The sequence below is a fragment of the Actinomadura formosensis genome (assembly GCF_050948385.1).
Taxonomy (GTDB): domain Bacteria; phylum Actinomycetota; class Actinomycetes; order Streptosporangiales; family Streptosporangiaceae; genus Spirillospora; species Spirillospora formosensis.
In genome coordinates, this window is sequence record NZ_CP192011.1 from 6208409 (window position 1) to 6264682 (window position 56274).

The following is a 56274-nucleotide window of genomic DNA, read 5'->3' on the forward strand; positions in this document are numbered from 1 at the left end:
CCCTGGCACGACATGGGCACGCCCCCGCATCCCCCTGGTCACCGGCGAGACCGACACGCCCCTCACCCGGATCCTGACCCTGGCCGACAGCGCATCCGGGGTGGGCAGCCAACTCGACCTGTCCAAGTGGCTGATCATCAACACCGACCTGACCGTGGCCCTGCATCGCGACCCGGTCGGCGAATGGCTGTGCATGGCCGCGTCCCTGGAAGCCGGCCCCGGCGGCAGCGCCCTGTGCCAGGCGACCCTGGCGGACCAGTCGGGCGAGTTCGGCCGCGCCCTGCAAACCCTCCTCGTAGACGAACGCCCTGACTCTTGCGACCAACGATGTGCGACCGGATGACTCGCACAGCATCTCGGTCTTGGTAGGCGTGCCGCCGCTGGGGCGATCGCACCACGAGGCACGGCCGCCGGGGCGGCGGAAGCCCTCTCCGCCGTATCCGGAATGGAGGGCTTCCGCCGCTACCGCTTCGCAGGACGCTTTCCCCGCGTATCAGATTCCCTTACCGCAATGCCAGGAGGAATCTGTAGAGAGTTGGATGCAGACTCGCGCCTTGTAACCGCGGTGGTCGTAGTGCCAGCCGGTGTTGGCCTGGGTGCCGTCATGCACGTAGTAATAGTCTGATATCATCTCGTAGCTTCCGCCGTTGTGCTTGCGTTCCAGCTTCATCCAGCATGCGGCGCTGGACGAGTAGACGAGCCCCTGGGCGTACCAGCGCCCCTTGATCTTCTTCGTGTTCATCCAGCCCTTGCAGGGGCCGCGATAGACGACGGAGCCGGGCTCGTAGCCCTTGGCCTGAATCGGCGCGCTGCGCTGATTCGACGCGATGGGCGCGGTCTCGGCCATTGCCGCCGGAGCGAAAGCCCCGGCGGTCACGGCCGCGGCGATGACCGCGAAGGCGGTTCGGTGAACGATCTGCATTTTGTTCCTTCCTGTTCTTGCGCCGCACCTCTGTATCGGCGGCGCGCATGAGATCCGTCTCGCTCTTTTCGCAGAGCGCGTTCGAGGTGATCGTGAGGCCGCTTCCCGTGCGCGCGGGCAGGGCTTGGAGGTGAGTGAACGTTTCCATCCGCCGGACCTGACCGATGATCAGTGGACGGGGCCATCTCCGATGGCCGTGATCCGCTGGGCCGTCATCGGCCCGATGGTCCGCCGCATCCCCCGTGACCATCCCGCACCGGGCCGGACCTCACCCGTTGGAATGCGTCCGATGAGCTGCGCGCTCACCTGAAACGCTCCCTTTGCGTCCGTGCCCATCTGTCGGCGGAGATCTGTCCGCGCCAGCAGATGATCTACCAGTGCGCGTTTCCGGCGCTGCCGGCCGGGTTCTTGACTTCCCCGTAATTGCGGCTCTCGGCGACCACGGCCCTCACGGACGTCGGCCCGGAATTCGGTGGCGGCGTCGCCATGGAACTCTGGGCACGGTAGTGATCATGAAGATCTTCACGGGAACTGATGTCGCGGCGAGCCGCGCCGGGTGAATCCTGAGATCGGACACCCTGTTTCCTCTTCTCCCTGTCCGCAATTATGCGGGGTGAAGGCCGAATCTCTGCGGCGGGGTTCCCTTCACCATTGGTTCACGATATTCACCGATCGGGCGACAGGACGCAAGACCAATCCAGTAATTTTTGCGATGCGCTCTGTAACGGTTGTCAAATTTGGAGTTCACTGCGCGGTCATAACCAAGACCAAGGCCCATTGCCCGGCATCCTCGCAGTTCAGTGGCTCCCGGTGTGCGGCTGCCGGAGGCTGGAGAGATCCGCACCGAACGCCGAATCGGCGGCCGGATGGGGTCTTGGGATTCTTATTGATGCTCCCGAGGCGCTGATCGCGTCCCATGACGAGGATGCCTGCGGCCGTCCCTGGATCGCCGCGTTGCCGGAACCGGTCAACGACCTCCTCGACCGGTGGTCAATGCGGCCGGGCCGCGCTCATGGGGCGGCGATGGCGTGGTCCGCCCGCTCGACCGCGCCCCGGGCACCGGGAGCGCGTCGGCGGGTGACGGCCTCGTTGGAGGAGCGGCGCAGAAGTGCCGCAGTCTTTTCTCCGGGTCGGCGTTGCCGAGGCGGATCACGGGCATGCCCAGGAAGGTTCCGGCTGAGGGGGATGGCGGTGGAACGACAGGCATGGCCGCGGCTGCGGGTCGCCGACTGGCAGGAGACCCGCGACACGCTGCACATGTGGACGCAGATCGTCGGGAAGATCCGGCTGGCGCACGCGCCGCTGGTGAACCACTGGTGGCAGGTGACGCTGTATGTCAGTCCGCGCGGGCTGACGACGTCCACCGTCCCTTACGGCACGGGCGCGTTCGACATCGAGTTCGACTTCGTCGACCATCGGCTGCGGATGCGCACCAGCGACGGCGGCGTGCGGGGGTTCGGGCTCCAGCCCATGCCGGTGGCGGAGTTCCACGCCCGGACGATGGGCCTCCTGGACGAGCTCGGCGTCAGCACGCGCATCCAGGGACATCCGAACGAGGTCGAACCCGCGATCCCGTTCGCGGAGGACGACCGGCACGCCGCCTACGACGCCGGGGCGGCGCACCTTTTCTGGCGGCAGCTCCTGCAGGCATCGCGGGTGCTGGGCGAGTTCCGGTCACGCTTCGCCGGCAAGGTCAGTCCCGTGCATTTCTTCTGGGGCTCCATGGATCTGGCCTGCACCCGGTTCTCCGGACGGGACGCGCCCGAGCATCCGGGCGGCGCGCCGAACTGCGGTGACTGGGTGATGGTCGAGGCGTATTCGCAGGAGCTCAGCAGCTGCGGATTCTGGCCTGGTGGAGGCGAGGAGGGCGCCTTCTACGCCTACGCCTATCCCGAACCCGACGGATTCGCCGGCCAGCGGGTGGGTCCGTCCGCCGCCTTCTACAGCCGTGAGAACGGACAGTTCCTCCTGCCCTACGAGGCGGTGCGCACGGCACCGGACCCCGACGGCGACCTGCTCGAATTCCTGCAGAGCACCTACGAGGCCGCGGCCGGTCCGGGCCGCTGGGACCGCGCCGCGCTGGAGTCCGACCCCGCGAGATGGGCCCACAGAACCCACCGGCCGCTCTGAGGGGAGTCCCCCGGCCCTCCCCTCACTACTTGAGGAGTTGGCGGGCGATGACCATGCGCTGGATCTGGTTGGTGCCCTCGTAGATCTGGGTGATCTTGGCGTCGCGCATCATCCGCTCCACCGGGAACTCCCGCGTATACCCATAACCCCCCAGAAGCTGAACCGCGTCGGTGGTGACGTCCATCGCCACATCCGAGGCCAGCGCCTTGCACGCCGACGACACCAACGTCAGATCCGCGACCCTCTCCCCCCGCATCGCCCGCTCGGACTTGACCGCGGCGTGATAGGTCAACTGCCGCGCCCCCTCCAACCGCATCGCCATGTCGGCCAGCATGAACTGCACCCCCTGAAAATCGGCGACCGGCCTACCGAACTGCCGGCGCTGCCTCACATACCCCAGCGCGAAGTCCAGCGCCCCCTGCGCGATCCCCAGCGCCTGCGCGGCGATCGTGATGCGCGTATGGTCCAGCGTGGCCAGCGCGGTCTTGAACCCGCCGCCCTCGGCGCCGATGATCCGATCGGCCGGGATCCGGGTGTCATCGAAGATCACCTGCCGGGTCGGAGACCCCTTGATGCCCAGCTTGCGCTCCTTGGCCCCAAACGACACCCCCGGATCCGACATCTCCACCACGAACGCCGAGATCCCCCGCGCCCCCGCCGCCGGATCGGTCACCGCCATCACCGTGTAGTACTGCGACACCCCCGCATTGGTGATCCACATCTTGGCGCCGTTGAGCACCCAGGCATCCCCGTCACGCACCGCACGGGTCTTCATCCCCGCCGCGTCCGACCCCGCATCGGCCTCCGACAACGCATAGGAGAACATCGCCTCCCCCCGCGCCACCGGCGGCAGATAGGCGTCCTTGAGCTCCGCCGACCCGGCCAGCAGCACCGGCACCGTGCCCAGCTTGTTCACCGCCGGGATCAGCGAGGACGACCCGCACACCCGGGCCACCTCCTCGATCACGATCACCGTGGCCAGCGCGTCCGCCCCCGCACCCCCGTACGATTCGGGCACGTGCACCGCATGCAGGTCATTGGCGACCAGGCTCTCCAGCGCCTCCTGCGGGAACCGGGACTCCTCATCCACCTCCGCCGCGAAAGGAGCGATCTTGGCCTCGGCCAGCTCACGCACCGTACGCCGCAGCAGCTCATGCTCCTCAGACGGCGCATACGTGGGAAAATCAGAACTCATACCGCAAATGCTACCCGCCAGTAGGGCTTGGCGGACGGCCCAGGTCCCCGCCTGCAACGGGCACGTGTCCAACGAGGCCGCACGCCGGCGACGGCGAATCGAAGGGAGCACGCCTTGACCTACCGGCTGACGGTCATCGGAACCGGGTACCTCGGCGCCACCCACGCGGCCTGCATGGCCGACCTGGGGTTCGAGGTGCTCGGGCTCGACGTGGACGCGGAGCGGATCGCCCGGCTCTCCGCCGGTGACCTGCCGTTCTACGAGCCGGGGCTGGAGCCCGTGCTGCGCCGGGGGCTGGAGACGGGACGGCTGCGGTTCACCACGTCCTACAAGGAGGCCGCGGAGTTCGGCGACGTCCACTTCCTGTGCGTGGGGACGCCGCAGAAGTCCGGGGAGTACGCCGCCGACCTGAGTTACGTGAACGACGCGATCGCGTCGCTGGGGCCGCTGCTGCACCGGCCCTGCCTGATCGTGGGGAAGTCCACCGTGCCGGTGGGGACGGCCGGCCTGCTGGCCGAGACGCTCGCCAGGATCTCGCCGGTGGGCGGCGACGCCGTGCTCGCGTGGAACCCCGAGTTCCTGCGCGAGGGGTTCGCCGTCCAGGACACCCTGCACCCCGACCGGATCGTGGCCGGGCTGCCCGGTGAGCAGGGCGCGGCCGAGCACGCGGAGAAGGTGCTCCGGGAGATCTACCGGACGATGATCGCGGAGGGGACGCCCTTCATCACCGCCGATTTCCCGACGGCGGAGCTCGTGAAGGTGTCGGCCAACGCGTTCCTCGCGACCAAGATCTCTTTCATCAACGCCATGGCGGAGGTCTGCGAGGCCGCGCACGCCGATGTGACGAAGCTCTCCGAGGCGCTGTCCTACGACGACCGCATCGGCGGCAAGTTCCTCGGCCCCGGGCTCGGTTTCGGCGGCGGCTGCCTGCCCAAGGACATCCGGGCGTTCATGGCGCGGGCCGGCGAGCTCGGCGCCGACCAGGCGCTCACCTTCCTGCGCGAGGTCGACGAGATCAACATCCGGCGGCGCATCCGGATGGTGGACCTCGCCCGGCAGCTGCTCGGCGGCTCGTTCGCCGGGCGGACGGTCGGCGTCCTCGGCGCGGCCTTCAAGCCGAACTCCGACGACGTCCGCGACTCCCCCGCGCTGGACGTGGCCGCGTCCATAAGGGCCCAGGGCGCCAAGGTGACGGTGTACGACCCGCAGGCCATGCGGAACGCGCGCCGCGCCCAGCCGACGCTGGAGTACGGCGAGTCGACCCTGTCCGCGGCCCGGGGCGCGCATGTCGTCCTGCTGCTGACCGAGTGGGCGGAGTTCCGGGCCATGGACCCGTCCGAACTCGCGGAGGCCGTCGCCGAGCGCAACATCGTGGACGGGCGCAACGCCCTCGACCCCGAGCGGTGGCGCGCGGCCGGCTGGAACTACCGGGCCCTCGGACGTCCCTGACCCCGCGGGGAAGCAAAGGATCACAAAAGCTGTTGTCGTGGACATGGCTGACGAATTCGCCGACCAGGACGTGATCCGGCGGCTGCTGAACGAGTCCGGGACGTGGGCGTTCGTCGGGCTCGGCGACAACCCCGAACGCGAGGTCCACAACCAGGCCCGGCTGATGCAGCAGCGCGGGAAGCGGATCATCCCCGTCCACCCGGCGGCGCGGGAGGTGCTCGGCGAGCGGGGGTACGCGTCGCTCGCCGACGTCCCCGGCGAGGTGGACGTCGTGGGCGTGTACCGGCGCGCCGAGCACGCCGGGCAGGCGGTGGACGAGGCGATCGCGGCCGGTGCGAAGGCGGTGTGGCTGCCGCTCCAGGTGATCGACGAGGCGGCGGCCCGGCGCGCGAAGGACGCCGGGCTCGACGTCGTCATGAACCGCTGCCCCGCCGTCGAATGGGCCCTGCGCCGCCGGGCCCCGCGCGGCTAGAGCTTCTCGCGGAGCCGCGCGCCCTTCGCCTTGGCCTGGCCGTAGAGGTCCTTCTGGAAGACCGTCATCTTGGCCCGCAGCCCCTCGTCGGAAGCGGCCAGGATGCGGACCGCCAGCAGTCCGGCGTTGCGGGCCGCGCCGACCGCGACCGTCGCGACCGGCACGCCGGCGGGCATCTGGACGATCGAGAGCAGCGAGTCCATGCCGTCCAGATACTTCAGCGGGACGGGGACGCCGATCACCGGCAGCGGAGTCACCGAGGCCAGCATGCCCGGCAGGTGCGCGGCCCCGCCCGCGCCCGCGATGATCACCCGGAGGCCGCGGGCCGCCGCGTCCTCCCCGTAGGCGATCATGTCGTGCGGCATCCGGTGCGCGGACACGACGTCGGCCTCGTAGGGGACGCCGAACTCGGCGAGCGCCTGCGCGGCGCCCTCCATGACGGGCCAGTCGGAGTCGCTGCCCATCACCACGCCGACGACCGGCTCACTCATTCGTGCCTCCTTTGGGGGTCGACCCCCACGCCGCCCGGTTCACTCCGCTCATTCGGTGCCTCCAGCAGGCCCCCACCGCAGGTAGTCGGCGGCGTGCCGGGCGCGTTCGCGGACCTCGGCGAGGTCGGCGCCGAGCGCGGTCACATGGCCGATCTTGCGGCCGGGACGCGACTCCTTGCCGTACATGTGCACCTTGACGGCCGGGTCGTGCGCCATCACGTGGATGTAGCGGGAGTAGACGTCCGGGTCGTCCCCGCCGAGCACGTTGGCCATGACCGTGTACGGGGCCGTGGGTTCGGTGGAGCCGAGGGGCAGGTCGAGGACGGCGCGCAGATGCTGCTCGAACTGCGACGTCCGGGCGCCCTCGATCGTCCAGTGCCCGGAGTTGTGCGGGCGCATGGCCAGCTCGTTCACCAGGAGCCCGGTGCCGGTCTCGAACAGTTCGACGGCGAGGAGGCCGAGGACGCCCAGCTCCTCCGCGATGCGGAGGGCGAGGCTCTGCGCCTCGGCGGCCAGGTCCTCCGGCAGGCCGGGCGCGGGCGAGATCACCTCGGTGCAGATCCCGTCCTCCTGGACGGTCTCCACGACCGGGTACGCGGCGCCCTGCCCGTACGGGGAGCGCGCGACGAGCGCGGCCAGCTCCCGCCGGAACGGGACGTGCTGCTCGACCATCAGGTCGACGCCCTCCGCCTGCAGCCGCTCCACCAGGCCGGACGACGGCTCGTCGACGATCCAGACGCCCTTGCCGTCGTAGCCGCCGCGGGTGGCCTTGAGCACCAGCGGCCGGCCGTGCTCCTCGGCGAACGCCGCCAGGAAGGCCCCGGGATCGGACGACGGCACGTGCGCGTACGCGGGGCACGGGACGCCGAGGGCGCTGAGCCGCTCCCGCATGACCAGCTTGTTCTGGGCGTGCGCCAGGGCGGCCGAACCCGGACGGCACGGGACGCCCGTGCCCTCCAGCTCCTGGATGTGCGGGCCCGGGACGTGCTCGTGGTCGAACGTCACCACGTCGCAGCCCTTGGCGAACGACAGGAGATCGTCGAGGGACCGGTCGTCGCCCACCCGCACGTCCGACACGGCCTTGGCCGCCGACTCGTCCGACGCCCCGGCGAGGACGCGCAGCGACACGCCGAGCGCGATCGCGGCCTGCTGGGTCATCCGGGCGAGCTGGCCGCCGCCCGCCATTCCCACCACGGGCATCTCGCCGCGGCGTGCCGGGTCCAGGGCGGCATCCCCTCTCGGAGGGCGCTGAGCTGTCACATCAGAAGGTTATCGGCCGCCGGACCCGAACGAATCCGCCGCCGCCGGCGTCATAGGTGTGTGAGGATCTCGCGGGCGGGCAGGGAACGTCCGGAGAGCAGGAAACGTTCATGTTCCGACGTCCCCGCGGCAACGGGCGTCTATTCTCGTGGTGCCCCGCATCACCCGCCGCGCCGTCGGCCGTGGCGTGCAGACGAAGCCCGGAAGGACGGTTCCCCTTCGTGAGCCTGGTCGCCAATCTTCATCGGCGGTTCGCGCACCTCGTGCAGGAGATCGCCAAGTTCGGCAGTGTGGGCGCGATCGCGTTCGTCATCACTGTCGTGATCGGCAACGGCCTGCACACGGGGCTGGACGTGGGTCCGCTGACCTCCAACGGCGTCGCGACGATCATCGCCACGACGTTCTCCTACCTGGCGAACCGCTACTGGACGTTCCGGCACCGCGACCGCACCGGCCTCGGCCGCGAGTACGTGCTGTTCTTCGCGCTGAACGGCATCGGACTGGTGATCACCGAGCTGTTCATCGGCTTCTCCCACTACGTTCTCAGGCTGGACGGCGCGGTCTTCTACAACATCGCGCTGGTCATCGGCACCGCCGTGGCGACGCTGTTCCGCTTCTGGTCGTACAAGAAGTGGGTGTTCCTCCCGGCGGACGCCCCGAGCGTCGACCCGGCCTCCGGCCTGCCGGAGGCCCCGTCCGGCCCCATCCCGGAGGGGCCGGGCATCCGCCGGGCGACCCTCCACCCCGGCCCGGCATCCGGCCTGGGCCACCCCCTCGACTCGCACGCCGCCGGGGACTACGCCGAGATCTGAACGCCCCCGGGTCGCCGCGGGGGCGCGCGTCCGCGGCGGGCTCATGCTGGGCCCATGACCACTCGTTCTTCGGCCAGGCGGGCATCTGCGGCCTGGCGCAGGAAGATGCCGAAGACGGCGGGCCGGGACTGGATGAGTTCCAGGCGGCCACCGTCCACCACGGCCAGGGAACGCGCGAGGTAGAGGCCGAGGCCGGTGCCGTGTCCGCCGCTGACACTGCGGTCGAAGATGCGGGGCTCCAGCTCGGACGGGATCCCGGCGCCCTCGTCGCCTACCTCGACCACCACCGAGCCCGCGCCCGGCTTGGTGTGGATGGTGACGGTGCCGGCGCCGTGCGCCAGCGAGTTCTCCAGCAGCGTCGCGACGATCTGGGAGAGGCTCTCGGGGTTCGTCAGGCCGACGAGCCCCTGCTCGCCGATGATCCGCACGTCCCGCCCGGCCTTGCGGAAGCTGGGCCGCCACTCCTTGACCTGCTGGGTGATGATCTGGTCGATCGGGGACGGGACGGCGCCGCCCGTCGGGTCGTGCCGGGCGCGGGCGAGCAGCTGCTCGACGACGGCGACCAGGCGTTCGGTCTGCGCGACGGCGGCGGCGCCCTCCTCCCGGACGACGTCCGGATACTCGGCCGCCTCGATCATCTCCTCCAGCCGCATGGACAGCGCGGTCAGCGGTGTGCGGAGCTGGTGGCTGGCGTCGGTGGCGAACTGGCGGCCGGCGACCACCAGGTCGGTGATGCGGACGGCGCTGCGGTCCAGGACCTCGGCGACCTGGTCGATCTCCGGGATGCCGTAGCGGCGGGGACGCGGCCGGGCGTTGCCGCTGCCGAGCCGGTCGGCGGTCTCGGCGAGTTCCCGGAGCGGCAGCAGGAGCTTGCGTGCCTGCACCATCGCGAGGCCGACGGTGACGGCGACGCCGAGCAGCGCCAGGCTGCCGATCAGCAGGATCAGCCGCAGCGCGGTGTCGCGGATCTCCGGCTCCGGGCGCGACACCCGCACGCGGATCGCGCCCTGGGTCGCGGTGGCGCTGAGGACGCGGCCGCGGCGCGGCGGCCCGGCGGTCACCGTGCGGCCGTCCGGCATGGTGATGGAGATGTGGCGGCCGGGATATTCGCGCGCGATGAGCGCGCTGTTGAAGGGCCGGTGCGCGGCCAGGCCGTACCCGACGCCGCCGGCGATGGAGGACGCCTCCCGGTCGAGCGACCGGCCGGCCTCCTCGTAGACGAGTTTGTGGGCGGCGTAGGCGAGGGGTATGCCGAGCAGGAGGATCGCGACCACCGCCACCGCGAGCGTCGACAGGAGGAGTCGGCGCCTCATCAGGGCTCCTTTGAGGGTGGGGCCGCGGACCGTACGGCATGCGGCGTCCGGGGGCCTCTCGGGAAGGCCCCGGTCGTCCCGCACGGCCGGCGGCGGGCGGTGCTAGTCGCCGCGCTCGAACCGGAAGCCGACGCCCCGCACCGTGGTGATGTAGCGGGGGCTGCCGGCGTCGTCGCCGAGCTTGCGGCGCAGCCAGGAAATGTGCATGTCGAGCGTCTTGGTGGAACCCCACCAGTTGGTGTCCCACACCTCGCGCATGATCTGTTCGCGGGTCACGACCTTGCCCGCGTCGCGGACGAGGACGCGCAGCAGGTCGAACTCCTTCGTGGTGAGCTGGAGCTCCTGTTCTCCCATCCAGGCACGGCGCGACTCGGCGTCGATCCGCACTCCCTGGACGATCGGGGTCTCGGTGCTGCCCCGGCGCAGCAGCGCCCGCACCCGCGCGAGCAGCTCGGCCAGCCGGAACGGCTTGGTCACGTAGTCGTCGGCGCCCGCGTCCAGCCCGACGACGGTGTCGACCTCGTCGGCACGGGCGGTGAGGATCAGGATGGGCACGCCATGCCCCTCGGCCCGTACCCGGCGGGCCACCTCCAGGCCGTCCAGTTCCGGAAGGCCGAGATCAAGGACGATCAGGTCCACGCCGCCGCCGAGCGCCCGCTCCAGCGCCTGCGGGCCGTCCGGGCTGACTTCGACGGTGTACCCCTCGCGACGCAGCGCGCGGGCGAGAGGCTCGGAGATGGACGTGTCGTCCTCGGCGAGCAGTACTGAGGTCATGAACCGATCGTATGACCAATCTTGACCCTTGCCCGGCTGCCGCCGCGCTCTTGACCTGCGGTTTGCCACTCATAGTACATTTGCGAACACGACATATCCGTTAGAACCCGGATCTAGGCCGCATCACGCGTGTCCAGAAGTCAGCGAAAAAATCGCGGCGGACGCGCCGGGCAGCGCCACCGAGGTGGGTCCGGAATCGACGGTTTCGTCCGCATCAAGGTGGATTGCCGGGTCGGATGCGAGCAGCAGCCGGGGACGGCCGCCCGGCGGCGCGGCCGGCAGGACGAGGGGGACGCCGCCGAAGTTCGCCGCCACGCACACGCCGCCGCGCCACATCATCAGCCAGCGCGCCCCGTTCTCGTCCGTCTCGACCCTCGCCGCGGTCAGCCGGGGGTCGTTCAGCTCGGGCGCGGCGCGGCGCAGCGCGATCAGCGAACGATGCCATTCCAGCAGGTCGGCATGGTGCGGGTCGTCCGGCTCGGCCCAGTCGAGGACCGAACGCCGGAAGGTTTCCACAGCCTGTGGATCGGGAACCCCGTCCACCCAGCCGTGCCGCGCGAACTCCCGCCGGCGCCCCTCGCTGACGGCACGGGCCAGTTCAGGGTCACGATGGTCGGTGAAGTAGCACCACGGGGTGGAGGCGCCCCATTCCTCGCCCATGAACAACATCGGCGTGAACGGTGCGAGCAAAAGCAGTGCCGCGCCCACTTTGAGCAGCCCTGGGGACGGCAAAAGGGGGCCGATGCGGTCGCCCGCTGCACGGTTGCCGACTTGGTCGTGGTTCTGCAGAAAGCCGAGGAAACGGTGTGCGGGTGTTTCCCCGACGTTCACCGGGCGCCCATGACGCCGCCCCCGGTAGGTCGACATCGTCCCGTCGTGGACGAAGACCTTGGTAAGGGCCTTCTTGAGCGTTTCCAAAGAGCCGAAGTCGCAGTAGTAGCCCTGGCGCTCACCCGTGAGGGCCGCGTGCAGAGCGTGGTGGAAGTCGTCGCTCCACTGCGCGTCCAGCCCGTACCCGCCCGCCTCTCTGGACGTCACCAGGCGCGGGTCGTTCAGATCGGACTCGGCGATGAGGAAGAGTTCCCGCCCCAGGTGGGCGGACTCCGCGGCCACGGCACGGCTCATTTCTTCGAGGATGTGCACGGCGCCCTGGTCGGTGATGGCGTGGACGGCGTCAAGGCGCAGCCCGTCGAAGTGGTAGTCGCGCAGCCACATCAGCGCGTTCTGCACGACGAACGCGCGGACCTCGTCCGAGCCCTCCTGGTCGAAATTCACCGCGTCGCCCCAGGGTGTGGCATGGGCGTCGGTGAAGTACGGGCCAAAGCTCCCGAGACGATTCCCGTCCGGGCCGAGGTGGTTGTGGACGACGTCCAGGATGACCGCCAGGCCGCGAGCGTGAGCGGTGTCCACGAACCGTTTCAATCCATCGGGACCGCCGTATGGCTCATGGGGCGCCCAGAGGTGCACACCGTCGTAACCCCATCCGTGGTGACCGGGGAAGGACGCGACGGGCAGCAGTTCCACGGCGTCTATCCCGAGCGCCACCAAATGGTCGAGACGTTCGATGGCCGCGTCGAACGTCCCTTCGAGGGTGAACGTGCCAACGTGCATCTCGTAAAGGACGCTGCCGGGGAGCGGACGGCCGTGCCAGTGCTGGTCCGTCCAGGCGAACCGTTCGTGGTCGTAGACACGGCTCTGACCGTGGACGCCGTTGGGCTGCCAAGGCGAACGCGGGTCGGGTAGTACCTCGTCCGCACCGTCCAAGGCGAAGCCGTAGTCCGTCCCATGGCCGGCGTCGGCGACGTCCGCCTCCCACCAGCCGGAGTCCTTCGCCTCCATGGGATGCCGCGTGCCGCCGGTCACGACCTCAACGCGCCCGGCGGCCGGGGCCCACACCGTGAAACGGGTGCTCACCTGTCGATCTCCCTGGGAACGAGCAGCGCGACGGGCAGATGCGCGAAGACGCGGTCCGCGTCCAGGATCGGGCCCATGTGCGTGCAGCCGGTCAGGACGTCCCGCCAGCCCTGGTGGCGGACGTCCACCCGCGTGCCGTCCCAGCCGCCGCGGCGCTCCAGGCCCACGGGCAGCCGGGTGGCGAGCGCGACCGCGTCGCCCCGCGCGAACCCGATCAGGTGCTCGGCGGCGGGCCCGCGCGCGGCGACCGGCTCGTGCCGCGAGCCCGGCCCGAACCACTGCGGATGCGCCCGGCGCAGCCGCAGCGTCCGCGAGGTGACCAGCAGTTTCTCGTCGTCGACCTCCCTCGGCCTGCGGCCGGTGTCGAGCCGGGCGAGATGCTCGCGGCGCCGCCCGTAGTCGACCGGCCGCCGGTTGTCGGGGTCGACGAGCGACAGGCCGGTCAGCTCGCAGCCCTGGTAGACGTCCGGGACTCCCGGCATCGCCAACTGGACGAGCTTCTGCCCCAGCGTGTTCACGCGCGCGTAGGGGGCCAGCTTCGCAACGAACGACGTCATGTCGGTGACGAGGTCGGCGTCGGCCAGCGTGTCCCGCACATGGGCGAGAACGGCCTCCTCGTAGCCGGCGTCCCGCTCGATCCAGGACGTGCGGGTCTTGGCCTCACGCATCGCCTTGGTGAGGAACTCCTCCAGACGTCCCTGGGTGATCGGCCACGCGCCGACGAGCGTCTGCCAGAGGAGGTATTCGAGGTCGGGCTCCAGCGGTGAGGGGCTCGGACCCCATGTCCGCCAGCGTTCGACCGCTTCCACCCACTCGCCCGGGAGTTCGGCCAGCACGGACAGCCAGGCCCGTACGTCCTCCTCCCGCTTGGTGTCGTGCGTGGACAGCGTTGTCATCGTCAACGGCCAATCGCGCGCGAGCCTGATGCAGTGCGCGTGGAAGTCCTCTGGGCTGACGGAGAACCGCCCTGGGGCGCCGCCCACCTCGTTCAGCGCGGCCATGCGGTTCCACCGGTAGAAAGCCGTGTCCTCCACGCCTTTCGCCGCGAGCGGCGCCGACGTCTGCTGGAACCGGACGATGAACTCGGCGTCGGTGCGCTCACCACGTCCCAATGCCAGGTCTACGACGGCCTCCACGTCGTCATGCAGGTGCTCGGGCAGATGGGCGCGAGCCCGTCGAGCGGCCTCGTTCAGGACGTCCACGGCCTGCTGCGGTGCGTCCTCACCCGGCACGACATAGGCGCGGTAGACGGGCATGGCGACGAGCAACTCGAACAAGGCTCGCTCCAAGCCGGGCCGGTGTTCGCCCACAACCCGCCGGAGGACGCGCAAGAGCCAGTCGATCTCCGGCTTCAGCCCGTGTGTGGCGGCATACCGGCGGGCCTCACGCTCGACCTCTTCGAACTCGGCCGGATTGCCCGTCAGCGACACGTAGTAGTCGGTGAGCGGCTTCTCCCCCGCCGGGTCGAGGAACAGCCCGCCGACCATGCCGAGCGAGTCGTAGCCGGTGGTGCCCGCGCACGGCCAGTCCGGCGGCAGCCGCTCCTCCCCCTCGGTGATCTTCTCGACGAGCAGCCAGCGGTCCGGCGCCGCCTCCGCCAGCCGGCGCAGGTAACCGCGCGGGTCGGCGAGCCCGTCCGGATGGTCGATGCGCAGGCCGTCCACGAGGCCCTGCTCGACCAGGCCCAGCAGCAGCCCGTGCGTGCGCCGGAAGACCTCCGGGTCCTCCTGCCGCAGCCCGATCAGCCCGGAGATGTCGAAGAACCGCCGGTAGTTGGGCTCCCCCTCACCGGGCAGGACGACCCGTCCGCCGCCCGCGTCCCAGTCGATGTCGAACCACTTCGCGAAGGGCGAGCGCGGACCGTCCGCGAGGACCTCCGCGAGCGGCAGGTTCAGCTCGTGCGGCTCCGGGATCGCCATGTGGTTCGGGACGGCGTCGACCAGCACCCGCAGGCCGTGCGCGCGGAACCGGGTCGCCATGGCGCCGAACGCCTCCGGCCCGCCCAGCTCCTCCGAGAGCCGGGAGTGGTCGACGACGTCGTAGCCGTGCGCGGACCCTGGCGCGGCCTGTAACACCGGCGACAGGTAGACATGGGACACGCCGAGGGACGCCAGGTAGGGAGCGAGCGCGGCGGCCTCGGCGAATCCGAAGCGCCCCTCGGGCGTGCCGCGGAGCTGGAGGCGGTAGGTACCGGACGGCGGTGCGGCGAGAGCGTCCTCGGCGGGTACGGCGGTCTCGGCGCTGTGGTCTTCGGACACGGTTTCCTCTGGGGGGTCGGCGGGGAGCGGGTCCTCGGGAACGGGTTCGGCGTGCATGTCGTCGTGCATGGCGTGGTCACGTCGTCGGGTGCATGGCGGGCATCGTCCTCAGACCCGGCGCAGGACCTGGATCGACCGGGCGTGGACCGGGACGCTCTCGCGGGCCTTCACGACCGGCGACTCCTCCTCGGCGAGCAGCGGGTCGGCGGTGTCGAGCACCTTGCCCCACAGCTGCCCGTACACGGCGGGCGGAAGCGTGAACACCAGGTCCCCGTCGTGCGCGTTGAACAGGAGCAGGAACGAGGCGTCCCGGACCTGCCGCCCGCGCCGGTCGGGCTCCCCGATCGCGTCGCCGTTCAGGAACACGTTCAGCGACTTGTTGAAGCCCGCCGACCAGTCCTCCTCGGCCATCTCCCTGCCGTCCGGGGTGAACCAGACCAGGTCGGGCAGTTCCTCGGCCTCCGCTTCGGCCTGCTCCATGCCGCGGGCGGCCTGGTGGGCGGGCTTCGTCCCCTGGCCACCGACGAAGAACCGCCGGCGCCGGAACACCGGATGCTCGGTCCGCAGCTTCGACAGCCGCCGGACGAAGTCGAGCAGCGGGCCGCGTTCGTCGAAAAAGGTGTCGTCGCGCAGGCCCGTCCAGTCGACCCAGGAGAGCTCGCTGTCCTGGCAGTAGGCGTTGTTGTTGCCGCCCTGGGTTCGGCCTATCTCGTCGCCGTGCAGCAGCATCGGGACGCCCTGCGACAGGAACAGCGTGGTCAGGAAATTGCGTTTCTGGCGTTCGCGGAGTGCGACGATGCCCAGGTCGTCTGTCGGGCCCTCATGGCCGCAGTTCCACGACCGGTTGTCGTCGGTGCCGTCCCTGTTGCCCTCCCCGTTCGCCTCGTTGTGCTTGCCGTCGTAGGAGACGAGGTCGTTCAGCGTGAACCCGTCATGGCATGTCACGAAGTTGATCGAGGCGATGGGGCGGCGCCCGTCATCGGCGTACAGGTCGGACGAGCCCGTCAGCCGGGACGCGAAGCCGGGCATCACGCCCGGCTGCCCGCGCCAGTAGTCGCGCATGGTGTCGCGGTACTGGCCGTTCCACTCCGTCCACAGCGGCGGGAAGTTCCCGACCTGGTAGCCGCCCTCCCCGATGTCCCACGGCTCGGCGATCAGCTTCACCTGCGAGACCACCGGGTCCTGCTGGACGAGGTCGAAGAACGCCGCCAGCCGGTCCACCTCGTGCAGTTCGCGGGCCAGCGTCGCCGCGAGGTCGAACCGGAACCCGTCCACGTGCATCTCGGTCACCCAGTACCGCAGCGAATCCATGATCAGTTGCAGGACGTGCGGGCTGCGCATCAGCAGGCTGTTCCCGGTGCCCGTCGTGTCCATGTAGTAGCCGGGGTCTCCGTCGACGAGCCGGTAGTACGAGGCGTTGTCGATGCCCCGGAACGACAGCGTCGGCCCGAGATGGTTGCCCTCGGCGGTGTGGTTGTAGACGACGTCCAGGATCACCTCCATGCCCGCCTCGTGCAGCGCCTTCACCATCGCCTTGAACTCCAGCACCTGCTCGCCCCGCTGCCCCGACGACGAGTACTCGTTGTGCGGCGCGAAGAAGCCGATGGTGTTGTAGCCCCAGTAGTTGCGCAGGCCGCGGCTCGTCAGCGCGTCGTCGTGGACGAACTGGTGGACGGGCATCAGCTCCACCGCCGTCACCCCGATCGACCGCAGATGATCGATGATCACCGGGTGGGCGAGGCCCGCGTACGTGCCGCGCAGCGCCCGCGGGACGCCGGGATGCCGGGCGGTGAGGCCCTTGACGTGCGCCTCGTAGATCACCGTCTCGTGGTACGGGATGCGCGGCGGGCGGTCGTCCCCCCAGTCGAAGTACGGGCTGACGACCACCGACCGCATCGTGTGGGCCGCGGAGTCGGCGTCGCCCCGCGACCACGGGTCGCCGAAGCGGTAGCCGAAGCAGGACTCGTCCCGGTCGACCGCCCCCTCGACGGCCTGCGCGTACGGGTCGAGGAGCAGTTTCGCCGGGTTGCAGCGCCGCCCGCTCCGCGGCTCGTACGGCCCGTGCACCCGGTACCCGTACCGGCGGCCCGGCATGACGCCCGGCAGATAGCCGTGCCAGACGAACGCGTCCACCTCCGGGAGCGGGAACCGCGTCTCCTCGCCGTCGCCCGCCGGCCCGTCGAACAGGCACAGCTCCACCCGTTCGGCCGCCTCGGAGAAGACGGCGAAGTTCGTCCCCGCACCGTCGAACCGGGCCCCGAGGGGGTAGGGGTCGCCCGGCCAAACCTGTGCCACTGTCCCGCCTCCCGTCCATGCCGCGCCGGGCCCCGCGGCGCGGGACCCGGCGGCGCACGCGGGAAGCCCTTCCCCGTGAGGGGTGGCTCACACCGATCGGGACCCCACTGGCCAGAACGGACATTCGTGAACTACATTAGGGGAGCCTAACCTTAATGAGGGCGCCCTAAGCGTCCCGGGGTGAGGCGCGTCGAGCCCGTATGAGCCGCACGGAAGGTCCCCTACCGGCATGTACGTCTGCATCTGCAACGCCATCACCGAAGATGACGTACACGGCTGCATGGCGAGCGGCTGCACGACCGCCAAGGCCGTCAAGTCCGCGTGCGGCTTCAAGCCCGGCTGCGGCATGTGCACCAAACGCATCCACACCATGGTCAGCGAGTACCGGACGGCGAACGAACTGGCGGACGCCCTGACCGGCGGCCCGCTCGCGCTGACGGCCGTCCCCGAGCCCGTCCCGTCCGCCGCGTCCGAGCCGACCGGGCCCGTCGCCGCCGAGGGGACCGCGCCGCCGACCGCCGCCTGAGCGCCCCCGCCACGCGGACACGCGCCGTATCCGGGTTATCGACGCCCTGAACCGGCCGCCGTGGAAGCATGGAGGGCATGGAAGGCGACAAGGACATCATCGCGCTGCTGAACGACCAGCTCACCGCGGAGCTCACGGCGATCAACCAGTACTTCCTGCACTCCAAGATGCAGGAGAACTGGGGCTTCACCCGTATCGCCAAGCACACCCGCGACGAGTCCTTCGACGAGATGCGGCACGCCGAGCGGCTCACCGACCGGATCCTGTTCCTGGAGGCCCTGCCGAACTACCAGAAGCTCGGCACGCTGCGGATCGGGCAGACCGTCTTCGAGCAGCTCAAGGCCGACCTGGAGGTCGAGTTGGAGGCCGTCGCCCGGCTGCGTCCCGGCATCGAACTGATGCGCTCGCGCGGCGACATCACCTCCGCCCGGATCTTCGAGGACATCCTCGCCGACGAGGAAGAGCACATCGACTACCTGGAGACCGAACTCGGCCTCGTCGAGGCCCTCGGCGAGCAGAACTACCTGCAGCGCCTCACCGGCTCGCCCGGCGAGGACGGCCCCAGCCCCGTCTGAGCCCTACGGCGTCTCCGGCTCCGGCTCCCGCCCGGTCTTGCGGCGCAGCACGTACGGCTGGACGATGCCGAGGCCGCGGACCGGGCGCCGCACGATCCGCGTCACCTGGTAGGCCGGTTCCCCCTCAAGCTGCGCCGCCAGCTCACTGTCGATGACGACGGCCCCCGGACGGGCGAGCGAGGTGAGCCGGGCCGCGAGGTTCACCGTCGTGCCGAACACGTCGCCCATCAGCGGCAGGACGGGCCCGTACGCGACGCCGACCCGCACGTCCGGGACCTCCGTCTCGTCCTGGATCGCCGCCGCCACCGTCAGCGCTATCTCCGCGCCGACCTGCGGAGTCTCCGCGCTGAACAGCACCTCGTCGCCGAGCGTCTTCACCAGCCGGCCGCCGCAGGAGGCGATGATGTCGGCGGCGGTCTCCTCGAACCACTCCACCACCCGGGCCAGCTCGATCTCCTCCAGCTCCCGGCTGACCTGCGTGAACGACACCATGTCCGCGAAACCGACCGTGGTCATCGGCCGGCCCGCCGGGTCGCCGTTCTCCCGCGTCGCCGCCCCGGCCAGCGCCCGCGTCCCGGCGGCGGCGAGCTGGCGCCGCCAGGCGTGCACCACCAGCGGCTCGAACTCGCCGATGTGCTTCTCCGCGATCTCCACGACCGTGTCGACCGCCTCGGCGGACGGCGTGTCGTGCGGGTCCGGGGTCAGCATGCTGCGCAGCAGGTTCACCTGCCACTCCGCGAGCCGGGTCATCGTCTGCCCGAACGCGCGGACGAGCCGGATCACGCCGTCCTCGTCCAGGATCCCGTCGTCCACCAGCCGGCGGAGCCGGTCCAGGGCCGCGATGTCGCCCTCGGTGTAGGCGATCGCCTCGTCCGGCATCGACGGGTAGCCGAACGCCCGCCATATCCGGCCGGCGAACTCCCGGGACACCCCGGACAGCCGGACGGCGTCGACGCGGTTGTACCGCAGCTCGCCTCCGAGCAGGAGCTCTTCGATCTCCTTCGGATCCGGCAATCCGGCCGCCATTCTCCGCCCCTCAGTCCGCCGCCGCCCCGGGCCGGGGCGGCGGCGTCCCACCTCGGTACCAGGACATATCGTCGCAGATCAGCAATCGGATCAACGTCCGGACCGCGGATCGCCGTTCCCCGTTCACCGGACGTGCACGACATCGCCCGCGCTGACCGCGCGCTCCCCGCCCGCCGCCGCGACCACCAGCCGCCCCGTCCCGTCCACGTCCCGCGCCGTCCCGGTCAGCCGCTCGCCGCCGGGCAGCTCCACCCGGACCTCGCGCCCGAGCGTCGCGCACAGGTCCCGGTAGGCGGTACGCAGGCCGCTGCGCTCCGGATCACCCTCCAGCGCCGTCCACTCCCGGTACCAGGTGGCGAACTCGCGCAGGATCGCGCGCAGCAGCGGCGCCCGGTCGCTCAGCGGCGCGCCCTCGATGGCCAGGGACGTCGCGGTCGGCACCGGCAGCTCGTCCTCCCGCAGCCCCACATTGAGGCCGACACCGATCACCAGGCCGCCGTCGACCTTCTCGGCGAGGATCCCGGCGAGCTTGCGGTCCCCGACGAGCACGTCGTTGGGCCACTTCAGCCGGGCGTCCACGGTCACGTCGTCCCTCGCGCCGAGGAACCGCTCCCCCTGCTGCGACCAGGCGGTCATTCTCCTGATGGCCGTGGCGACGGCGACCCCCGTCAGCAGCGACGCCCACCCGAGGACCGGCACCGGCACGGCGGGCCGCAGCAGCATCGAGAACATCAGCCCGGACCGCGGCGGCGCCGTCCACGTCCGCCCCAGCCGGCCCCGGCCCGCCGTCTGCACCTCGGTGACCAGCACGGTCCCCTCCGGGGCGCCCTCCCGGGCCCGCACCGCGAGGTCGGCGTTGGTGGAGCCCGTCTCGTCCACGACCCGGATCTCCCGCCACAGCCCGCCGTCCCGGACCAGCGCCCGCCGCAGCGCCCCCTCGTGCAACGGCGGCCGCTCAAGATCCCCATAAGCTGAGTTCACCCCTCCCATCCAACCCCACCCCCGGCCCCGATGCCGGGCGCCGTGCGGGAACACACCGGACGCTCGTTAGGGTGCTGGCCATGAATGGTGTGACGCTGCGGCGCGACGGGCACGTCGCGGAGATCGTGCTGGACCGGCCCGAGGCGCTGAACGCCCTGTCGACGGCGATGGCGCGGCGCCTCGCGGACGTGTGCGGCGAGGTGGCGGCGGACGCGGGCGTCCGCGCGGTGGTGCTGAGCGCGGCCGGTGCGAAGGCGTTCTGCGTCGGCGCGGACCTCAAGGAACGCAACGCGATGACCGACGAGGAGATCTTCGCGCAGCGGCCGGTCTTCCGGGCCGCGTTCGGCGGCGTGCTGAACCTGCCGCAGCCCGTCATCGCGGCCGTGCACGGCTTCGCGCTCGGCGGCGGCTGCGAGTTCGCGCTGTCCGCCGACCTGATCGTCGCGGACGAGACGGCCGTGTTCGGGCTGCCGGAGGTGAGGGTCGGCCTCGTCCCCGGCGGCGGCGGAACCCAGCTCGCACTGCGCCGCCTCGGCCCCGGCAGGGCCGCCGACCTCGTCTTCACCGGCCGCCGCCTCGGCGTCGAGGAGGCCCTCGACTACGGCCTCGCCGACCGCAAGGTCCCGGCGGGCACGGCCCGCGAGGAGGCCCTGGCCCTGGCCGCCGTGATCGCGCAGAACTCCCCGGTCGCCGTCCGCGCCGCCAAACGCGCCCTCCGCCTCGGCGGCGGCGTCGGCCTCGACGCCGGCCTCGACCTCGAAGAGAACGCCTGGCGCACCGCGGCCTTCTCCGCCGACCGCCGCGAAGGCATCGCCGCCTTCACCGAAAAGCGCACCCCCAACTGGCCGTCCTGACCCGCCCCCTCCGCCCTACCGGACGACGGCGCAGCATTCCGCAGGTGATGCAGGGTGAGCTAGCGCGCGAGCTTGTATTCCTCGTGTGGGATCGCCCGCTCCCACACCATTTCGAACGCGGCCACGCACTGGACGACGGCACGTGGATCGGAGACGAACTCGTACTGCTTCAGACTGGATCCGTCGCCCGCACTGAAGTTGAAGCGCACCAGTCGCTGGTCGAACATCCAGAAGTCGGCGCCGGGAAGCATCAGGTCATATGCCTGCCGCCGCGGCAGCCACCGTACCTCCTCGCCGGCCTTGATGTTCATGCGGGTGACCTCGTGCTCGAACGCAATGTAGTCCGTCACCGGCTCCGACACGATGCGCGCCCGCCGCACCTTCACCCCACGCGTGACCGCCGAGCCGATCAGGTCCAGCCACCGCCGCCAGTCCTCCTCCTTTCCGACTGACTCCCCGGCCTTCCAGCGGAGGAATTCCTCGTCGGTCGGCTGATAGGTATCGCGCATCTCCAGGTGCACCGCCGACCGTGTAGTACCTGCGAGCAAGTCAGCGAAGCTCGGCGTTCCGGTCCCTTGACGTGCTTGTTCGTAGGACGCGGTTGCCGCTTCCTGCAGGATGTCCGCCATTCGGGCGGGCTGCCAGATCACGGCTTCGTCGGCGCCGAGTACGCCGTGTCCGGTCACTTCCTTGATGATCTCAGGATCGGTGACGATGCGGCCTTGATGGTAGAAGTCACCGCTGTTGCGGTCCCGGAACGTGGCAGGACACTCCTCGTCCTTCGATTCAGGATCTTTGCCGACGAAGTCCAGATCCGTCATGGGGAGAAACCTCCACATATTTGTTCGATCGAGAGACCGTCCATATTGACTTTCACCCTATGTGCGGGGGCGCGTCAAGGTCGGCTTTCAAGGTCGGCGAGCACTACCGCGATCAGCTCGCGGACCGGCCGCCCGTAGACCGAGAGCCCCGACAGTCGCTCCCATGCCTCCACATACATGCCGACCTCGTACGGCTGCGTGATCGTAAGATATCCCGATACGAGCTCCACAGAGACGGCGTCGGTGTCGCTCATGGTGAAAGATTCATCCGGCGACACCCCGCGCCGGTCGGTGTTGCGGGGAATCACCCCAAAACTGACAGTGGGCAGGCGGATCACCTCCAGCAGGTGCCGGAGCTGCTCGGCATGAGTCCCAGGAGTGAACGGGCGGTACCACAGCACGTCCTCCTCCACCACGAACAGAAATCTCTTGCCGGGTCGCCGAAGCACGTGCTGCCGCGCCATCCGTTCCGCAACTGCCTCGGCCACGTCGTCCACCGCGACGTGCTGTTCCATCCGGGCCTGTGTGAGGTAGGCAGTGGTAAGCGCCTCCGTTTGAAGGAGGCCGGGGATCACCTTCGTCTGGTAGACGCGGTGCACCCGAACCCGCTCGTACTTCTCGCGGACCGACTCCTGCACACGTTTCAGGCCCGCACGGGTCGCTTCTTTATGCGTCTCCCACATGTTCGCAGCAGCTCGCTGCTCGGCCAGCAACTCAGCCAACCGCTGCTCGTTTGCACCGGAGATCCGGCACCATATCCGCACGTGATCGACGGTGATCGTCCGGCGGCCTTTTTCGATCATGCTGACCAGCGACGAGTCCGCCCACCCGGCCCGCCGCGCGAACTCCACTCCCGACAGGCCGGCGTCGGCGCGCATCTCACGGAGTTGGCCGCCAAGACGCTCACGTGCGGCCTGCACCGACGATGACGAGACGGTAGGTGGCATCAGGCGTACTCGTGGCCGCCGCATTGATCGCGGCGGGCCGCGGTTGACGAGGTCCGACAGCGTTGGCCCGAGGTCACGATGTCAAAGTCTGTCAAATTTCTGGACCGTAGTCAGGTGGATGGCGGTCAATGGCAGGGTGCCCAAGCAAGGAGGCTCCCGATGCCCATGGCCATCCACGTACGCCGCGATCGGACACTACGTGTGAAGGTAACCGACGCCTGCGGACTCACATGCGACTTCTGTCATAACGAGGGCACCCCGGTGGCAGTGGATCAGCCGAAACAGCGGCGCATCCCCTTGCCGATCGCAGAGGGCGGTCGCTCTGGGAGAGTGTCGATCTACGCTGCGACCAACGGTGCGAAGTTCATCCCGGCCATGATGCTGCCCGACGAGGCATTCACTTCGGCATTGGTGTCGATGCGGGACCGGCTCGACATCGGCGAGGTCCACCTGACCGGCGGAGAGCCGACCCTGCACCCACGGTTGCCGGAGTTGATCACGATCGCCCGTACGCTCGGGCTGACGGTGGCGATGACGTCCAATGGGCAGAATGGCGCGCGGCTGATCCCGCACTGTGCCGACGCTGGGCTGTCGCGCGTCAACTTCTCCATCTTCGGCACGACAGCGGCCGAGCCGGCGAGTGTTCAAGGTGCCCGCTACGCCTCCATCCGGAGCGCGCAGCGCAAATTGGACGATCTGGCCGATTCCATTGACGCCGCGATCAAGGCCGGTGTCCCCGCGAGCGCAAATCTCGTCGTCCCCGGCTACTCTCACAAACCACGAGTGATCAACCTGCTCGAACATTACTCCATGCGGCTGTCGATCCGGCTCCTCAATTCCCTCGATGAGGGCGTGGCATCGATCAAGGGTATCCACGGCATCCTCCGAGATCTCGGAGCCGTGCCAGTGGAGCGGCTGCTGATCGCGGGGACGTCCAGCGCTCGAACCGTCTACCGCCTGCCTTCCGGGCGGCTCGTCCACTTCAAGCAGATCCGGCCGGTGCCCCTACCACGCACCTGTTCCTCCTGCCGCTTCAGCAACGATCGTGAATGCCAGGAGGGCTACTATGGGCTGCGCCTCTACCGGGATCGCGAAGGCCGTTACCAGGTCGGCGTATGTATCCAGCGCATGGACCTGTGCCAGCCGGTCGAGCAGTTCGTCACTAGTGAGATAGCGGGGGAAGTCCTGCGCTTTCGGGAGACCGAGTACGCGGCCTTGAGGGAGAATCTCGACTACCGTCCGCCTGACAGAGGAGAGCGATGAGCGACATCGAACACGAGGCGCGTGTCCTGGCGATCGATCCAGCGCGGGTGGCCGACCTGATCCTTACGAAGGGGGGTGAGCGGACCGTACCGGATAGGCTGATGCGTCGTTACGTCTACGACATCACGCCCGGGGATCGCACCCGGTGGATTCGGTTGCGGGACACCGGCAGCGAGGTCACGCTGACCGTCAAGGAGATCACCGATGACGGCATCTCCGGCACCCGTGAGACCGAAGTGACAGTGTCGGACTTTGAGACGACCAACACGCTCCTCGGCCTGCTGGGATATCGGCCCAAGAGCTACCAGGAGAATCGGCGGGAGTCTTTCTCTCTCGATGGGGCGCGTCTGGAAATAGACCATTGGCCGCTCATCCCGCCGTACCTGGAGATCGAAGCCGACACGGCCGACGAAGTCCACCGTATCGCCGGCCTACTCGGCTTCCGCGAGAATGACCTGACCGGCGAGAACACGATCAAGATTTACCGCCGCCACGGACACGACCTGAACAAGATCCCGGAGCTCCGCTTTCGCACATGAGACCAGCAGCTTCACGATAGGAGCGCAACAGCGCGCCGAACGTACACAGAAGCGGATCTCGGGTGAAGTCGCCGGCTGGCATGAGGGCAACTCATAATTGTCCGCGCACGGATTTTGATTGCTGCATGATTGCTGCCAGTTCGCAGCCGGCCATATCCAGAGGCGCCAGTCCGAATTGACGTCATCACCTATTTATGTGACCAAGAAGGGTCGTACGGCCGCCCGGGGAATTATACCGGCCGCACGACCCTTTGGCTTATTTTGGCGGTTAACTCAGATCATACTTGCCACACTTAATCTCCGTGAAGAATGCAGCTACTTCCAAGATACTGAAACGCTGTTGAGGTCCATCGGGATTTTTGCTGTCACGCATGGCTATCTCATCTGGAATGCGTGCAACCTCTACGCAGTTTTCTCCATTCGCGGTAGTGCGTGACGCCTTGCGCCACTTCATTTCATCCATTGCCCTGCGACCCTCCGAATAAGCTCTACGGTCTCGTTCTGCCTAAGAGCGTCTGCTCTGAATAGTTCAAACATCCTGCGTAATGCCGCGATATCTTCGGGGCGCTCTATTACCTCCCCACTGATAGCACCATCGGGAAGGGCGTCGGTCCACGTCCCGCCCCACACAGCCACAGGGAGCCGGGGAGCCACCCCCCAGTTCTGGCCAGGCCGCACCTGACTCACCGCGACTCACGCAGGACGTAAGCACAGTTCAGAGGCCACATGACATAGCCTGGAGGCCGGCCTGGACCTGGAGGAGAACGCCTGGCGCACTGCGGCCCCCTCCGCCGACCGCCGCGAGGGCATCGCCGCCTTCAACGAAAAGCGCAAACCCAACTGGCCCTCCTGACCCGTCTCCCCGCTGCGGGCGCTTCAGGGTCTTGGCCGGGTGTGTCGGTGCTTCGGGGGCGGTCTCGTCTACGGGAGGGGCTTCGCCATGTGGACGGCGTGGCGGCCGTCGATGTCCTCGCGGCCGGTTTCGTGGTAGCCGAGGGACTCGTAGAGGGCGATGTTGCTGGTCATCAGCTCGTTCGTGTAGAGGCGCAGGCGCGGGAGGGCGAGCGAGCGGGCGTGCTCCTCGGCGAAGGACAGCAGGGCGCGGCCGATGCCCCGGCCGTGGAGGTCCGGGGCGACCGCGACGTTCTCCACGAGCAGGACGCCGTCCTCGGGGATGAGGACGATCAGCCCGTCCGGGCCGCCGCCGGTCACGAACACCTGGCCGGCACGGATCAGGGTGGCGTAGTCGGCGTCCATCGGGATCGGGCGGGTGCCGATGATCCGGGCCCAGGGCGTGTAGGCCGCTTCGACGATCTCTTCTATGCGCGGCCGGTCGGCTTCCGCGGCGAGTCTGGTCAATTTCCTCATCCCGTGTTCTGGAGGCCGGCGGCGACGCCGTTGACGGAGAGCAGGAGCAAGTCTTCCAGGTGGGCTCGTTCGTCGTCGTTCTCCACACCTGCCCGCAGCGCTTTCAGGGCTCGTAGTTGCAGGTGGGAGAGGGCGTCCACGTAGGGGTTGCGTAGTTCGACCGCGCGGGACAGGACCCTGCGGTTCTCCAGGAGGCGTTCGTGGCCGGTCACCGCGAGGACGAGGCGGCGGGTGCGGTCGTACTCGGACAGGACCGCCTCGGAGAGGTCGGGACGCTCGCCCAGCGCCAGATAGCGCTCGGCGATCGCCCGGTCGGACTTGGCGAGGCTCATCTCGGCGTTGTCGAGCAGGGTGTTGAACAGCGGCCAGGCCTCGTAGGCCTCGCGGAGTTCGGCGAGGTCGCGGCCGTCGTCGCAGACGGCGGCGAGGCCGCTGCCCAGGCCGTACCAGCCGGGGAGGTTGACGCGGGTCTGCGTCCAGGCGAACACCCAGGGGATGGCGCGCAGGTCCGCCAGGCCGCGGGCGGCCCTGCGGCGGGCCGGGCGGGAGCCGATGCGCAGTTCGGAGATCTCCTCCAGCGGGCTGACCCGGGCGAACCAGGCGGCGAAGTCCTCGGTCTCGATCAGGCCGCGGAAGGCGGCCTTGGCCGCTTCGCTGATCTTGTCGGCGAGCGGGCGGAACCGGGTGGCGGCCGCGCGGGCGCGGTCCTGGACGGGGTCGGTCGAGGCCAGCAGGACGGCGCTGGTGACCTGCTCGACATGGCGGCGCGCGATCTCGCGCCGGCCGTAGCGGGCGAAGATGACCTCGCCCTGCTCGGTGACCTTGAAGCGGCCCGCGACCGAACCGGGCGCCTGGGCGAGGATGGCGCGGTTGGCCGGGCCGCCGCCGCGGCCGAGGGAGCCGCCGCGGCCGTGGAACAGCGTCAGCCTGATCTCGTGCCGGGCCGCCCACGCGGCGAGGGCCTCCTGGGTGTCGTAGAGGCGGAGGGTCGCGCTGGTCGGGCCGAGCTGCTTGGCGGAGTCGGAGTAGCCGAGCATGACCTCCAGGCGGCGCCCGGTGTCGTCCAGGCGGCGGCGGACGGCGGGGATCCGCAGCATCCCGTCCAGGACGGCCGGGGCGCGTTCCAGGTCCTCGCCGGTCTCGAAGAGGGGGATCACGTCCAGGACGGGGGCGCCCTCGCCGAGGGACTCGGCCAGGGCGTGCACGTTCGCGATGTCGCCGGCGGAGCGGGTGAAGGAGACGATGTAGCGGTGGCAGGCGCGGACGCCGAAGCGCCGCTGGATCCAGGCCACCACGCGGAGGGTTTCCAGGATCTCCTCGGTCATCTCCGAGAGCGCGCCGCCCGAGCGCACCTCCTCCAGTGCCTTCTCGTGCAGCTCGGAGTGCTGGCGGATCTCCAGCTCGGCGAGGTGGAAGCCGAACGTCTCGACCTGCCAGACGAGCTGCTGGACGCGCCCGTAGGCCTGCCGGACGGCGCCCGCGGCGGCGAGGGAGTCCTGGACGGTGCGCAGGTCGGCGAGCAGCTCGTCCGGGGAGGCGTAGGCGAGGTCGGCGTCGCGTTCGCGGGTCGCGGCGATGCGGGCGGCGGCGTGCAGCAGGAACTGGCGGTGCTGCTCGCCGGGCGACCGCTTGGCGATCTCCCGGACCAGCGACGGGTGGGCGGTGCGGGCGGCGGCGAGGGCGCCCAGCAGCTCCTCCGACGCGGGGGTGGTCGCCTCGTGCACGGTCAGCTCCCGGCCGATGCGGCCGCAGGCGTTCTCCAGGGCGCGCAGCACATGGTCCGCCTGGATCACGACGGTGTCGCGGGTGACCTGCGCGGTGACGTAGGGGTTGCCGTCGCGGTCGCCGCCGATCCAGCTGCCGAAGCGCAGGTAGGGGCGGGCCTTGGGCGGACGGGTGCCGTCGCCGTCCAGCGCGCGGTCGAGGGACCGGTAGATCCGCGGAACGACCCGGAAGATCGTCTCGTCGAACGCGGCCATCGCGGTGCGGACCTCGTCCAGCGGGTCCATCTGGGCGTGGCGGCGCAGCGCCGTCCGCCAGAGGAGGTCGATCTCCTCGCGGAGGGTGCGCTCGGTCTCCTCCCGCTCGGACGCGCCGGGACTCTCGTTCAGGTGCGCCAGCAGGTCGCTGATCCGCTGGATGGCGGTGACGACGGCGCGGCGGCGCGCCTCGGTCGGGTGCGCGGTGAAGACGGGGCGGAACTCCAGGCCCTCGATGATCCCGTCGAGCCGCCCGTCGCCGGACGCGCGGATCTCCTCGATCGCGGCGGCGACGGTGCCGGGGACGGTGCCGCCGGTGTCACGTTCCCGCAGCGTCCGGATGCGGTGGTGCTCCTCCGCCAGGTTCGTCAGGTGGAAGTAGACGGTGAAGGCGCGGGCGACCTGCCCGGCACGTTCCAGCGTCCAGCCGTCGACGAGGGCGGCGACCTCCTCGATGCCCGCCTCGCCGCGGCGGGCCGCGATCACCGCGTGGCGGAGCCGCTCGACATCGTCCAGCAGCCCCTTCCCGCCGTACTCCACAAGGGAGTCGCCGAGCATGGCGCCCAGCAGCCGCACGTCGCGGCGCAGGGGTTCGGGCATGTCCTGACGAAAGGTGTCACGCGTCTTCGTAGCCACCTGTCCAAGCGTAACGAGCCGTGACAAGGCGGAGTCCATCCCGTTGGCGTCCTCTCCCGCCTGAAGGCGGGAGATTCCCTCCCTGGCGTCCGCTGAGGCGGCTCGCCTTGAGTCGGGTTCCTGGTTCACCGGGCCGTGCCTTCCGCTAGGCGGAGGGTCTTACCGGCCCTCCGCAGGCGTTTGGGGTCTCCGCCCGCCCGGCGGCGACCATGTGTTGTGCTTCGGCTCGGATGTTGCGGGCCGCGTTGATGTCCCGGTCGTGGACGGTGCCGCAATCCCGGCAGGTCCACGTGCGGACCGCCAGTGGCTTGGGCCCGTCCCGCGACCCGCAGGCCGAGCACAACTGCGAGGACGGGAACATGCGATCGATCCGCTGGAAGACGCGCCCGTACCGGGCGGCCTTGTACTCCAGCATGTTCACGAACGCCGACCAGCCCGCATCGTGCACCGACTTCGCCAGCCGGGTACGGGCCAGGCCGTTCACGCACAGGTCCTCGACGTACACCGCTTGGTTCTCGCGGATCAGGGCCGTGGACAGCTTGTGGTGATGGTCCCGCCGCGCATCGGCGACCCGAGCGTGCGCACGGGCCACCTTCACGACGGCCTTCTCGCGGTTGCCCGAACCCCTGGCCTTTCGGCTCAGGTTCTGCTGTGCCCTGCGAAGTTTCCGCTCGGCGCGGCGCAGGAACTTCGGCGCGGTGACCTTGCGGCCATCCGACAAGACCGCGAAATGCGTCAACCCCAGATCGATGCCGACCTCGCCCGTCGTGTCCGGCAGCGGCTCGTCGGACGTCTGGACGACGAACGAGGCGAAGTACCGGCCCGCCGCGTCCTTGACGATCGTTACCGATGACGGATCGGACGGCAGTCCCCGGGACCAGCGCACCCGGACATCGCCGATCCTGGCGATGTTCAACCTGCCGTCCGGTCGCAGCCGGAACCCGTTACGGGTGAGGCGGATCGTCTGCCGGTTGTCCTTGCGGGACCGGAACCGAGGCGGGGCGACGTTGCGGCCTTTGCGCTCACCCGACAGCGAGGCGAAGAAGTTGCGGTAGGCGGTGTGCAGATCGGCGAGCGCCTGCACCAGGACGACCGAGGAGACCTCGGCGAGCCATGCCCGCTCCGGTGTCCGCTTCGCAGTGGTGATGACCTGTTTTTGAAGGTCGGTGTCCCTGATGTGCGGCAGCCCGGCCGCGTGGGCCTCCCGCCGGATGCGCAACCCATCGTTGAACACCGTCCGGGCGCACCCGAACGCGCGGGCCAGCGCCATGCGCTGACCCGGCGTCGGGTCGAGACGGAAGTTGTATCTGAGCTGCACAGTACTCATAGTACCTCTGGTACTCAAGGTACTCATAGGTACGATCGGCCTCGTGAGTACCGAACGCATCGCCACCAACGACTTGCGCGCCCATCTCGGCCGCCGTATCGACGAAGCCCACTTCCGCGGCGATCATCTGATCGTCGAGAAGAACGGCGAACCTCGCGCGGTGCTCGTCCCCTACAAGTGGTGGCAGGAAAAGCAGGCTGCGGCCGAACCCGGGCTCACCCCGCCCTGAAGGACCCGGGCCTGCACCCTCTACGCCCGGTCACCGGTACCCGGCCGCACCCCTCGGGTCAGCGTCCGGTTACCCTGACCGGCATGGCGACGGAAGCCCCTGAACCCCCGGTGGAGTACGACGTCCACACCACGGCGGGAAAGATCGCGGACCTGGAGCGGCGCCGGCACGAGGCGGTGCACGCCGGCTCGGCACGCGCGGTGGAAAAGCAGCACGCCAAGGGCAAGATGACGGCCCGGGAGCGGATCGACGCGCTGCTCGACCCCGGCTCGTTCGTCGAGTTCGACGAGCTGGCGCGGCACCGCTCCACCAACTTCGGGATGGAGAGGAACCGCCCGTACGGCGACGGGGTCGTCACCGGGTACGGGACGGTGGACGGACGCCCGGTCGCGGTGTTCAGCCAGGACTTCACGGTCTCCGGCGGCTCCCTCGGCGAGGTCTTCGGCGAGAAGATCTGCAAGGTGATGGACCACGCGGTCAAGACGGGCTGCCCGGTGATCGGCATCAACGACTCCGGCGGCGCGCGGATCCAGGAGGGCGTGGTCGCGCTCGGTCTGTACGCGGAGATCTTCAAGCGGAACGTGCACGCCTCCGGGGTGATCCCGCAGATCTCGCTGGTCATGGGGCCGTGCGCGGGCGGCGCCGTGTACTCGCCGGCGATCACCGACTTCATCGTCATGGTCGACCAGAGCTCCCACATGTTCATCACCGGGCCGGACGTGATCAAGACGGTGACCGGTGAAGAGGTCACGATGGAGGAGCTGGGCGGGGCGCACTCGCACAACTCCAGGTCCGGCGTCGCCCACTACCAGGGGTCGGACGAGGACGACGCGATCGAGTACGTCAAGGCGCTGCTGTCCTACCTTCCGTCCAACAACCTGTCCGACGCGCCCGCGTTCGACGTCCCCGTGGACGTGACGGAGCTGGACGCGGAACTCGACACCCTCATCCCCGACTCGCCGAACCAGCCGTACGACATGCACGTCGCGATCGAGCGCGTACTGGACGACGGCGAGTTCCTGGAGGTCCAGGAGCAGTTCGCGCCCAACATCATCATCGGGTTCGGGCGGGTCGAGGGCCATTCGGTGGGCGTCGTCGCGAACCAGCCGATGCAGTTCGCCGGGACGCTCGACATCGACGCGTCCGAGAAGGCCGCCCGGTTCGTCCGGACCTGCGACGCCTTCAACATCCCGGTGCTGACGTTCGTGGACGTCCCCGGCTTCCTGCCCGGCACCGACCAGGAGTGGAACGGCATCATCCGGCGCGGCGCGAAGCTGCTGTTCGCCTACGCCGAGGCGACCGTCCCGCTCGTCACGGTCATCACCCGGAAGGCGTACGGCGGCGCCTACGACGTCATGGGGTCCAAGCACCTCGGCGCCGACATCAACCTGGCGTGGCCGACCGCGCAGATCGCGGTGATGGGCGCGCAGGGCGCCGTCAACATCCTGCACCGGCGCGAGCTGGCCACGGCGGACGACCCGGACGCCCGCCGCGCCGAGCTGATCACCGAGTACGAGGACACGCTCGCCAACCCCTACATTGCGGCGGAGCGCGGCTACGTCGACAACGTGATCAAGCCGTCCGAGACGCGCGGCCAGGTGGTGCGGGCGCTGCGGGCACTGCGTGAGAAGCGCAAGACGCTGCCGCCCAAGAAGCATGGGAACATCCCACTGTGACCGCCTTTCGGGTGAGTCCCGGGAGTCCAGGGGTTTCCGCCCCTCGAAGGGACTCTGGCCCCGACACTCCCAGGAGGTCAGGTTCGTGAGCGCTGAGCAGAAGCCCTTCCTGCAGATCGTCCGGGGCGACCCGGGGCCGGAGGAGATCGCGGCGCTGGTCGCCGTGCTGACCGCCCGCGCCCGGGCCGCGACCGCGGCCCGGGACGGCGCTGACCAGGCTCGTCCGTCCCGCTGGGCGGACCGGTCCAGGCTCGTGCGCACCGCGTTCGCGGGCGACCTCGGGCCGCGCGGGCCGGGCGCCTGGCGGGCCAGCGCCCTGCCCCGCTGACCTGCGTGCGAGCCCCCCGCCGGGCCGCCAGAAGCGACATGTAACGGTCGTTCGCTCCCAGTGGGGGGCTCCGCACGAATAAGGTGGAAGGCCATGGCCACCTCGGAGTACGTTCCCCAGCCCGCGCGATACGCGATCTTCGTCGACGCGGGGTACCTCTACGCGGCCTCCGGGGCCCTGCTTCTCGGCTGCGGTTCCCGGCGCGAGTACCGGGTCGCCGCGGAGAAGCTGATCAAGGCGCTGACCGATCACGCCGACGAGCAGCGGCGCGGTGAACTGCTGCGGGTGTACTGGTTCGACGCCGCGCCGAAGCGGCAGCCGACGGTCGACCAGCGCGTCATCGCGAACCTGCCGCTGGTGAAGCTGCGCCTCGGCAACCTGAACGCGCAGGGCCAGCAGAAGGGCGTGGACGCGCAGCTGCGCGCCGACCTGGAGGCCCTCGCCCGGCACCGCGCGATCACCGACGCGGTGCTGCTGGCCGGCGACGAGGACATGCTGCCCGCCGTGGAGGCCGCGCAGCGCTACGGCGTCCGCGTGCACCTGTGGGGGGTCGAGCCCACGCACGGCTCCAACCAGGCCGAATGGCTGGTGTGGGAGTCCGACACGGTCGAGGTGCTGCCCGCCGAGTTCCTGCGCCCGTACTTCACCAAGGCCAAGGCGCTGCCGGTGCCCGCACCGGGCAGCGCCGCCGCCGTCCGGGACGCCGCGGCCGCCGCGCAGCGCGCGAACCCCGTCCCGTCGCCGTCCCAGGTGTTCGCGGGCAAAGCGCCGTCGGTCAAGCCGGTGCCCGCCGCCGTCCGCGCGACCGTCCCGGTGCCGGGCGGGGCGACGCCCGCCACGGTGGCCGCGTCGATGAACTCCGCCACCGCGTCCCCGGCCGACGGAAAGCTCGGCCCCGACCGCGACCACATGCTGGAGATCGGCGAGCACGTCGCACAGAAGTGGATCTTCGAGCGGGGCCGGGACAACATCCGCGACCTGCTGCCCGGCCCGATCCTGCCGCCCGTCATCGACAAGGAGCTGCTGATCGAGGCGGAGAAGGAGCTCGGCGGCTCCCTGCGCCCCTACCAGGAGGCCCGCACCTGGCTGCGGGACGGCTTCTGGGAACGCGTCTACCGCGAGTTCGGCATCGGCATCGGCACGTCCGACTGATCCGCGCCGGCGACTGATCCGCGCCGGCCACGGCGGCACCGGCCGGCACCGCTAGCGCGACCCGACCCGGTGCCAGTCGGGGAGAAGCTCCTCCACCAGTGCCTCCGTCTCGGGCTGTAGCTGGTCCAGGAACCGGTCGCGGGCGGCGCGGGAGCGGAGTTCGTCCACGACCACGCGCACCTGGGCGACGTCGCCCGTCGCGTGGGTCGCGCGGAGCAGGTCGCGCCACAGGCCCTCGTCCTCGGGCGCGAGCCGCAGCCCGGCCCGCGCCGCGCCGACCGCGCCGTGCGCGTCGCCCTCGTCCAGCCGCAGCACGACGAGCCGGTGCGCGACGTCGATGACCCGCGCGGTCGCCTCGTACTCCAGCTCGTGGTCGGCGAGCCACGCGTACCGGCCGCGCGGCCGGCCGGCGAGCAGCGGGCCGCGCACCAGGTCCAGCGCGTACGCCATGTAGGCGGTCTCGGACGCGGGCTCGGCCGCCGACCGCCACACCAGCCAGCGGAACACGGCGATGTCGACCCGCACCTGCGAGCCGAGCCTGATCCGGCCGCGTTCGTCGTAGTACAGGTTGGGGCGGCCCCGCCCGTCCCGGCCGAGCCAGTCCGACACGCGAGCCACGCACGCGTCCCGGACCCCGGCGCTGACGCCGCGCGGCCAGACCGCACCGGACAGCACCGTCGGGTGGACGCCCTCCGGGTGCACGGCGAGGAACACCAGCAGCTCGGTGCAGAGTTCGCGGCGGCTCTCGTCCATCGGGCCGGGCGCCTCGACCTCGATCGGGCCGAGCAGCCGGACCTCCACCGACGACTGCTGCGCGGTCGGCGGCTCCGCGCCGCCCGCCAGGTCGGGCAGCGGCACGGAGTCGAGCCGCCCGGCCCCCCGGAACAGTTCGAACACGCCGCGGTAGTCGTCGTCCGCGACGAGCTGCGCCGCGACGTCGAAACCGAGCACGCCGGCCCGGAGGCGGCCGCCGGCGTCGACGTCCCACGTCCAGGTGGCCCCTTGGACTTCGCCGGGGACGATATAGCCGGCGGCCATCCGGGTTCCGGTGCGGGCGAGCGCGACGAGCCGGTCGGCCTCGTCGTCCTGCGGCTGGTCCGCCATGATCAGGTAATGCGGCATCCACGCCTCGCCGAACACGCCGCGGCAGCGTCCGGTGAGGACGGAGTCGACACCGGACGCGGCGAGCGCCTGCCGCACCTCCTCGCTGCGTCCCTCCAGCTCGGGCAGCGCGTCCCGCAGTGTCGGGACGCACCGGACCCGGTCGGGCGCGATCTCCCTGAGCCCCTCGCCCAGCTCCGCGTCGAACCCGACGAGCGTGATCCGCATGTGGTCGGACCAGCGGTTGGTCGCCAGCTCCAGCGCGATCGCCGACAGCGCCGCCCGGCGGACGTCCGCGGGGCCGCGCAGCGCGATCAGCCCGTGCGCGGCCTCCAGATCGACGAGGATACGGCCGTGGTCGTTCGTCCCGATGGACACCAGGCCCGGGTAGGGGGCGAGGACGTCGTCGAGGCCGGACGCCTCCAGCATGGGCAGCGCGTCGGCGCGCAGCCGCCACACCTGACCGTCGTCGAACGCCTGCCAGGGCGCGGGCGGGTTGCGGTCGGCGGGCGCGATCCACAGGTCGAGGCTGCCGCGCCCGAGATGCACCCCGTAGACGGTCGGCAGCGCCCGGCCGCCCGCCGCCATCGACTTCGACATGTGCCGCAGGCCGAGGTCGAGCAGCTTCACCGCGTCGTCGTCGGCGCCGATGCGCAGCGCCCGCTCCGTCTCGGCCGCCTCCCCCTCCGGCCGGACGACCATGTGCCCGAACGCGCGATTCCACAGCTGGGTGCGCCGGCGCCGGCCGAGCGCGCCGAGCAGCCCGGCGGTGAGCAGCGACGCGGCGGCGAGGCCCTGCGGCCAGCCGAGGTCGAACTTCGCGCCGGTCTCCTGGTACCGCGGCGCGTCCTCGCCGGGGACCTCCGCGCCGTCGTGCGCGGGCGGATGCGCGGGCTCGGACTCCTGCGGCGGCGCACTCTGCTCGGGCGCCGAGCTCTGCTCAGGTGCCGGGCTCTGCTCGGGTGCGGAGCTCTGTTCAGGCGCCGGGCTGTGCTCGGGCGCCGGGCTGTGCTCGGGTGCCGGGCTCTGCGATACGGACGGCTCCGGTGAGGCCGGCGGCGCCTGCGATGCCGGGGGTTGTGATGCCGGTGGTTGCGTCGGCTCCTGCGGCTTCGGGTCAGGGTCGGGTTGCGGCGCGGGCCGCTGCGGCTCGTCCGGGACGGCGTGCCCGTACCGGAAGTAGTCGGGCAGGTCCTTGGCGGGGATGACCTTCGCGCCCTTCGCGTCCGCCGGCATCTCCAGGATCCAGCCCGGACGGATCAGGCTCGCGATCGTCAGACGCGTCCCGTCCGGCTGGACGTGGTTCTTGTTGAGCGCGTAGATCTCCTTGTAGCGGCGGCCCTCGCCGAGACACTTCTCGGCGATCTCCCAGAGGCTCTCGTGGTGGCGCCCCTCCGGCGGCTGCACCCGGTAGATCTTCGTGGTGGCGGTCTTCTCCACCGGGGCCTCGGCCGTCTGCGCGGCGGCCCGGTCGGCGGCCGCCGGCTGCTCCGGCGCGGCCGGGACGCGGTGGAACTCCTGCGACTGCGGCTCCATCCGCACCGGCGGACGCTGCGCCAGCCCGCCGCCCGAGAACGCGGGCATGATCGCGGTCGTGGCGGTGAACAGCAGCAGCGCGGCCACGACGAGCCGGTGGACGAGCGACTGCGTCCCGCCCGCGAGCGGTACCCGCGCGGGCACGCCGACACCGCGGATCCCCGCGTACACCTCGACGACCACGCACGCGGCGAGCTGCAGCCAGGCGAGCCACACCAGCGCCACCAGGATCGCCATCAGCGAGCCCGGCCCCACCTTGTGCGTGAGGTCGGACATGGACGGCACATGGCCGGGCAGCGGCGACCCGAACACCGTCAGCAGCGCGAACGGGACACCGGCCATCAGCGCGGCCAGCGCGACGACCGCGCCGATCCCCGCCACGACATCGCCCGCACTGCGGCGCCCGTTCACCCGGACGGGCTTCCTCTGCCCCTGCCGCGTCACCATCGTGCCCCTGCCGTTTCCCCGGACGTCGCCCACATCGTCACTCTGTTCTCGCGTTCGCTCACGGACCGTCACCTCCCGTGACGGGACGGGCGGTCGCGGAGGAGGTCAGCTGGAACTCGCCGAACCCGGGGATGATCCCGAGGAACTGCGGCCGCACGCCGATCCGCACCGAGACCGCGACCTCCTGCTCGTTGGCGTCGCACCGGGACGCGGTGACCTGGTCGCGGTAGGCGGCCAGCAGGTCGCACGCCGCCGCGCGGGCCCGGCCGGGATCGAGGACGGGCTTGCCGGTCTCGCGGAGGGCGTCGGTGTCGATCTGGTTCGCGCCCGCCCGCGCCGCCTGCTCGGCCATGTCCGCGGCGCGCTGCCGGGCGTGGATGGCGAGGCCGCCGTCCACCAGGAGCCCGGCCAGCAGGAACACGACCGGCGTGAACAGCACCGTGTACATCGCGATCGTGCCGCGGTCTCCGCGTCCGGCGGTCATGGCGCTTCTCCCGGGGTGTCCGTCCCGCGGTCGGTGAAGGTGTCGATGGGCGCGATCGCGTGGCCGCGCAGGCGTTTGCTGCCGGGCAGGCCGATGAACGCGAGGTCGCCGAGGTCGACGTCGCAGGTGACCGTCACGCCGACGCGCCCTCCCGGGGCCCAGCCGGACACGTCCGTCTGGACGCTGGGACCGCCCGAGCACCACACGGTGCCGCGCATCCCCGCGGCGGCGGTGTCGGCGGCGAGGCTCTGCGCGGACGCGGCGCTCCGCGCGATCGACGCGGCGCGGGCGGCGTCGCGGGCGGCCCCGTCCACCTGGCTTTTGGCGTCCACCATCCGGCCCGCGCCCGCGAGGAACAGCAGGAACGCGATGAAGATGGGCGTGACCAGCACCATCTCCAGCGACATCGAGCCCCGCTCGCGCATGCGCGGGGCACCGCGCTCTCTCACGGGGCGGCTCCCCGCTGGCAGGCGGTGCCCGCGCCGACGTCGGGACGGAAGCACTCGATCGGCCCCTGTGACCGCTGCGACACGTGGAACGTCAGGAACGGGACGACCTGGACCGCCTCGCCGCTGACCTCCACCCACCGTTCGTCGTTCTGCTCGCCCGCCCGGACCTGGAGGCCGCCCAGCAGGTCCGGGCCGATCTCGCGGACGGACCCGGCGGCCTTCGCGGTCGCCGCGTCCTGCCAGCCGCCGCCGACCGGCGACGTCCGCGCGACGCGGGCGCCCGCCTGCGCCGCCGCGAGCGCGACATGCCGGGCGTGGAACACCATGGCGAACTGCACGACGACGAGCATCACCAGGATGAGGATCGGCGTGAGCAGCGCCCACTCCATCGACGACGCGCCGGCATCGGACCGCAGGAGGGACGCCGCTCGTTCCCGGGGCGCCATCGCGGTCAGCCCGTGTTGATGCTGTTGGCCTTGTCCTGGATCTTTTTCTGGATCACCGCGCCGATCGTGATCGCGATCAGCGCGAGGATCGCGGTGATGATCGCCCACTCGATCGCGGACGCGCCGCGGCTGCGTTCCTCCTCCGACCGGAGCCGTGCCAGCCGGGCGCCGAGCACGGCGCGCAGGTAGGTGATCGCCGGGTCGTTCAGCGGGTTGAGCGGATTCATCGAAACCTCCACGGGGTTCGGGGGCGGGCCCTGGATGCGGGAGTCATGACGCGAGCACCCGCATCAGGGCCGGATAGGCGAGGAAGATCAGGAATCCGGCGCACAGGAACAGCTGCGCGACGAGCATCGACTGGGAGCGCTCGCCCGCCTTGCCCTCCAGCTCCGACAGCTCCCGGCTGCGCATGGACGCGGCGCGGGCGGCGAGCGACTTGCGGATCTGCGCGCCGTCGTCGGAGACGAGCGCGAGCGCCCCGGCGAGGTCGCGCAGCTCGGCGATGTCGAGTTCCTCGCCGAGCCGGCCGAGCGACTGCCAGGGCGTCTGCCCGGTGATGCGGGCGTTGGACAGGGCGTCCCGGATGCGGTGCATGGCCCAGCCCTCGCCGACCTCCGCCGCGGTCTTCAGCGCCTCGGGGACGCCGCGCCCGCCCGCGAGGTTCATCGATACGAGGTCGAGGAACGCGCCGACGACGTGCCGGAAGTCCTGCCGGCGGGCCTGCGCCTCCTGCCGGAGCTGCATGTCGGGAAAGAAGAAGAACAGCGCGGCGAACAGCACGCAGATCCACGCGGGGACGGCGACGGACGAGCCGAGCCCGAGCAGCGTGAAGTAGGCGACGATCAGCGGGATGAACAGCAGCGCGCCGGCGGGCAGCAGGAACTTCGTCGCGAGGAACGCCTCCAGCGACCGCTCGGTGATCGCGAGGTCGGCCCGGACCGACCGCAGCCGCCAGCCGCGCGCCTCGCAGAACCCCGCCAGCTCGCGGCCGAGGCGGGCGCGCATCCCGCCGGCCCGCTCCAGGGTGGGCGACGGCCGGCCGAGCCGCTGCTCCTCCAGGTCCCGGCGGCGGGCCGCGTCGAGCGCGGACATCCGGGCGGCGAGGCCGGGACGGGCCGGGAACAGCGCCCGGACCAGCACGTACAGGCCGAGGCCGACGGCGGCACCGGCGAGCATCGCGGCGTTCACGACGCGCCACCCCCTCCGGCGTCCATGGTGTGGCGGCCGCGCAGCGGAAGCTCCTGCGGGCCCTGCTTGCGGGCCGCGGGGTCCTGCCAGCCCGCGACCGTGCTCGGCACCTCGCCGGGGACGCCCGGCTCGGCGGACTTGCGGGGCTCGCTGAGGAACCGGCCCGGCAGCTCGTACCGCGCCAGCCGCCGCAGCCACAGGAACGCCGCCCCGTACAGGGCGACGACGACGCAAAGGACGAGCTGCCCGAGGAAGTCGTCGTACGGCTCGACGTAGGAGTGGTTGAACACGGCGAGGGCGAGGGCCGTCCCGACGGAGACGGCGACGACGATGCGGACGCTGCGCCGGGTGGCGCGCCGGTCGGCCTCGACGCGGCGCCGCATGTCCAGTTCGGCGCGGGCGGAGGTCGCGAGCGCGCCCAGCATGTCGCGCAGGCCGGGCCCGCGCAGCTTGGCGTTCAGGATCAGCGCGGCGACCACCAGGTCGGCGGACGGGTCGTCGAGGTCGTCGGCGAACCGGCGCAGCGCCTCCGGCATCGGGACGCGGGTGTGCAGCCGGTCGACCAGATCGCGCAGCGGCCGCTGCAGCGCGGGCGCGGCGGCGCGCTGCGAGGCGGGGATGGCCTGTTCGAGGCCGACCGCGCCGGCGATCGTGTCGCGCAGCGACTCGGTCCAGCCGGCGAGGCCCTCCAGCCGCGCCATGCCCCGGCGTTCCTCGGCGGCGCCGCCCGCCAGGCCGTTCCAGGCGAGGACGAGCGCGCCGGTGCCGGCGGCGGCGATCGGCCAGCGCGTCATGACCAGGACGGCGACGCCGACGATGACGGCGACGGCGGTGCGGGTGGTGAGGGTGCGCACGAGGTCCTCGCGGCTGCGTCCCCGGGCGGGCCGCGCGCGGGCCGGCAGCCCGCGCAGCGCGACGACCAGCAGCGCGAGCCCGCCGCCGGCCGCGGCGCCCGCGATGACGGCGAGCAGGACGTCCGCTGCGTACATCACCCGTCTCCCCCGCTCACCAGGCACCTGCGGCGGACGGGTCGTAGCCGTGCTCGGCCAGTTCGGCGGCGCACGCGATCGGCGCGGCCGGGACGGCGGCCCCGCCGGGAGCGAGCGCGAACACCTCCGACGACAGCACCCGCCCGTCCACGCCCGTGACCTCCCGGACGCTGGACACGAACCGGCGCAGCCGGCCCCCGGAGGCGTAGTCGTTGCGCTTCTCGATGAACACGACGAAGTCGATCGCGCCCGCGATCAGCATGTGCGTCGCCTCGACCGGCAGCCGCTCCTGCGACTGGATCGCGTACGTGGCGACGCGGTTGAAGACCTCCACCGACGAGTTCGCGTGGATCGTGGACAGCGACCCGTCGTTGCCCTGCGTCATCGCGTTCAGCATCGTGACGATCTCGTCGCCGAGCACCTCGCCGACGATCACCCGGGACGGGTTCATGCGCAGCGACCGGCGGACCAGCTCCGCCATCGAGATCGCGCCCTGCCCCTCGGAGTTCGGCAGCCGCTGCTCGAACGCCACGCAGTTCGGGTGCAGCTCGGGGAACGCGTCCAGGCCGAGTTCGAGGGCGCGTTCGACGGTGATGAGCCGCTCGTTCGGCGGGATCTCGTTGGCGACCGCGCGCAGCAGCGTCGTCTTCCCCGCGTTCGTCGCGCCCGCGATCATGATGTTCTTGCGGGCGCGCACGGCTGCGCGGAAGAACTGCGCGAGTTCCTGGCTGAACGTCCCGTTGCCGACCAGGTCGGCGAGGAACACCTTGCCGAGCCGGGCGCGCCGGATCGACAGCGCGGGGCGGACCGTCACGTCCATCACGGCCGACAGCCGCGACCCGTCCGGCAGGCGCAGGTCGAGCTGCGGGTTCGCGGTGTCGAACGGACGCGACGACAGCCCGCTGTAGGCGGCGAGGATCTGGATCAGCTCGACCAGCTCCTCGTCGCTCTCGGCGACCGGCTCGCCCATCTCCTCGCGTCCGTCGGCGTACCCGATGAACACGCGGTCGCAGCCGTTGATGTCGATGTTCTCGATCTCGGGGTCTTCGAGCAGCGGCTGGAGCCGGCCGACGCCGAACAGCGCCGCGTGCACCCCGGCGGCGAGCGCCTCCTCCTCTTCGGCGTTCGGCGGGCGGCGCCCGGAGGTGATCTCGCCGCGGGCGAACTCCTCCAGCACCTGGCCGATGATCGCGCGGGCGAACTGCCGCTCGTCCTCCCCGGACATCGGCGGCAGCCCGCTCGCCGCGTCCAGCCGGCGCTGCTGCGCCAGCCGGTCGCCGACCTCCTGGCGGAGGCGTTTGACGAGCCCGTGGTCCATCTCAGCGCCTCCCCTCCTCGCCGGCCGGCACCCGCGCGGGCGGGACGTCCGGCGCGGCGGGTTCCCGCGGCGCGTCCGGCACCGCCGGGAGCCGCCCGGTGAGGTCGGCGGCGACCTCGCGCGCCGACCGGATGAGCAGCGAGCGGTCCAGCCGGCCGCCCCACCGCCCGGACAGCAGTTCGGCGCCCTTCGGGTCGAGGGCCAGGCCGCCGAGGACGCTCACCCCGGGCTGCGGCGGCCCCTGTGCCGGGTCGGGCGCCTGGCCCCGGTTCCGCGCGATGATGCGGTCGACCTCGGCGATCGAGCCGCGGAAGTCGCGCGGATCGGCGAGCACCAGCACCCCGACCGGCGGGCCGCCGCGCAGTTCCTCGGTCAGTGCGGCGACGCGTTCTCGCAGGTGGGCGACCTGTTCGAGGGTGGCGCGGGTGAGCAGGACGACCAGGTCGGCCTCCCGCATCAGCTCGATCAGCGGCGTTCCCGCGCCGAGCCGTCCGCAGTCGGCGATCACGTCCACCGGGGCGAGGCCGGCGAACGCCCGGCCGAGCGGCCCCCACAGCCAGGTCATCGCCTGCGCCTGCTCGGCGTTGGTGATCCCGACGAGGACGTCGAGGCCGCCGACGAGCCGCTGGCAGTGCTCGGCGATCTGGTCGGGGCGCAGGCCGCGGCGGGCCGTCGCGGCGAGGCTGAGCAGCCCGCGGGACGGGTTGAGCGTCCCGCCGCGCCCGTCGCCCTCCGCGGCGGCGGGCAGCCGGTACACGAGGTCACCGCCCGCCTGGTCGCACTCGGCGACCAGCACGGGACGCGGCCACACGGCGCCGAGCGCCACCGCCGCGGTCGTCACGCCCGGCGCCCCCTTGTCGGCCGCGAGCGCGATGAGGGCCACCGTCAGTCACCGCCCGCGCCCGAACCGTGCGTGCCGCCCGTTCCCCGGGTGCCGCCGGGGACGGGCTCGACGCCGCCGGGCCGCCGGCCGCCGGTCTGCTGCGGGTTCACGGGCGGCGCGGACACCTTCGTCCCGTCCGGGATCAGCGCGACCGCGACCGCCCCGGCCGAGGCCGCCTGCGTCACCTGCGCCGCGTCCGCCGGGAGGACGGCGACGTCCATGCTGGTCTGGTCGGAGCGCAGCCGGGCCGGGCCGCCGCCGTCCCCGCCGCCGGAGCTCATCACGATGGCGTCCTGGGCGAGGACGGTCCCGGCGCGCGGGCCGCCGTTCTGCCCGCCGCCGACCGCGTACAGGATGACGTGCTGCCCCCTGGCCAGGGCGCCGGACGGCGTCTGGCCGGGTTTGAGCGCGAGCCCGACGATGACGCGCCCGCTCTCCGGGGCGTCCGACGAGCTGATCATGGAGTTGGTCAGCAGCGCGCCCTGCACCAGCCGGACGGCCGCGACGTGCCGGGTCACCTTCGCCCGCTCCGACCAGCGGAGGTACTCGATTCCGGTGTCACCGATCTGCACCTCCTCCAGGGCGCTCGCCGGGATCTGCTGCCCGGCCGCGACCGGCTGCGCGATGCGGATCGCCGACACCCGCTCGCCGCTCGCCATCACCAGGTAGGCGCTGGCGAGGGCGCCGCCGAGGATGAGCAGCACCGCGAGCGCCGCCAGCGCGGGCTTGCGTTCGCGAGGGGAGGCGGGAAGCCGCTGCCCACCGGAGGTGCCGAGCCCCGACCGGCCGAGCCCCGCCGTCCCGCCGGAGGAGCCCGCCCCACCACCGCCGGAGATGGTCGACTGGTTGGACTTCATCGCGCTGCCCACGCGCTCCTTCCCGCCCTCCCGCGGACCTCGTCCTGCGAGATTCCCACGTCACCGAGCGTTCCATGCTTGCGGGGGCGGCAAGGTCCCGTCAATGGATTCGGTGAGGTGTAGCCGTTCCGTATCCGGGCGCACCTCGTTGACCTGGGAATTCGCCGACCACTTGGCTACTGACCACAAGTCACTTCTGTCACTGACCACATGCTGGACGCGTCCGGAGGCCCCGCGCGGTCACGGCTTCAGGCCGACGAGGTGGCCGAGCAGCGTCATCGTGTGGTCGAAGTAGGCGGCCCTCTCCTCGATCACGTTGTTGAATTGCCCGAACAATTCGAAGCTGACCGTCCCGTACAAACCGGCCCATGCTGTGAAGGCTCGGACAATCACGTCATCGGGGATCTCCATGGGGAGCGCGGCGCGGGCGCGGGCCAAGTCCTCGGCAAGTGAAGGCGGCGCCGGAGGGCACGGGCCGACAGGGGCGAGCGCACCGGCCTGGTACGCCTCGGTGACGATCCGCGTGAAGACGACCGTGTCGCGTACGGCGGCGGGGACGGTGTCCTGTGGCGCCTTGTAGCCGGGGACGGGCGAACCGTAGAGCAGCGCGTACTCGTGCGGATGCTCCAGCGCCCACCCGCGGACGGCCCTGCACACGGCGAGCCACCGTCCGGCGAAGTCGCCGGACGGGGCGTTCGCGTCGGCCCGCTCGACGGCCTCCCCGACGGCGTTGTACCCGTCGATGATCAGCGCGGTGAGCAGGTCGTCGCGGCTCGGGAAGTACCGGTAGATCGCCGACGACACCATGCCCATCTCGCGGGCGACCGCGCGCAGCGACAGCCCCGCCGCGCCCTCGGTGGCCAGTTGCCGCCGCGCGATCTCGGTGATCTCCCGGATCAACTCCGCCCGCACCCGTTCCCGTGCCGTACGACCAGCGCTCATGGTGCGAGCTTAACAGAGCATCGCACCGAAGCGAGAGCACTGCTCTTGACAACAGTGCTCTCCAGAGAGAGCATTGCTCTCGCAACGGAGCACTGAAACGAAGGAGCCGCTCATGCCGAGCCCGGCGATCCTGCACGACGAGTACGCGCTGCGCGGGCGCATCGACGAGTCCGCGCCCGTGACCAGCACGTCCAGCGTCCTGATCGACGCGCCCGCCGCGCGGGTCTGGGACGTCCTCGCCGACCTGCGCGGCTGGGAGACCTGGGCGCCCGGCTTCCGGCTGCGGGCGCTGGAAGCGGTCGAACCGGGCCGCGAGTTCCGGTGGGCCCAGAACGGCACGCCGCTGCGCTCCCGGTTCGCCGTGGTCGACCCCGGCCGCGAGCTGAGCTGGACGGGCGCCTTCCTCGCCCTCTACCGGGCCGTGGACCGCATGACGCTGGCCCCGCAGGAGGGGCGCACCCGCGTCACCCTGCAGGAGTCGCTGGACGGCCCGCTCGTGCGCATCCTGTTCGGGGAGCGGCAGCTGCGCGCCGCCCACCAGATCCGGCTCGCCGCCCTGAAATCCCACATCGAGACCCGCTGACGGCAGAAGGAGAGACACCATGGGCAAGCATGTGATCGTCGGAGCGGGACAGGCCGGCGGCCACCTGGCCGAGCGGCTGGCCGGGCAGGGGCACGACGTCGTGGTCGTGACGCGCTCCGGCTCCGGGCCCGAGGGCGTCGAGCGGGTCGCCGCCGACGTCACCGACCGGGCCCGGCTCACCCGGATCGCGCAGGGCGCCGACGCCCTCTACAACTGCGTCAACCCGAAGTACCACCGCTGGGCGCAGGACTGGCCGCCGATGGCGGCGTCCTTCCTGGGCGCCGCCGAGGAGACGGGCGCCGTCCTGGTGATGCTGGGCAACCTCTACGGGTACGGGCCGGTGGACGGGCCGATGACCGAGGACCTGCCGCTCGCCGCGACCGGCACCAAGGGGCGGGTGCGGGCGAAGATGTGGGAGGACGCGCTGGCCGCGCACAAGGCGGGGCGCATCCGGGCCACCGAACTGCGGGGCTCCGACTACTACGGGCCCCACAGCACCGACCAGTCCTACATCGGCCAGACGCGGTTCGTGAAGCCGCTGCTCGCGGGCAAGCGGGTGTCGTACCTCAGCGACCCGTCCGTCCCGCACTCCTGGACGTACCTGCCGGACGTCGCCGAGGCGCTCGCCATCGCGGGGACGGACGAGCGCGCCTGGGGGCGCCCGTGGCACATCCCGACGGGCCCGGCCGTGTCCGCGCTGGAGGTCGCGGAGCGGCTGTGCGAGATCGCCGGGGCGCCGAAGCCGCGCCTCTACGAGGTGCCGTACCCCGTCGTCCACGCGGCCGGGTGGTTCTTGCCGATGGCGAAAGAACTGCGGGAGACCCGCTACCAGTTCGACAAGCCGTTCATCCTGGACTCTTCCGCGTTCGAATCCACGTTCGGGATGGCGCCGACACCGCTGGACGACGCGCTGCGGACCATCGTCGCCGCCTCGCGGAAGTCGGAGGGTAGTGGTAATTAAGCTGAACGCGCTCGCCCGGAGGACGTCGGAGGCTCGGATGCGGATCTCGTTCACGGCGCTGACCGGCGGCGGCCCCCGGGATGTCGTGCTGAACGTCGACGCCGAGGTCACCGTGGACGGGGTCGCCCAGTCGCTCGCCGCCACCCTGAACGGCCCGCCGCCCGCATCGGCCCCCCGCTTCTCCAAGGCCGCCCTGCTCGCCAAGGACGGCTCCCGCAAGGCCCTCTGGATGGACGGCCGGATGCTCGACCCGCAGGCCCTCGCCGTCAAGGAACTGCGCGACGGCGCCGTCGTGGCGGTCGAGCGGCGCGGCGCCGCCGCCACCGTCCTCACCGAGCCGACGGGGCTCGTCGAGGTCCGGGCCGTCGGCGGCCCGGCCGCCGGGTCGGTGCACCGGCTCGGCCTCGGGACCAGCACGATCGGGTCCGGACGGGACGTGGACGTGACGCTCGACGACCCGTCCGTCCCGGCACGGTCGCTGCGGCTCACCGTCGGGCGCGACACCGTCCAGGTCGAGGCGTCCGCGCTGACGATGCGGGGTTCCGCCGCGCTGGACGGAACACCGCTGGGCGCGAAGACGGCATGGCCGGCGGGCGCGCTGCTGACGGTGGGCGACAGCGTGCTGGCACTCGCGCCGAGCACCGCGCCCGACACGCATCTGGAGCCGCTGCCGGAGGGCGGGCTGGCGTTCAACCGTCCCCCTCGGCTGCATCCGGCGCACCGGGTGCGGACGCTGGAGGTCCCGAAACGTCCCGAACGCAACCCGCGCGAGCGGCTCCGGCTGTTCGGCGCGCTGCTGTTCTCGGCGTTCGGCCTGGCCATGGCGTTCGGTCTCGGGCAGTGGTGGTGGGCACTGTTCGCGCTCGCCTGGCCGGTGATGACGGTCGGCGAGTGGATCGGCGACCGGCTGCACGGCCGCAAGTCGTACAAGCGGGCGCTGAAGGACTACCACCGCAGGTCCGGCGAGTTCGACGGCGAGCTGGAGCGGCTGCGGCGCGAGGACGAGGCCGAACGGCGCGCCCTGCACCCCGATCCCGCCGAGGTGCTGCTCACCGCGACCGGGCCGCGGCGGCGGCTGTGGGAGCGCCGGGGCACCGACCCCGACGTCCTCCACCTGCGGGTCGGGCTCGCCGATCTGCCCGCCCGGATCAAGCTGACCGGCGACGCCGCGGGACACGGGCGAGGCGGAGACGCGCCGCCGCACCCGGGACACGACATCCCGATCCCGGCGGCGCGGCGGGTTCCGGTGGCGCTGCCGCTCGCCGACCTGGGCGTCGTCGGGCTGACCGGCCCGCGCCACGCGTCGCGCGCGCTGGCCCGGTGGATGGTCGCGCAGGCCGCCGTCCTGCACAGCCCCCGCGATCTGGCCATCGTCGTCCTGTCCGCCGACCAGCGGGCCGGAGACGAGTGGAACTGGGTGCGCTGGCTGCCGCACTGCGCGCCGCGCGAGGGCGAAGACTGCGTGGCCCTCGTCGGGGCGGACGCGGAGTCGGCCGCGCACCGCATCACCGAACTCGCCATCAAGGTGACGGAGCGGCGGCGTGCCGCGCAGGCCGAATCGTCGTTCTTCGGCCGGGAAGGGGCGCCGTCCGTCCCGTACAACATCCTGATCGTGCTGGACGGCGCGCGCGCATTGCGCCGTCTGCCGGGGATGCCGATGCTTCTGTCGCGAGGCGCCGAGTACGGTCTGTACGCCATCTGCGTGGACGACGAGGAGCGCCTCCTCCCGGAGGAGTGCCAGGCCGTCGCCGCATGGGATCCGCAGCACCCCTCCCAGGTCCGGCTTCAAGGGCAGGGGCTCGAAGTGCTCGGTCCCGTGCTCGCCGACCAGGTTTCCGCGGCCTGGACAGACCGGGTGGCGCGCGCGCTGGCCCCCGTCCGGGACGTCTCCCGTGAGGACGCCGAAGACGCCATCCCGACCGACGTACGGCTGCTCGACCTCCTCGACATGCCGGAGCCCACGGCCGAGCACATCCTTCAGTCGTGGCACAGGACCGGTGGGCGCACCACCCGCGTCCCCATAGGGCTCGGCTCAGGGCAGCCGTACGAGATCGACCTCCGGGCTGACGGCCCCCACGGCCTCATCGCGGGAACCACGGGCGCCGGCAAGTCGGAACTCCTGCAAACGCTCATCGCGTCCCTCGCCGTCGCGAACCGCCCGGACGAGATGACGTTCGTCCTCATCGACTACAAGGGCGGCGCCGCGTTCAAGGACTGCGCCCGCCTCCCCCACACCGTCGGCATGGTCACCGACCTGGACGGCCACGCCACCGAACGCGCACTGGAATCCCTCGCCGCCGAACTCCGCCGCCGCGAGGAGATCCTGCTCGAAGCGGGCGCCAAGGACATCGACGACTACAACGACCTGCGCCCCGGCCGGCAGGGCCTGCCGGCCATGCCGCGGCTCGTCCTCGTCATCGACGAGTTCGCCGCGATGGTGACCGAACTGCCCGACTTCGTCACCGGGCTGGTCGACATCGGACGCCGGGGGCGGTCACTCGGCGTCCACCTGATCCTCGCCACGCAGCGTCCCGCCGGGGTCGTCACCGCCGACATCCGCGCCAACACCAACCTGCGGATCGCCCTCCGCGTGACGGACCCGGACGAATCCACCGACGTTCTCGACACGCCGGACGCCGCGCAGATCTCCAAGTCGACACCGGGACGCTGCTACATCCGCTCGGGCGTGTCATCGCCGCATCCCGTCCAGTCCGCACGGATCGGCGGACGCCGCCCCGGCGCGGTCGCCCGGGGCGCGACCGTCCTGCCGCTCCCCTGGCAGGGCCTCGGCCACCCGCTGCCCGCCCCGCGCGAGGCCGCCGACGACGCCTCGACGGCGACCGATCTCGGCGTCCTCGTCCAGGCGATCGACGAGGCCGCCCGCCGCGCCGGCATCGCCCGCCTGCCGTCCCCCTGGCTGAACCCGCTGCCCGATCAGGTCAGGCTGACGCCCCGCACCGCCGCCGGCGGCTCCGTCGTGGACGTCCCGCCGATCCCGTTCGGCATCACCGACCTCCCCGCCGTCCAGTCCCGCGAGGAACTGGCCCTCGACCTCGCCTCCGGCGGCCACCTGTACCTCGCCGGGTCCGCCCAGTCGGGCCGCTCGACCGCGCTGCGCACCATCGCCGGTTCCCTGGCCGCGTCCTGCTCCCCCTACGACGTCCACCTGTACGCGATCGACTGCGGCGCGAACGCACTGCTGCCACTGGTCTCCCTGCCGCACTGCGGCGCCGTCGTCCCCCGCGACCAGCTCGACCGCTGCGAACGGCTCCTCACCGCGCTGACCGCCGAGGTCGCCCGCCGCCAGCAGCTCCTCGCCGAGGCCGGGTTCGCCTCCCTCGCCGAACAGCGCGCCGCCGTCGCCGCCACCGACCGGCTCCCCTGGATGGTCCTGCTCCTCGACCGCTGGGAGGGCTTCCTCGGCGCGTTCGAGCACTACGACTACGGGCGCCTCGTCGACCAGACCATCCGGCTGCTGCGCGAGGGCGCCGCCGTCGGCCTGCGCGCCGTCTTCACCGGCGACCGCTCCGGTCTCGGCGGCCAGATCTCCACCGTCTTCGACCGCCGCCTCATCCTGCGCATGGCCGACCCGAACGACTACGGCTACGGCGGCCTCCAGGACAAACAGGTCCCCGCCGCGATGCCGCCCGGCCGCGCTCTGGAACCCACCGCTCCCGGGGCGCCCCCGCGCGAATCCCAGATCGGCCTGCTGGGGGACGACCCGTCGGGCACGTCCCAGGTGGCCGCCCTCCAGGAGATCGCCCGGACCTGCGTGTCCCGCTACGGCCGCCTGCCCCGCCGCCAGCGTCCCCTGCACGTGGACGAACTCCCCGTCCGCATCACCTACCGCGAGGCCATGTCGCTCGACCCCGAGTTCCTCGCCCCGTCCCCGCTCTGGGCGCTGGTGGGCGTGGGCGGCGACACCCTCACCCCGGTCGGCGTCGACCTGCTCAACGAGGGCCCCGGCTTCGCCGTCGCCGGCCCGCCCCGCTCCGGCCGCTCCACCACCCTCCGCACGATCGTCCACTCCCTCCTCGACCCGGCCGCCGGCGGCGGCCTCGTCCCCGTCGTGCTGGTCACCCCCCGCCGCTCCCCGCTCCGCCTGCTGTCCAGCCGCCCCGGCGTCCTCGGCCTCCTGACGTCCGACTCCGATCCCGACGACCTCGCCGACGCCATCGGCGACGAACACCGCTACGTCGTCGTCGTGGACGACGCGGAACTCCTCGACGAAACCGACCTGGACGACGCCCTCCGCGACGTCCTGCGCACCGCCCGCGACGGCGAGCACGCCGTCGTCATCGGCGGCACCACCGACGACCTGGGCCGCGGCTACCGCGGTTTCCTCTCCGACACCCGCCGCTCCCGCTCCGGCGTCCTGCTGTCCGTCGACTCCCCCGACGACGGCGACCTCTTCGGCCTCCGCCTCCCCCGCAACGCCCCGCTCGGCGGCCCCACCGGCCGCGGCCTCTTCGTCGCGACCGGCGTCACCACCCAGATCCAGGTGGCCCTCCCGCCCCCGGCCGGCAGCGACTGATCAACCCCGGGAATACCGCCTGTCGACCGTCCCGAACGAGGGATCCATCCACTTCGCGACCTTCTCCGGCGACGGCCTGTGCTTGGCCGACCGCCACACGCAGAAGAACACCACAACGAACGCAACCGCGATGGTCACCGCATAGTCGGCACCGTATTCGATCTCGTACTTCTCACCCGGATCAAAGGAGAACGCGGAGGTCGAGATGACGGTGACGCATCCGACCAACCATGTCACACACGAGATCACACGAGTCGCCGCGGCACTCGCCGCCACCCCCAGCAGCAAAGTGACCATCATCAGCAAGGGCAGCCACCTGCCCGGCCCGTCCACCTCCGGCGCCAAGGCCAACTCCCAGAGAACATAGGTGGTGCCGCGCACGTCAGTCCACGGCGCCATCGTCCACCCCGTCAACGCCATCGTGACGGCCGTCCCCCACACCGCACAACGAATCCGCCGCTCGAACTCGGCAACACCGAGTGCGGGCCCCCTGCTCATGACGGCCTCGGCGTGCACTTGTGAAGCTCCCCGAACCGCTTCTCCGCGATCCGCATGAAGTCGAACATGTCCTGAACCGCATCCCGTCCCCGCACCACCGGTACAAAATCAATACTGATCCACGGCTTCTTCTTCCCACACCGGAACAACGCGATCACGAAGTTGGGGAGCCCGTCGAGTCCACCGGCCGGCCGATACCCGGCCAGCCCCCGCCCCAGCTCGGACGGAAGTTGATGAGGTGATTCGTGCGCCCAGTTCTCCCGCTGCGTCCGCAGAATCTCTCCCCCCTCGTTGTACGACCACTCGACCCCCAACGAAAACGGCCCTTTCGGAGGCGACGCCAGGCAGAGCCCGTTATCCGTCTGCGGTCCATCCCAGTCGCTCTTCAGCGGGGAGGTCACTCCCGTGGCTCGCCGGAAAGCGGACTCGGGCACCAGGTCACAAAGGTAGGGGGCACTATCCGCCACAGGCCGCACGTCAAGGGATGAATCCGCCCCCCGCGGACCCCCGCCATCGCACCCGGCAGCGAAGATCACCATGATCGCCGAGAGAAGCCCCAGAACCCTTCGCACCGAAGTCACCGCTGACTGCTCGGAGTCACACTTTTGCCATCCGAGCTCTTGTAATGCCCGGCCGTCTTCTCTCGCCCGTTCCGCATCGATTTCTGCACATCATCGCTGATGTCACCTAGATTCAGCCTGTTACCGGCCCAGTGCAGAAATTTTTCCAGCTCCACGTCGCTCAGCGATTCGATAGGACGAATCTTGGGGTCCGGCCCTTTCGTGGCGAACGATTTCCCCGCCAGGCCCGGACCATCGAGACGACCGTGGCTCGCCATCGAGGACACGACCATCTGACTGAACAAGCGTTCAACACCCTCTGTTTCGGTCGTGGGGGCCAAGATCTTCTGGTCGGGCTTGTCGGCCAGCCTCTTCGCTATGACGTCGGTCAGTTTTCCGGTGAGCTGCAGCATCGTGGCCTCGTAGGGTTTCCCCACCGCCGGGACGTGCTCCGCGACCAGTGTCGTGCCGATCGGGACGAGTCCGATGCCGGCCCCGACGTATTTGCGCATGCGGTCGAGGTCTTCGGCGAGCCGGCCTTCTTCGGCCCCGACCGACTGGTGACGGGCTTCCAGGAGATGGCCGAACATCCAGCCCTCGCCCGCGATGGCGTTCGACAGATCGGCGTTCTTGACGATCGCCCGGTCGATGACGAGCTTGGAGTGGGCGATCTGGCCCAGGAGGAGGTGTTCGTAGGCGCCGGCGTCCCGGGTCACGTCCACGAGGAGATGGTCCAGGTCCTCGCCGGTCATTCCCGTGGATCCGGGTTTGTCGGTGTAGCCGTCGAGCCGGACGATGTCGTGCAGTTTCTCAAGGTGGGCGACGAGGACCGTGGCCATGGCGGGACGCAGGCCCGACAGTTCGTCGTAGTGCTTGGGACGGGAGATGGCGTCGCTCACCTGGCCGTGTCTCAGGGAGTCGAACGGCCCCCTCTCCCGGATCCGGAGCTTGCCATCCTTGACTTCGAAGTTCTTGCGGGTGTCGGCGGCGAGGATCTTGGCCACCGCGAAGGCGAGGCGGGTGGATTCGGGGTCCTGGGCGGTGGCGGCGGACTGGATCGTCCCGCCCAGGGCGGCGCCGTGGTCTGTGGCGCCCCAGACGGGGCGGCGGTCGTGGAGAAGGTACTGGAGGGTCGAGCCTCTGAAGGCGGGTTCGGTGCCCTTCTCGAAGGGCCCCATGTAGACGTGGGTCAGGAGGGCCTGTGAGGTTTCCTTGCCGGAGAGGGCGGCGGCGGTGAGGAGGGGTGCCAGGAAGTCCGTCTTGCGGTCGCCGGGGACGACCTTGGTCGTGGTGGGGTCCAAGGCATTGCCCAGGCCGGCCTTGCCGGTGAGGGTGGGGAGCGGTTCCTGGCCGAGGGTTTTCCGCAGGCGGCTGTCGTAGGCGATCATGTCGCTGCCGACGACCTCGATGAAGTGGGCGGAGAAGCGGGTGTCGCCGGCGGCGGTCAGGAGGGTGGAGAGGGACTGGTAGCCGGACGTGCCGTTCGGCGGGGTGCTGAGGGGCGGGAAGTTCTTGCGGCCGGCCGCGGTGAGGGCGCGCAGGTAGTCGTCGCCCAGGTAGGCCCGCGTGTCGGGGCGGGTTGCGAGGGCTAGGCTGCGGCCCAGCAGGGCTAAGGTCGCGCGGGTTTCGGCGGCGTGGGCGTCGAGGCCGTCGCGGGGCTGCCGGACGTCGGCGGCGAGCGGGGCGGTCAGGTCCATCGGGAGCTTGAGGAGGGCCTCGGGGCCGAGGGCCTCCAGGAGGCCCTTGGCGAACATCGGGGTGATGTCCTGCGGGTGGAGGCGGCGCAGGGCGGCCCTGGCGGCGGGGTCGCCGGACGCGGCGCGGCGGAACAGGTCGGCGCTGCGGCGGCCGGCGGCGTAGCCGACCTGGTCGGTGTAGCGGTCGGGGAGCTTCAGGTAGGTGCCGTCCTGACGGCAGACGACCATGGCGAGTTTCTGCCGGTCGAGGTCGTGGGCGAGCTGGTTGCGGCGGCGCAGGTCGGAGGCGGCCCGGTCGGCCCAGGCGGCGATGCGTTTGATCTCCATCGCGGGCGCCGTGCTGACCTTGGCGGCGTTGAGCGCCTGCCACAGCTGGTCGGCGAGTTCGGCGAGTTTCGGGGCCGCCTGCGTCATCTGCTGGGTCATGTGCTCGAACTCGGCGAGCTTCACGCCGCAGGTGCCCGGGTCAAGCCATGCGTCGCCCATGTCACCGCCGGTTCAGTTCGTCCCGGACGAGTTGCAGGGCTTTGCGCAGTTCGGCGTGCAGGGCGGCGTCGTTCTGGTCGAGCTTGTGCGCGAAGCTCCGGGCCGCTCCGCCGCCGACCCAGGCGTGGTCGTCCATCGCCTGGCGGGCCGAGGTGAACAGGTGCCAGTGCTGATCGGACAGCACCTGAATGCGGCCAAGGAGAAATTGCAGTTGCAGCGACTCGGGCTTGCTCACGTACGTCCCTCTGGCATCGGGCATGGCCCGGCTGCGGGGGACGCCGGGGAGGTGATGCGGGTCCCGGCCTCGGGGGGATGGGCCGGGACCCGCGGCTCGGGGGTCAGCGAGTGGCGGCCTCGATGTTCTGCTGGGACTTGCGAATGTCCTGGCTGCCCTGCTCCAGCGCGAGGGCCATCTTGTCGAAGGCGGTCTTGGCCTCGGCCCAGGCGGCGCGGAAGCGGTCGGCGCCGGGGCCCCACCAGGCTGCGCTGCTGCTCACGGTGCGGCCGTTCAGGTCCTTGATCAGGGCGTCGAGGTTGCGGGAGTGCTTGCTGAAGATGCGGGACAGTTCTTCGAGTTCGCCCAGGTTGGCGCCGCGCTTGTCGCCCATCGCTCCGGCCCTTTCGTCGCTGCTCGCCGAACGTTTCACCGTGATGCGGAAAGAATGGCGTCAGCTTACGCCCCATCGATCACGTGAATCCAGCCGGACAACGCCGATCACGGTCCTGAACGGCCATATTCCCGCCATCTCGGGATGTCCGGATGTGGCCAGATCGGAGTTGTGACGAGCATACTTACTGCTCGTCAAGGGAATTTCAGCGCGATTCCGGGCCGAAAGCGCGGTCAGCGGTCGGCGGGGGCCGGGTCGTTCACCGGGTGCGCATCCGGGTCCAGGACGCGTTCGGCGACCAGGGTGATCTGCTCGCCGCGCGTCTGGAACTCGAACCGGCGCCGCACCGCCTGGGTGACCTTGCCTCCGCCGTAGCGGACCTCGGTGTGCTCGACCGCCTCCAGTGTGATGCGGTCCCCCGTCCGGACGGCGCGGCTCGGGTCGAGGCGGGTGCGGGCGCCGGTGTAGGCGGGGCCTCCCTCGACGGGTGCGCGGTTATGGGTCTCCAGTTCGCGGACGGCCCGTTCCTGCGAGCGCATCAGCCGCGGGGAGATCCGCACTCCGAGGACCTCGGCCGGCATGGCGCGGCGGTCCCGGTCCCGTTTGGGCACGAGCGCCTGGGAGCGGCGTTCCAGGAGGGTGTTCGCGGCGACGGTGAGCTGCCGGGTGACGTAGTCGTCGACGGCGGGGCTCCCCCGGCGGACGGCCGACGAGGGTGTCAGCAGGCAGGCTGCCAGAGCGACCGCCAGGCCGACCCGGGGCCACGGGCGAACCATCGGCGTCTCCCGCTGGTCGGGGGCGAGCAGATTCGTGCCGAGATTACACCGGCCGGCGCGGCGGGGACGGCCCGCTTCCGCGCGAAGGCCCGCGCCCCGGTGGAGAAGGGCGCGGGCCTTTCGGGGAGTCGCGGGTCAGTCCGCTTCGATCTCCAGCGCGGCGACGCGGGACCGGGCCTGCGCCATCGCCTCGTGATAGCGCTCCTCCCATGCCGGGTCGCCGTCCGGGATCTCCGCGACCGTCTGCCGCCCGCTCTCGGCGAGCAGGTCCCCGGCGCCGTTGCGGGAGACCCGCCGGACGACGACCGCGGTGACGCCCCCGGACGACTCGGTGTGGGTCTCCCAGCGGGCACCCCGCTCCAGCGCGGCCCCGGCGGACGCCGACCGGTCCGCGAACGCGTACATCAGCAGGACGACCACCACGGCGGCCACCGCCAGCGCCACCAGGACGATCAGGAACCGCATGACGCCTCCCCGTCACCTGCCCCGCATGAGCGAGCCGTTCGGGTTGCCTGGCGCGTAGACGGTGATGCCCTGCGGGAGCGCCTTCAGTTCCTCGATCCTCGCGCAGGTCGGGCACTTGTTGTAGCCGTCCTGGCGGGCCTTGTTGGCCGCGGCCTCCGCCTTGGCCGTGGCGACCTTCGCCTGTGCCTCGCTGACCTGGGCGAACGCGGCCTGCGCGCGGTCCACGGCGTCCTGCACCTTGGACGGCAGGGTGATCCGGACGAGGTTGAAGTGGATGTTGGTGACGAACTTGCCGCCGAGCGTCTGCTCCAGGTCGGCGGCCAGGCTGGTGTTGATCGCGTTCTGCACCTTGGCGATGTTGGCGTTGTTGCTCTGCGCCTGCTGCCCCGCCGGCTGGGCGTTCCTCGGCTGCGCGCTGGAGTTCTGCACCAGGGCGCAGGACGAGACGAGCTCGGCGCACCGGAAGCTGTTGATCTGGCTGCGCAGGTCGTTGTCGATCACCGGCCGGACGATCTGGTCGAGGAACGCGGACCAGCCCTTGTCGCCGTCGTAGACGCTGTACATCTCGCCGCCGGCGCTGCGGAACTTGCGCGTCCCGTACTTGTCGTCGAAGTCCTTGATCGTCTTGTGGTCCAGGTTGAGGGTGAAGTACAGCGTGCCCTCGATGCCCATGTTGACGCCGTCCGAGCTGGGCACGGTGACGACGTCGACGCCGGTCTCGTCGCCCTTGTTCGCGTCCGAGGTGATCGTGTAGAAGCGCTGCTGGGCGGGGTACTTGTGGACCTGCGAGTACAGGCCGATCCAGACGCGCCCGGAGCCGGGGTCGATGACCTGCCGGATCCTGTTGTTGTCGAAGAACCCGCCGTTGCGGACGACGGCGATCTCGCCGCCGCTGGTCCGCTCGAAGCCGCCGAACAGGGCGCTGAGCACCGGCCAGCCAACGACGACGAGCAG

The 56274-nt window shown here is 71.0% G+C and carries 53 protein-coding genes (2 of these 53 only partly in view); 17 read left to right on the plus strand and 36 right to left on the minus strand.

All coding sequences use genetic code 11. The features are described 5' to 3' along the window. A protein-coding gene (locus ACQP1N_RS29145) for a thioesterase family protein (protein ID WP_067807359.1) crosses the window boundary here: on the plus strand, positions 1–343 show its 3' end. It extends 488 nt beyond the left edge of the window; 343 of the gene's 831 nt are visible here — the last part of the coding sequence; its start codon lies off the left edge, out of view; it ends in the stop codon at positions 341–343. Between the two features lie 150 nt (positions 344–493). Here the strand turns inward: ACQP1N_RS29145 and ACQP1N_RS29150 are convergent, their stop codons facing one another. Next, positions 494–922, minus strand: a complete 429-nt coding sequence (locus ACQP1N_RS29150; protein WP_067807364.1) for a hypothetical protein — start codon at positions 920–922, stop codon at positions 494–496. 1191 nt (positions 923–2113) lie between these two features. Here ACQP1N_RS29150 and ACQP1N_RS29155 point away from each other — a divergent pair. Further along, entirely contained in the window at positions 2114–3052 is a 939-nt protein-coding gene (locus ACQP1N_RS29155) for a DUF5996 family protein (RefSeq protein ID WP_433227680.1), read from the plus strand. Positions 3053–3077: 25 nt separating this feature from the next. On the opposite strand, the gene ACQP1N_RS29160 is transcribed toward ACQP1N_RS29155, so the two are convergent. Next, positions 3078–4247, minus strand: a complete 1170-nt coding sequence (locus ACQP1N_RS29160; RefSeq protein ID WP_433232840.1) for an acyl-CoA dehydrogenase family protein — start codon at positions 4245–4247, stop codon at positions 3078–3080. 174 nt (positions 4248–4421) lie between these two features. On the opposite strand from ACQP1N_RS29160, the gene ACQP1N_RS29165 reads away from it, so the two are divergent. Together ACQP1N_RS29165 and ACQP1N_RS29170 are read left to right on the plus strand one after the other, a co-directional pair. Further along, positions 4422–5696, plus strand: coding sequence for a UDP-glucose dehydrogenase family protein (locus tag ACQP1N_RS29165; RefSeq protein WP_067804760.1), 1275 nt, complete (start codon positions 4422–4424; stop codon positions 5694–5696). A 43-nt stretch (positions 5697–5739) separates the two neighbouring features. Continuing rightward, positions 5740–6168 carry a CoA-binding protein gene (locus ACQP1N_RS29170; protein ID WP_433227681.1) on the plus strand — a complete coding sequence of 143 codons (429 nt, stop codon included), beginning with the start codon at positions 5740–5742 and terminating at the stop codon, positions 6166–6168. On the opposite strand, the gene purE is transcribed toward ACQP1N_RS29170, so the two are convergent. Beyond that, positions 6165–6659 carry a 5-(carboxyamino)imidazole ribonucleotide mutase gene (gene purE / locus ACQP1N_RS29175; RefSeq protein WP_067804729.1) on the minus strand — a complete coding sequence of 165 codons (495 nt, stop codon included), beginning with the start codon at positions 6657–6659 and terminating at the stop codon, positions 6165–6167. The two genes, ACQP1N_RS29170 and purE, sit on opposite strands and share 4 nt — an antisense overlap. A gap of 48 nt (positions 6660–6707) precedes the next feature. Continuing rightward, entirely contained in the window at positions 6708–7844 is a 1137-nt protein-coding gene (locus tag ACQP1N_RS29180) for a 5-(carboxyamino)imidazole ribonucleotide synthase (RefSeq protein ID WP_433232844.1), read from the minus strand. A gap of 296 nt (positions 7845–8140) precedes the next feature. Between ACQP1N_RS29180 and ACQP1N_RS29185 the strand changes: the two genes are divergently transcribed. Then, positions 8141–8731: a GtrA family protein gene (locus tag ACQP1N_RS29185; RefSeq protein WP_084263353.1), complete on the plus strand. Its 591-nt coding sequence runs from the start codon at positions 8141–8143 to the stop codon at positions 8729–8731. Positions 8732–8772: 41 nt separating this feature from the next. On the opposite strand, the gene ACQP1N_RS29190 is transcribed toward ACQP1N_RS29185, so the two are convergent. The 5 genes from ACQP1N_RS29190 to glgX all read right to left on the minus strand — a co-directional run bounded on the left by ACQP1N_RS29190 (position 8773) and on the right by glgX (position 17285). Beyond that, complete coding sequence (locus ACQP1N_RS29190; RefSeq protein WP_067804733.1) at positions 8773–10044, minus strand: ATP-binding protein; 1272 nt, start codon at positions 10042–10044, stop codon at positions 8773–8775. Between the two features lie 102 nt (positions 10045–10146). Further along, positions 10147–10818, minus strand: coding sequence for a response regulator transcription factor (locus tag ACQP1N_RS29195; RefSeq protein ID WP_026402549.1), 672 nt, complete (start codon positions 10816–10818; stop codon positions 10147–10149). 123 nt (positions 10819–10941) lie between these two features. Next, a complete protein-coding gene (gene treZ / locus ACQP1N_RS29200) occupies positions 10942–12732 on the minus strand; it encodes a malto-oligosyltrehalose trehalohydrolase (RefSeq protein ID WP_433227682.1) in 1791 nt (596 codons plus the stop codon). Then, positions 12729–15059, minus strand: coding sequence for a malto-oligosyltrehalose synthase (gene treY, locus ACQP1N_RS29205; protein WP_433227683.1), 2331 nt, complete (start codon positions 15057–15059; stop codon positions 12729–12731). Before treY ends, treZ begins: the two co-directional genes overlap by 4 nt. A 39-nt stretch (positions 15060–15098) precedes the next feature. Beyond that, positions 15099–17285: a glycogen debranching protein GlgX gene (gene glgX, locus ACQP1N_RS29210; protein ID WP_433227684.1), complete on the minus strand. Its 2187-nt coding sequence runs from the start codon at positions 17283–17285 to the stop codon at positions 15099–15101. 229 nt (positions 17286–17514) lie between these two features. On the opposite strand from glgX, the gene ACQP1N_RS29215 reads away from it, so the two are divergent. Together ACQP1N_RS29215 and bfr are read left to right on the plus strand one after the other, a co-directional pair. After that, positions 17515–17811, plus strand: a complete 297-nt coding sequence (locus ACQP1N_RS29215; RefSeq protein ID WP_084263354.1) for a (2Fe-2S)-binding protein — start codon at positions 17515–17517, stop codon at positions 17809–17811. A gap of 77 nt (positions 17812–17888) precedes the next feature. Next, a complete protein-coding gene (gene bfr / locus ACQP1N_RS29220) occupies positions 17889–18386 on the plus strand; it encodes a bacterioferritin (protein ID WP_067804738.1) in 498 nt (165 codons plus the stop codon). A gap of 3 nt (positions 18387–18389) precedes the next feature. Here bfr and ACQP1N_RS29225 read toward each other — a convergent pair whose 3' ends face one another. Together ACQP1N_RS29225 and ACQP1N_RS29230 are read right to left on the minus strand one after the other, a co-directional pair. Further along, positions 18390–19412, minus strand: coding sequence for an adenylate/guanylate cyclase domain-containing protein (locus ACQP1N_RS29225; protein WP_067804741.1), 1023 nt, complete (start codon positions 19410–19412; stop codon positions 18390–18392). 123 nt (positions 19413–19535) lie between these two features. Beyond that, the gene (locus ACQP1N_RS29230; RefSeq protein WP_433227685.1) at positions 19536–20402 is read right to left on the minus strand and encodes a biotin--[acetyl-CoA-carboxylase] ligase; all 867 of its coding nucleotides are present in this window, start codon (positions 20400–20402) and stop codon (positions 19536–19538) included. A gap of 71 nt (positions 20403–20473) precedes the next feature. On the opposite strand from ACQP1N_RS29230, the gene ACQP1N_RS29235 reads away from it, so the two are divergent. Continuing rightward, positions 20474–21247 (plus strand): enoyl-CoA hydratase/isomerase family protein, encoded by a 774-nt coding sequence (locus ACQP1N_RS29235; protein WP_433227686.1) that lies wholly within the window; start codon positions 20474–20476, stop codon positions 21245–21247. Positions 21248–21306: 59 nt separating this feature from the next. On the opposite strand, the gene ACQP1N_RS29240 is transcribed toward ACQP1N_RS29235, so the two are convergent. Beyond that, the gene (locus ACQP1N_RS29240) at positions 21307–22068 is read right to left on the minus strand and encodes a DUF6879 family protein (protein WP_306303191.1); all 762 of its coding nucleotides are present in this window, start codon (positions 22066–22068) and stop codon (positions 21307–21309) included. Between the two features lie 74 nt (positions 22069–22142). Beyond that, positions 22143–22946, minus strand: coding sequence for a helix-turn-helix domain-containing protein (locus tag ACQP1N_RS29245; RefSeq protein WP_433227687.1), 804 nt, complete (start codon positions 22944–22946; stop codon positions 22143–22145). 228 nt (positions 22947–23174) lie between these two features. On the opposite strand from ACQP1N_RS29245, the gene ACQP1N_RS29250 reads away from it, so the two are divergent. After that, on the plus strand, positions 23175–24278 hold the full coding sequence (locus tag ACQP1N_RS29250) for a radical SAM protein (protein WP_433227688.1): 1104 nt from the start codon (positions 23175–23177) through the stop codon (positions 24276–24278). Next, a complete protein-coding gene (locus tag ACQP1N_RS29255) occupies positions 24275–24817 on the plus strand; it encodes a class IV adenylate cyclase (RefSeq protein ID WP_067804757.1) in 543 nt (180 codons plus the stop codon). The genes ACQP1N_RS29250 and ACQP1N_RS29255 overlap by 4 nt, the downstream gene beginning before the upstream one ends. 268 nt (positions 24818–25085) lie before the next feature. Here the strand turns inward: ACQP1N_RS29255 and ACQP1N_RS29260 are convergent, their stop codons facing one another. The 4 genes from ACQP1N_RS29260 to ACQP1N_RS29275 form a co-directional block, all read right to left on the minus strand. Further along, entirely contained in the window at positions 25086–25280 is a 195-nt protein-coding gene (locus tag ACQP1N_RS29260; protein WP_433227689.1) for a DUF397 domain-containing protein, read from the minus strand. Between the two features lie 458 nt (positions 25281–25738). Then, positions 25739–26176, minus strand: a complete 438-nt coding sequence (locus ACQP1N_RS29265; protein WP_207394051.1) for a GNAT family N-acetyltransferase — start codon at positions 26174–26176, stop codon at positions 25739–25741. Positions 26177–26181: 5 nt separating this feature from the next. Then, entirely contained in the window at positions 26182–28764 is a 2583-nt protein-coding gene (locus tag ACQP1N_RS29270; RefSeq protein WP_433232846.1) for a phosphoenolpyruvate carboxylase, read from the minus strand. Between the two features lie 181 nt (positions 28765–28945). Continuing rightward, positions 28946–30118, minus strand: a complete 1173-nt coding sequence (locus ACQP1N_RS29275) for an RNA-guided endonuclease InsQ/TnpB family protein (protein ID WP_131732643.1) — start codon at positions 30116–30118, stop codon at positions 28946–28948. A gap of 52 nt (positions 30119–30170) precedes the next feature. On the opposite strand from ACQP1N_RS29275, the gene ACQP1N_RS29280 reads away from it, so the two are divergent. The 4 genes from ACQP1N_RS29280 (at position 30171) to ACQP1N_RS29295 (ending at position 33512) form a co-directional block, all read left to right on the plus strand. Beyond that, positions 30171–30356 carry a type II toxin-antitoxin system Phd/YefM family antitoxin gene (locus tag ACQP1N_RS29280; RefSeq protein ID WP_067806556.1) on the plus strand — a complete coding sequence of 62 codons (186 nt, stop codon included), beginning with the start codon at positions 30171–30173 and terminating at the stop codon, positions 30354–30356. A gap of 83 nt (positions 30357–30439) precedes the next feature. Continuing rightward, positions 30440–32032, plus strand: a complete 1593-nt coding sequence (locus ACQP1N_RS29285) for an acyl-CoA carboxylase subunit beta (RefSeq protein ID WP_433227690.1) — start codon at positions 30440–30442, stop codon at positions 32030–32032. 85 nt (positions 32033–32117) lie between these two features. Then, positions 32118–32360 (plus strand): acyl-CoA carboxylase subunit epsilon, encoded by a 243-nt coding sequence (locus ACQP1N_RS29290; RefSeq protein ID WP_067806553.1) that lies wholly within the window; start codon positions 32118–32120, stop codon positions 32358–32360. Between the two features lie 93 nt (positions 32361–32453). Further along, positions 32454–33512, plus strand: a complete 1059-nt coding sequence (locus tag ACQP1N_RS29295; protein ID WP_067806551.1) for an NYN domain-containing protein — start codon at positions 32454–32456, stop codon at positions 33510–33512. A gap of 51 nt (positions 33513–33563) precedes the next feature. On the opposite strand, the gene ACQP1N_RS29300 is transcribed toward ACQP1N_RS29295, so the two are convergent. The 11 genes from ACQP1N_RS29300 to ACQP1N_RS29350 all read right to left on the minus strand — a co-directional run bounded on the left by ACQP1N_RS29300 (position 33564) and on the right by ACQP1N_RS29350 (position 44152). Further along, complete coding sequence (locus ACQP1N_RS29300) at positions 33564–36629, minus strand: bacterial transcriptional activator domain-containing protein (protein ID WP_242608822.1); 3066 nt, start codon at positions 36627–36629, stop codon at positions 33564–33566. Between the two features lie 25 nt (positions 36630–36654). After that, positions 36655–37080, minus strand: a complete 426-nt coding sequence (locus ACQP1N_RS29305; RefSeq protein WP_242608823.1) for a TadE/TadG family type IV pilus assembly protein — start codon at positions 37078–37080, stop codon at positions 36655–36657. Next, positions 37077–37529: a TadE family protein gene (locus ACQP1N_RS29310; protein ID WP_242608824.1), complete on the minus strand. Its 453-nt coding sequence runs from the start codon at positions 37527–37529 to the stop codon at positions 37077–37079. Before ACQP1N_RS29310 ends, ACQP1N_RS29305 begins: the two co-directional genes overlap by 4 nt. Continuing rightward, entirely contained in the window at positions 37526–37975 is a 450-nt protein-coding gene (locus tag ACQP1N_RS29315) for a TadE family protein (protein ID WP_131732644.1), read from the minus strand. The genes ACQP1N_RS29310 and ACQP1N_RS29315 overlap by 4 nt, the downstream gene beginning before the upstream one ends. A gap of 5 nt (positions 37976–37980) precedes the next feature. After that, positions 37981–38202, minus strand: coding sequence for a Flp family type IVb pilin (locus ACQP1N_RS29320; RefSeq protein WP_067808214.1), 222 nt, complete (start codon positions 38200–38202; stop codon positions 37981–37983). A gap of 43 nt (positions 38203–38245) precedes the next feature. Then, a complete protein-coding gene (locus ACQP1N_RS29325) occupies positions 38246–39163 on the minus strand; it encodes a type II secretion system F family protein (protein ID WP_433227691.1) in 918 nt (305 codons plus the stop codon). Then, positions 39160–40152 (minus strand): type II secretion system F family protein, encoded by a 993-nt coding sequence (locus tag ACQP1N_RS29330; RefSeq protein ID WP_433227692.1) that lies wholly within the window; start codon positions 40150–40152, stop codon positions 39160–39162. Before ACQP1N_RS29330 ends, ACQP1N_RS29325 begins: the two co-directional genes overlap by 4 nt. A 16-nt stretch (positions 40153–40168) precedes the next feature. After that, positions 40169–41470, minus strand: a complete 1302-nt coding sequence (locus ACQP1N_RS29335; protein WP_433227693.1) for a CpaF family protein — start codon at positions 41468–41470, stop codon at positions 40169–40171. A 1-nt stretch (position 41471) separates the two neighbouring features. After that, positions 41472–42353, minus strand: a complete 882-nt coding sequence (locus tag ACQP1N_RS29340) for a hypothetical protein (protein WP_067795537.1) — start codon at positions 42351–42353, stop codon at positions 41472–41474. Between the two features lie 2 nt (positions 42354–42355). After that, positions 42356–43222, minus strand: a complete 867-nt coding sequence (locus ACQP1N_RS29345) for a hypothetical protein (RefSeq protein ID WP_433227694.1) — start codon at positions 43220–43222, stop codon at positions 42356–42358. A 228-nt stretch (positions 43223–43450) separates the two neighbouring features. Beyond that, complete coding sequence (locus tag ACQP1N_RS29350; RefSeq protein WP_433227695.1) at positions 43451–44152, minus strand: TetR/AcrR family transcriptional regulator; 702 nt, start codon at positions 44150–44152, stop codon at positions 43451–43453. Positions 44153–44264: 112 nt separating this feature from the next. Here ACQP1N_RS29350 and ACQP1N_RS29355 point away from each other — a divergent pair, with 112 nt between their 5' ends. The 3 genes from ACQP1N_RS29355 to ACQP1N_RS29365 are packed head-to-tail and all read left to right on the plus strand — an operon-like array spanning position 44265 to position 50230. Then, on the plus strand, positions 44265–44735 hold the full coding sequence (locus ACQP1N_RS29355) for an SRPBCC family protein (protein ID WP_433227696.1): 471 nt from the start codon (positions 44265–44267) through the stop codon (positions 44733–44735). Positions 44736–44754: 19 nt separating this feature from the next. Beyond that, positions 44755–45696, plus strand: a complete 942-nt coding sequence (locus ACQP1N_RS29360) for an NAD-dependent epimerase/dehydratase family protein (protein WP_433227697.1) — start codon at positions 44755–44757, stop codon at positions 45694–45696. 37 nt (positions 45697–45733) lie between these two features. Continuing rightward, entirely contained in the window at positions 45734–50230 is a 4497-nt protein-coding gene (locus ACQP1N_RS29365) for an FtsK/SpoIIIE domain-containing protein (RefSeq protein WP_433227698.1), read from the plus strand. Here the strand turns inward: ACQP1N_RS29365 and ACQP1N_RS29370 are convergent, their stop codons facing one another. The 8 genes from ACQP1N_RS29370 to ACQP1N_RS29405 all read right to left on the minus strand — a co-directional run. Beyond that, positions 50231–50746 carry a hypothetical protein gene (locus ACQP1N_RS29370; RefSeq protein ID WP_433227699.1) on the minus strand — a complete coding sequence of 172 codons (516 nt, stop codon included), beginning with the start codon at positions 50744–50746 and terminating at the stop codon, positions 50231–50233. It abuts the gene before it with no gap. Further along, positions 50725–51129 (minus strand): hypothetical protein, encoded by a 405-nt coding sequence (locus ACQP1N_RS29375; RefSeq protein WP_131732646.1) that lies wholly within the window; start codon positions 51127–51129, stop codon positions 50725–50727. Before ACQP1N_RS29375 ends, ACQP1N_RS29370 begins: the two co-directional genes overlap by 22 nt. A gap of 176 nt (positions 51130–51305) precedes the next feature. Then, positions 51306–53471 carry a hypothetical protein gene (locus ACQP1N_RS29380; protein ID WP_433227700.1) on the minus strand — a complete coding sequence of 722 codons (2166 nt, stop codon included), beginning with the start codon at positions 53469–53471 and terminating at the stop codon, positions 51306–51308. 1 nt (position 53472) lies between these two features. Continuing rightward, entirely contained in the window at positions 53473–53706 is a 234-nt protein-coding gene (locus tag ACQP1N_RS29385; RefSeq protein WP_067795560.1) for a hypothetical protein, read from the minus strand. A 103-nt stretch (positions 53707–53809) separates the two neighbouring features. Next, positions 53810–54079, minus strand: coding sequence for a WXG100 family type VII secretion target (locus ACQP1N_RS29390; RefSeq protein WP_067795563.1), 270 nt, complete (start codon positions 54077–54079; stop codon positions 53810–53812). A 233-nt stretch (positions 54080–54312) separates the two neighbouring features. Further along, complete coding sequence (locus ACQP1N_RS29395; RefSeq protein ID WP_067795565.1) at positions 54313–54855, minus strand: hypothetical protein; 543 nt, start codon at positions 54853–54855, stop codon at positions 54313–54315. A 135-nt stretch (positions 54856–54990) separates the two neighbouring features. Beyond that, the gene (locus ACQP1N_RS29400) at positions 54991–55320 is read right to left on the minus strand and encodes a hypothetical protein (protein WP_067795567.1); all 330 of its coding nucleotides are present in this window, start codon (positions 55318–55320) and stop codon (positions 54991–54993) included. A 12-nt stretch (positions 55321–55332) separates the two neighbouring features. Then, on the minus strand, positions 55333–56274 hold the 3' portion of the coding sequence (locus tag ACQP1N_RS29405; RefSeq protein ID WP_433227701.1) for an SPFH domain-containing protein. Its footprint extends 105 nt past the window's final position; 942 of the gene's 1047 nt are visible here — the last part of the coding sequence; its start codon lies off the right edge, out of view; the stop codon is at positions 55333–55335.

What these genes read in the sequence shown, in the direction of transcription:
- ACQP1N_RS29365 (WP_433227698.1), top strand. Translation starts at nt 45,734, where the DNA reads ATGCGGATCTCGTTCACGGCGCTGACCGGCGGCGGCCCCCGGGATGTC.
- ACQP1N_RS29245 (WP_433227687.1), bottom strand. Translation starts at nt 22,946, where the DNA reads ATGCGCGCCGACGCCGGCCTGTCGGGAGTGGAGTTCGCGCGGCGGGCC.
- ACQP1N_RS29395 (WP_067795565.1), bottom strand. Translation starts at nt 54,855, where the DNA reads ATGGTTCGCCCGTGGCCCCGGGTCGGCCTGGCGGTCGCTCTGGCAGCC.
- ACQP1N_RS29350 (WP_433227695.1), bottom strand. Translation starts at nt 44,152, where the DNA reads ATGAGCGCTGGTCGTACGGCACGGGAACGGGTGCGGGCGGAGTTGATC.
- ACQP1N_RS29260 (WP_433227689.1), bottom strand. Translation starts at nt 25,280, where the DNA reads ATGGATGAAATGAAGTGGCGCAAGGCGTCACGCACTACCGCGAATGGA.
- ACQP1N_RS29160 (WP_433232840.1), bottom strand. Translation starts at nt 4,247, where the DNA reads ATGAGTTCTGATTTTCCCACGTATGCGCCGTCTGAGGAGCATGAGCTG.
- ACQP1N_RS29320 (WP_067808214.1), bottom strand. Translation starts at nt 38,202, where the DNA reads ATGAATCCGCTCAACCCGCTGAACGACCCGGCGATCACCTACCTGCGC.
- ACQP1N_RS29250 (WP_433227688.1), top strand. Translation starts at nt 23,175, where the DNA reads ATGCCCATGGCCATCCACGTACGCCGCGATCGGACACTACGTGTGAAG.
- ACQP1N_RS29360 (WP_433227697.1), top strand. Translation starts at nt 44,755, where the DNA reads ATGGGCAAGCATGTGATCGTCGGAGCGGGACAGGCCGGCGGCCACCTG.
- ACQP1N_RS29255 (WP_067804757.1), top strand. Translation starts at nt 24,275, where the DNA reads ATGAGCGACATCGAACACGAGGCGCGTGTCCTGGCGATCGATCCAGCG.
- treY (WP_433227683.1), bottom strand. Translation starts at nt 15,059, where the DNA reads ATGCACGACGACATGCACGCCGAACCCGTTCCCGAGGACCCGCTCCCC.
- ACQP1N_RS29215 (WP_084263354.1), top strand. Translation starts at nt 17,515, where the DNA reads ATGTACGTCTGCATCTGCAACGCCATCACCGAAGATGACGTACACGGC.
- ACQP1N_RS29230 (WP_433227685.1), bottom strand. Translation starts at nt 20,402, where the DNA reads ATGGGAGGGGTGAACTCAGCTTATGGGGATCTTGAGCGGCCGCCGTTG.
- ACQP1N_RS29295 (WP_067806551.1), top strand. Translation starts at nt 32,454, where the DNA reads ATGGCCACCTCGGAGTACGTTCCCCAGCCCGCGCGATACGCGATCTTC.
- ACQP1N_RS29305 (WP_242608823.1), bottom strand. Translation starts at nt 37,080, where the DNA reads ATGACCGCCGGACGCGGAGACCGCGGCACGATCGCGATGTACACGGTG.
- ACQP1N_RS29285 (WP_433227690.1), top strand. Translation starts at nt 30,440, where the DNA reads ATGGCGACGGAAGCCCCTGAACCCCCGGTGGAGTACGACGTCCACACC.
- ACQP1N_RS29355 (WP_433227696.1), top strand. Translation starts at nt 44,265, where the DNA reads ATGCCGAGCCCGGCGATCCTGCACGACGAGTACGCGCTGCGCGGGCGC.
- ACQP1N_RS29380 (WP_433227700.1), bottom strand. Translation starts at nt 53,471, where the DNA reads ATGGGCGACGCATGGCTTGACCCGGGCACCTGCGGCGTGAAGCTCGCC.
- bfr (WP_067804738.1), top strand. Translation starts at nt 17,889, where the DNA reads ATGGAAGGCGACAAGGACATCATCGCGCTGCTGAACGACCAGCTCACC.
- ACQP1N_RS29400 (WP_067795567.1), bottom strand. Translation starts at nt 55,320, where the DNA reads ATGCGGTTCCTGATCGTCCTGGTGGCGCTGGCGGTGGCCGCCGTGGTG.
- ACQP1N_RS29170 (WP_433227681.1), top strand. Translation starts at nt 5,740, where the DNA reads ATGGCTGACGAATTCGCCGACCAGGACGTGATCCGGCGGCTGCTGAAC.
- purE (WP_067804729.1), bottom strand. Translation starts at nt 6,659, where the DNA reads ATGAGTGAGCCGGTCGTCGGCGTGGTGATGGGCAGCGACTCCGACTGG.
- ACQP1N_RS29315 (WP_131732644.1), bottom strand. Translation starts at nt 37,975, where the DNA reads ATGGCGCCCCGGGAACGAGCGGCGTCCCTCCTGCGGTCCGATGCCGGC.
- ACQP1N_RS29235 (WP_433227686.1), top strand. Translation starts at nt 20,474, where the DNA reads ATGAATGGTGTGACGCTGCGGCGCGACGGGCACGTCGCGGAGATCGTG.
- ACQP1N_RS29225 (WP_067804741.1), bottom strand. Translation starts at nt 19,412, where the DNA reads ATGGCGGCCGGATTGCCGGATCCGAAGGAGATCGAAGAGCTCCTGCTC.
- ACQP1N_RS29390 (WP_067795563.1), bottom strand. Translation starts at nt 54,079, where the DNA reads ATGGGCGACAAGCGCGGCGCCAACCTGGGCGAACTCGAAGAACTGTCC.
- ACQP1N_RS29335 (WP_433227693.1), bottom strand. Translation starts at nt 41,470, where the DNA reads ATGGACCACGGGCTCGTCAAACGCCTCCGCCAGGAGGTCGGCGACCGG.
- ACQP1N_RS29195 (WP_026402549.1), bottom strand. Translation starts at nt 10,818, where the DNA reads ATGACCTCAGTACTGCTCGCCGAGGACGACACGTCCATCTCCGAGCCT.
- ACQP1N_RS29240 (WP_306303191.1), bottom strand. Translation starts at nt 22,068, where the DNA reads ATGACGGATCTGGACTTCGTCGGCAAAGATCCTGAATCGAAGGACGAG.
- ACQP1N_RS29330 (WP_433227692.1), bottom strand. Translation starts at nt 40,152, where the DNA reads ATGTACGCAGCGGACGTCCTGCTCGCCGTCATCGCGGGCGCCGCGGCC.
- ACQP1N_RS29165 (WP_067804760.1), top strand. Translation starts at nt 4,422, where the DNA reads ATGGCCGACCTGGGGTTCGAGGTGCTCGGGCTCGACGTGGACGCGGAG.
- ACQP1N_RS29150 (WP_067807364.1), bottom strand. Translation starts at nt 922, where the DNA reads ATGCAGATCGTTCACCGAACCGCCTTCGCGGTCATCGCCGCGGCCGTG.
- ACQP1N_RS29180 (WP_433232844.1), bottom strand. Translation starts at nt 7,844, where the DNA reads ATGGCGGGCGGCGGCCAGCTCGCCCGGATGACCCAGCAGGCCGCGATC.
- ACQP1N_RS29190 (WP_067804733.1), bottom strand. Translation starts at nt 10,044, where the DNA reads ATGAGGCGCCGACTCCTCCTGTCGACGCTCGCGGTGGCGGTGGTCGCG.
- ACQP1N_RS29270 (WP_433232846.1), bottom strand. Translation starts at nt 28,764, where the DNA reads ATGCCCGAACCCCTGCGCCGCGACGTGCGGCTGCTGGGCGCCATGCTC.